The organism is Putridiphycobacter roseus (assembly GCF_003234935.1).
GTDB lineage: Bacteria > Bacteroidota > Bacteroidia > Flavobacteriales_D > Crocinitomicaceae > Putridiphycobacter > Putridiphycobacter roseus.
Map to the genome: position 1 here is coordinate 57,672 of NZ_QKSB01000009.1, position 57,671 is coordinate 115,342.

44 protein-coding genes and 1 riboswitch (2 of these 45 cut by a window edge) are annotated in these 57,671 nt (G+C 34.6%); of the genes, 23 read left to right on the top strand and 21 right to left on the bottom strand.

Annotated elements, in window-relative coordinates; genetic code table 11:
• The 4 genes from rlmN to ispG form a co-directional block, all read left to right on the top strand.
• Nucleotides 1–115, top strand: partial view of a 23S rRNA (adenine(2503)-C(2))-methyltransferase RlmN gene (rlmN, locus tag DNU06_RS13475; protein WP_111064016.1) — the final stretch only. 965 nt of this gene lie to the left of the window's left edge; the window shows 115 of its 1,080 coding nt (coding positions 966–1,080); its start codon lies beyond the left edge, outside the window; the stop codon is at nt 113–115.
• Nucleotides 116–1,645: a hypothetical protein gene (locus DNU06_RS13480; RefSeq protein WP_111064017.1), complete on the top strand. Its 1,530-nt coding sequence runs from the start codon at nt 116–118 to the stop codon at nt 1,643–1,645.
• Between the two features lie 201 nt (nt 1,646–1,846).
• Nucleotides 1,847–3,364, top strand: a complete 1,518-nt coding sequence (locus tag DNU06_RS13485; RefSeq protein WP_111064018.1) for a GH3 auxin-responsive promoter family protein — start codon at nt 1,847–1,849, stop codon at nt 3,362–3,364.
• Nucleotides 3,365–3,391: 27 nt separating this feature from the next.
• Nucleotides 3,392–5,332: a (E)-4-hydroxy-3-methylbut-2-enyl-diphosphate synthase gene (gene ispG / locus DNU06_RS13490; protein ID WP_111064019.1), complete on the top strand. Its 1,941-nt coding sequence runs from the start codon at nt 3,392–3,394 to the stop codon at nt 5,330–5,332.
• A gap of 198 nt (nt 5,333–5,530) precedes the next feature.
• Here the strand turns inward: ispG and DNU06_RS13495 are convergent, their stop codons facing one another.
• Nucleotides 5,531–7,135, bottom strand: coding sequence for a T9SS type A sorting domain-containing protein (locus DNU06_RS13495; RefSeq protein ID WP_111064020.1), 1,605 nt, complete (start codon nt 7,133–7,135; stop codon nt 5,531–5,533).
• A gap of 145 nt (nt 7,136–7,280) precedes the next feature.
• On the opposite strand from DNU06_RS13495, the gene DNU06_RS13500 reads away from it, so the two are divergent.
• Nucleotides 7,281–9,551, top strand: a complete 2,271-nt coding sequence (locus DNU06_RS13500; protein ID WP_111064021.1) for a CotH kinase family protein — start codon at nt 7,281–7,283, stop codon at nt 9,549–9,551.
• Nucleotides 9,552–9,586: 35 nt separating this feature from the next.
• Here the strand turns inward: DNU06_RS13500 and DNU06_RS13505 are convergent, their stop codons facing one another.
• The 3 genes from DNU06_RS13505 to DNU06_RS13515 form a co-directional block, all read right to left on the bottom strand.
• On the bottom strand, nt 9,587–11,884 hold the full coding sequence (locus DNU06_RS13505; protein ID WP_111064022.1) for an FdhF/YdeP family oxidoreductase: 2,298 nt from the start codon (nt 11,882–11,884) through the stop codon (nt 9,587–9,589).
• Between the two features lie 132 nt (nt 11,885–12,016).
• Nucleotides 12,017–13,228 carry a sensor histidine kinase gene (locus DNU06_RS13510; RefSeq protein ID WP_111064023.1) on the bottom strand — a complete coding sequence of 404 codons (1,212 nt, stop codon included), beginning with the start codon at nt 13,226–13,228 and terminating at the stop codon, nt 12,017–12,019.
• Nucleotides 13,229–13,428: 200 nt separating this feature from the next.
• Nucleotides 13,429–15,837, bottom strand: a complete 2,409-nt coding sequence (locus tag DNU06_RS13515; protein ID WP_111064024.1) for a T9SS type B sorting domain-containing protein — start codon at nt 15,835–15,837, stop codon at nt 13,429–13,431.
• Between the two features lie 176 nt (nt 15,838–16,013).
• Nucleotides 16,014–16,110, top strand: a riboswitch (TPP riboswitch).
• A gap of 60 nt (nt 16,111–16,170) precedes the next feature.
• Here DNU06_RS13515 and thiS point away from each other — a divergent pair.
• The 14 genes from thiS (at nt 16,171) to DNU06_RS13585 (ending at nt 28,619) form a co-directional block, all read left to right on the top strand.
• The gene (gene thiS, locus DNU06_RS13520; RefSeq protein ID WP_111064025.1) at nt 16,171–16,374 is read left to right on the top strand and encodes a sulfur carrier protein ThiS; all 204 of its coding nucleotides are present in this window, start codon (nt 16,171–16,173) and stop codon (nt 16,372–16,374) included.
• A gap of 103 nt (nt 16,375–16,477) precedes the next feature.
• The gene (gene thiC, locus DNU06_RS13525) at nt 16,478–18,337 is read left to right on the top strand and encodes a phosphomethylpyrimidine synthase ThiC (protein ID WP_111064026.1); all 1,860 of its coding nucleotides are present in this window, start codon (nt 16,478–16,480) and stop codon (nt 18,335–18,337) included.
• 126 nt (nt 18,338–18,463) lie between these two features.
• A complete protein-coding gene (locus DNU06_RS13530) occupies nt 18,464–19,177 on the top strand; it encodes a thiamine phosphate synthase (RefSeq protein ID WP_111064027.1) in 714 nt (237 codons plus the stop codon).
• A 1-nt stretch (nt 19,178) separates the two neighbouring features.
• Nucleotides 19,179–19,922: a hydroxymethylpyrimidine/phosphomethylpyrimidine kinase gene (locus tag DNU06_RS13535; protein ID WP_146239250.1), complete on the top strand. Its 744-nt coding sequence runs from the start codon at nt 19,179–19,181 to the stop codon at nt 19,920–19,922.
• Nucleotides 19,919–20,326: a hypothetical protein gene (locus tag DNU06_RS13540; RefSeq protein ID WP_111064029.1), complete on the top strand. Its 408-nt coding sequence runs from the start codon at nt 19,919–19,921 to the stop codon at nt 20,324–20,326. The genes DNU06_RS13535 and DNU06_RS13540 overlap by 4 nt, the downstream gene beginning before the upstream one ends.
• Nucleotides 20,319–20,939: a thiamine phosphate synthase gene (locus DNU06_RS13545; RefSeq protein WP_111064030.1), complete on the top strand. Its 621-nt coding sequence runs from the start codon at nt 20,319–20,321 to the stop codon at nt 20,937–20,939. Before DNU06_RS13540 ends, DNU06_RS13545 begins: the two co-directional genes overlap by 8 nt.
• Nucleotides 20,932–21,708 (top strand): thiazole synthase, encoded by a 777-nt coding sequence (locus DNU06_RS13550; protein ID WP_111064031.1) that lies wholly within the window; start codon nt 20,932–20,934, stop codon nt 21,706–21,708. Before DNU06_RS13545 ends, DNU06_RS13550 begins: the two co-directional genes overlap by 8 nt.
• A gap of 37 nt (nt 21,709–21,745) precedes the next feature.
• Nucleotides 21,746–22,105, top strand: a complete 360-nt coding sequence (locus DNU06_RS13555; protein WP_111064032.1) for a four helix bundle protein — start codon at nt 21,746–21,748, stop codon at nt 22,103–22,105.
• Between the two features lie 41 nt (nt 22,106–22,146).
• On the top strand, nt 22,147–23,277 hold the full coding sequence (gene thiH, locus DNU06_RS13560) for a 2-iminoacetate synthase ThiH (protein ID WP_233503038.1): 1,131 nt from the start codon (nt 22,147–22,149) through the stop codon (nt 23,275–23,277).
• Between the two features lie 6 nt (nt 23,278–23,283).
• Nucleotides 23,284–24,345: a HesA/MoeB/ThiF family protein gene (gene moeB, locus DNU06_RS13565; RefSeq protein WP_111064034.1), complete on the top strand. Its 1,062-nt coding sequence runs from the start codon at nt 23,284–23,286 to the stop codon at nt 24,343–24,345.
• Nucleotides 24,346–24,390: 45 nt separating this feature from the next.
• Nucleotides 24,391–24,618 carry an acyl carrier protein gene (locus DNU06_RS13570; protein ID WP_111064035.1) on the top strand — a complete coding sequence of 76 codons (228 nt, stop codon included), beginning with the start codon at nt 24,391–24,393 and terminating at the stop codon, nt 24,616–24,618.
• Nucleotides 24,611–25,819: a D-alanyl-lipoteichoic acid biosynthesis protein DltD gene (locus DNU06_RS13575; protein ID WP_111064036.1), complete on the top strand. Its 1,209-nt coding sequence runs from the start codon at nt 24,611–24,613 to the stop codon at nt 25,817–25,819. Before DNU06_RS13570 ends, DNU06_RS13575 begins: the two co-directional genes overlap by 8 nt.
• Before the next feature lie 405 nt (nt 25,820–26,224).
• The gene (locus DNU06_RS13580; protein ID WP_158526902.1) at nt 26,225–27,148 is read left to right on the top strand and encodes an MBOAT family O-acyltransferase; all 924 of its coding nucleotides are present in this window, start codon (nt 26,225–26,227) and stop codon (nt 27,146–27,148) included.
• 1 nt (nt 27,149) lies between these two features.
• Nucleotides 27,150–28,619 carry an AMP-binding protein gene (locus tag DNU06_RS13585; protein WP_111064038.1) on the top strand — a complete coding sequence of 490 codons (1,470 nt, stop codon included), beginning with the start codon at nt 27,150–27,152 and terminating at the stop codon, nt 28,617–28,619.
• Between the two features lie 27 nt (nt 28,620–28,646).
• Here the strand turns inward: DNU06_RS13585 and DNU06_RS13590 are convergent, their stop codons facing one another.
• A complete protein-coding gene (locus tag DNU06_RS13590; RefSeq protein WP_111064039.1) occupies nt 28,647–30,206 on the bottom strand; it encodes a sensor histidine kinase in 1,560 nt (519 codons plus the stop codon).
• Between the two features lie 232 nt (nt 30,207–30,438).
• Between DNU06_RS13590 and DNU06_RS13595 the strand changes: the two genes are divergently transcribed.
• A complete protein-coding gene (locus DNU06_RS13595; RefSeq protein ID WP_111064040.1) occupies nt 30,439–31,830 on the top strand; it encodes a T9SS type A sorting domain-containing protein in 1,392 nt (463 codons plus the stop codon).
• 31 nt (nt 31,831–31,861) lie between these two features.
• Here the strand turns inward: DNU06_RS13595 and DNU06_RS13600 are convergent, their stop codons facing one another.
• The 7 genes from DNU06_RS13600 to DNU06_RS13630 all read right to left on the bottom strand — a co-directional run bounded on the left by DNU06_RS13600 (nt 31,862) and on the right by DNU06_RS13630 (nt 45,306).
• Nucleotides 31,862–34,567, bottom strand: coding sequence for an AsmA family protein (locus DNU06_RS13600; protein WP_111064041.1), 2,706 nt, complete (start codon nt 34,565–34,567; stop codon nt 31,862–31,864).
• A 156-nt stretch (nt 34,568–34,723) separates the two neighbouring features.
• Nucleotides 34,724–35,089: an RNA-binding S4 domain-containing protein gene (locus DNU06_RS13605; protein WP_111064042.1), complete on the bottom strand. Its 366-nt coding sequence runs from the start codon at nt 35,087–35,089 to the stop codon at nt 34,724–34,726.
• The gene (locus DNU06_RS13610) at nt 35,073–36,632 is read right to left on the bottom strand and encodes an O-antigen ligase family protein (RefSeq protein WP_111064043.1); all 1,560 of its coding nucleotides are present in this window, start codon (nt 36,630–36,632) and stop codon (nt 35,073–35,075) included. The genes DNU06_RS13605 and DNU06_RS13610 overlap by 17 nt, the downstream gene beginning before the upstream one ends.
• 3 nt (nt 36,633–36,635) lie before the next feature.
• Nucleotides 36,636–38,288, bottom strand: a complete 1,653-nt coding sequence (locus DNU06_RS13615; protein WP_111064044.1) for a S41 family peptidase — start codon at nt 38,286–38,288, stop codon at nt 36,636–36,638.
• A complete protein-coding gene (gene rnpA, locus DNU06_RS13620) occupies nt 38,285–38,689 on the bottom strand; it encodes a ribonuclease P protein component (RefSeq protein WP_111064045.1) in 405 nt (134 codons plus the stop codon). The genes DNU06_RS13615 and rnpA overlap by 4 nt, the downstream gene beginning before the upstream one ends.
• A gap of 86 nt (nt 38,690–38,775) precedes the next feature.
• Nucleotides 38,776–39,228: a nucleoside deaminase gene (locus DNU06_RS13625; protein ID WP_111064046.1), complete on the bottom strand. Its 453-nt coding sequence runs from the start codon at nt 39,226–39,228 to the stop codon at nt 38,776–38,778.
• 9 nt (nt 39,229–39,237) lie between these two features.
• A complete protein-coding gene (locus tag DNU06_RS13630; RefSeq protein WP_111064047.1) occupies nt 39,238–45,306 on the bottom strand; it encodes an alpha-2-macroglobulin family protein in 6,069 nt (2,022 codons plus the stop codon).
• A gap of 125 nt (nt 45,307–45,431) precedes the next feature.
• Between DNU06_RS13630 and DNU06_RS13635 the strand changes: the two genes are divergently transcribed.
• Complete coding sequence (locus tag DNU06_RS13635; RefSeq protein WP_111064048.1) at nt 45,432–45,665, top strand: hypothetical protein; 234 nt, start codon at nt 45,432–45,434, stop codon at nt 45,663–45,665.
• Between the two features lie 51 nt (nt 45,666–45,716).
• On the opposite strand, the gene DNU06_RS13640 is transcribed toward DNU06_RS13635, so the two are convergent.
• The 4 genes from DNU06_RS13640 to DNU06_RS13655 all read right to left on the bottom strand — a co-directional run bounded on the left by DNU06_RS13640 (nt 45,717) and on the right by DNU06_RS13655 (nt 51,161).
• Entirely contained in the window at nt 45,717–47,564 is a 1,848-nt protein-coding gene (locus DNU06_RS13640) for a T9SS type A sorting domain-containing protein (protein ID WP_111064049.1), read from the bottom strand.
• 88 nt (nt 47,565–47,652) lie between these two features.
• Complete coding sequence (locus DNU06_RS13645) at nt 47,653–48,459, bottom strand: nitrilase-related carbon-nitrogen hydrolase (protein ID WP_111064050.1); 807 nt, start codon at nt 48,457–48,459, stop codon at nt 47,653–47,655.
• Nucleotides 48,456–49,598 carry a methionine aminotransferase gene (locus DNU06_RS13650; RefSeq protein WP_111064051.1) on the bottom strand — a complete coding sequence of 381 codons (1,143 nt, stop codon included), beginning with the start codon at nt 49,596–49,598 and terminating at the stop codon, nt 48,456–48,458. The genes DNU06_RS13645 and DNU06_RS13650 overlap by 4 nt, the downstream gene beginning before the upstream one ends.
• A 6-nt stretch (nt 49,599–49,604) precedes the next feature.
• On the bottom strand, nt 49,605–51,161 hold the full coding sequence (locus tag DNU06_RS13655; RefSeq protein WP_111064052.1) for a helicase HerA-like domain-containing protein: 1,557 nt from the start codon (nt 51,159–51,161) through the stop codon (nt 49,605–49,607).
• 169 nt (nt 51,162–51,330) lie between these two features.
• Between DNU06_RS13655 and DNU06_RS13660 the strand changes: the two genes are divergently transcribed.
• A complete protein-coding gene (locus DNU06_RS13660) occupies nt 51,331–53,055 on the top strand; it encodes an MFS transporter (RefSeq protein ID WP_111064053.1) in 1,725 nt (574 codons plus the stop codon).
• Between the two features lie 22 nt (nt 53,056–53,077).
• Here DNU06_RS13660 and DNU06_RS13665 read toward each other — a convergent pair whose 3' ends face one another.
• The 5 genes from DNU06_RS13665 to DNU06_RS13685 all read right to left on the bottom strand — a co-directional run bounded on the left by DNU06_RS13665 (nt 53,078) and on the right by DNU06_RS13685 (nt 56,464).
• Entirely contained in the window at nt 53,078–53,662 is a 585-nt protein-coding gene (locus tag DNU06_RS13665) for a DUF3109 family protein (RefSeq protein WP_111064080.1), read from the bottom strand.
• An 88-nt stretch (nt 53,663–53,750) separates the two neighbouring features.
• A complete protein-coding gene (gene miaE, locus DNU06_RS13670) occupies nt 53,751–54,332 on the bottom strand; it encodes a tRNA-(ms[2]io[6]A)-hydroxylase (RefSeq protein ID WP_111064054.1) in 582 nt (193 codons plus the stop codon).
• 46 nt (nt 54,333–54,378) lie between these two features.
• Nucleotides 54,379–54,936, bottom strand: coding sequence for a pentapeptide repeat-containing protein (locus DNU06_RS13675; RefSeq protein WP_111064055.1), 558 nt, complete (start codon nt 54,934–54,936; stop codon nt 54,379–54,381).
• The gene (gene hxpB, locus DNU06_RS13680) at nt 54,933–55,592 is read right to left on the bottom strand and encodes a hexitol phosphatase HxpB (protein WP_111064056.1); all 660 of its coding nucleotides are present in this window, start codon (nt 55,590–55,592) and stop codon (nt 54,933–54,935) included. Before hxpB ends, DNU06_RS13675 begins: the two co-directional genes overlap by 4 nt.
• On the bottom strand, nt 55,589–56,464 hold the full coding sequence (locus tag DNU06_RS13685) for a hypothetical protein (RefSeq protein WP_111064057.1): 876 nt from the start codon (nt 56,462–56,464) through the stop codon (nt 55,589–55,591). The genes hxpB and DNU06_RS13685 overlap by 4 nt, the downstream gene beginning before the upstream one ends.
• A 162-nt stretch (nt 56,465–56,626) precedes the next feature.
• Between DNU06_RS13685 and DNU06_RS13690 the strand changes: the two genes are divergently transcribed.
• Nucleotides 56,627–57,671: the 5' portion of an LETM1-related biofilm-associated protein gene (locus DNU06_RS13690; RefSeq protein ID WP_111064058.1), read on the top strand. Its footprint extends 236 nt past the window's final position; the window shows 1,045 of its 1,281 coding nt (coding positions 1–1,045); its start codon is at nt 56,627–56,629; the stop codon falls past the right edge of the window.

Consider the following 57,671-nt stretch of genomic DNA (forward strand, 5'->3'; position numbering starts at 1 on the left):
TTTAGTAGTAAACATTCGAAGAAGTAGAGGGAAAGACATAGATGCAGCATGTGGACAATTGGCTAATAAAAACAAAGCAATTGCCTTAAAAGAAAGACCTTTAAAATTGAAATAAATGTGGCAATCCTTCAAGATTTTATTCCTTTTTTTCTTCCTTAGCTTTACAGGCTTTTCGCAAGTGAAAAGTGTGATAGAAGGAAATGAATTTGCCCGTTCTAAAGCAGAGTCGTTTAATGGTTTTGTAGGTGAAGATCAATCTGCACTGTATACTATTGATTACATATATTCCAATAAAAAAAAGAAAGAACTCATTACCAGAAAGTTTTATAAGTCTGACTTAACACTAATTAAAGAAACGGATATTTATACAAATCCAAACGAAAACTATTACGTAGACCCTTACGAGGTGTTATTAGTACAGAATAAAATTTACTTGTTTTCCATTTTCACCCACATCAAAGAACAGACTACTTCACTAGGACTTTTCATTTATTCTGAAGACCTAACCCTTCAAAGTTTTAGTATTGTAGACTCTATAGCAAAGTACGATCAAACGAATATAGTTTTTAGTGTCAGTAACGACCAACAGTCCATTTTAATGGCACAAAACCACCCCCACAACATCAACAATAAAGAAGTAGTAGATTTAACTAACTTTGATTTAACGGGTAATGTTCTCTGGCAAAAAGAATTAATCTCCCTAAACGCGGTTAGTAGAATAAATATTGAAAAAATTCAACTCGCAAACCAAAATGAAGTTTACATTTTGTGCAATTACGGATTTAATAACAATAGAAATCCAAATGTAGATGACATTAAATTATTGACCAATAAATACACCTTATGGGTCTACAATAACGAATTAAATTTTTTAAAAGAAATAGATTTAAGGTTAAAACAAAAATGGTTAAATGGCATAGCGTTAAATATCAAATCAAACGGGCATTTAAGTATAGCTGGTTTTGCCAACTCAACAAGAGACCATGCTATAGATGCTTTTTTCAATCTGGAATTAGATGAAAACTATGAAATTGTTCAAAATAATTATAAAAAACTGTCAGATAGTGAGCTAAAATCCTTCCTGCCTAAAGGAAGTAAAGATTCACAGTTAGAAGATTATCATTTAAGAAAAATAGTCATGCTAAACGACGGTTCTTTCTATATGGTTGCTGAGCATTTTTACACCTATATCGATCGTGTTTATGACCCAAGAACAAATACAACCAGTACCACAGAACATTTTAATTACGAAACAATTTTAGTTGCCTATTTTAATGCTGCTGGTGAATTTATATGGTTAAAGCGAATTCCTAAAATTCAAAACTCTACTAATGACAGGGGTTATTATTCTTCCTTTGCAAGTTTTAAATACCAAAATGATTTATACTTGTTTTATAACGATTTTGAAAAAAATGTAGAAATACCAATTGAAGACACCGAAAACATTAAACCACTATTTAATGGAAGAAGGAATGCTTTGACTTATGTGAAAATACAAAATAATGGGACTGCGATAAGAAAACACGTCAATACGGATGGCAATTATTTACTGTATGCAAAAAAATCACTGCAGATAAATGAAGAAAACATGTACCTATTGTTAGAATTAGGTAGAAAAGCAAAAATTATTGGTTTGACTTTTTAAGGAATTTGAATATTTATATATCTTTACAAAAAAATTAAGATCATGAGCGACGAAAAAAAATACACTTACTTTGATGATAGTACTGATATATTGTCACCGATTTATATAGTTCTTGCCTTAACGGTAGTCTTCCTTTTGCTTTTTGTTCTTTAAGAACAAACTTCTTTAGACAATTAAACTGTCTTTACATAGTATATGAATATGCCTTTTAATTCCATATTTTCTTGGATAATAAAAAAAAGGATTCATCAAATTGACCTCTTTAAAAAATATCCTAAAGAAGTTCAAAATGACGTTTTTCAGCAACTTATTGCACACGGTAAGAATACAGAATGGGGGAAAAAATATAACTTTGAAACTATTCAGTCGCCGCAAGATTTTGCTGACAATGTACCACTCACCAACTACGACACCTTAAAACCATACATTGATCGTCTATTGGCAGGCGAACAAAACTTATTATGGGACACAGATTCCAAATGGTTTGCAAAATCTTCTGGAACAGTTAATTCAAAAAGTAAGCTCATTCCTGTCACTAAAGAAAGCCTACAAGAATGTCATTATAAAGGTGGTAAGGATTTACTAAGCCTTTACTACAATCAAATTCCCGACAGAAAATTATACAAGGGAAAGCACCTCATCATTGGTGGTTCCGCTGAAATAAATTACCTCAGTCCCGACTCTTATTTTGGTGATTTATCGGCCATCATATTAAAAAACATGCCTTGGTGGGCAGAAATTAGACGAACGCCGGCCAAAGAAATCGCTTTAATGACCAAATGGGAAGAGAAAATTGAAAAGTTAGCTCAGGCTACCATCCATGAAGACGTTTACATATTGGCAGGTGTTCCAAGCTGGACTTTGGTACTCTGCAATCGCGTATTAGAAATCACTGGCAAATCTAACTTAAGAGAAGTTTGGCCCAACTTGGAATTATTCATGCATGGTGGTGTAAGTTTTGAACCCTATCGTGCTGAATTTAAACGATTGATTCCATTTGACGACATGCATTATTTGGAAACTTATAATGCCTCCGAAGGTTTTTTTGGCATTCAAGACGATTTATCAAATCCATCCTTATTATTGATGTTGGACTATGGGGTTTATTATGAATTTATTCCCATGAAAGAATTCAATGGCATTGACTCAACTCACGTTATTCCATTAAAAGATGTGGTAATCGGCGAAAATTATGCAATCGTAATTTCAACGAATGCAGGTCTGTGGCGACATATTATTGGCGACACGGTGATATTTCACACCACTACACCATATCGCTTTACGTTATCAGGCAGAACCAAGAGTTTTATCAATGCATTTGGAGAAGAAGTCATTGTTGAAAATGCGGATAAAGCCATTAGAAAGGCATGTGAAACACACCAAGCGAGCATTAGAGAATATACCGTAGCCCCAAAGTACATGTCGGAAGGTAAAAAAGGAGCACATGAATGGTTAATAGAATTCATCAATCCTCCGGCGCACTTGCACGAATTTGCACACACGGTGGACAGTCAATTAAAAATACTTAATTCGGACTATGAAGCCAAACGAGAATCTGATTTATCCTTACAAGCACCCATTGTCCGTCAAATGCCAAAAGGCAGTTTTGATAAATGGTTAAAATCAAAAGGAAAACTAGGTGGACAACATAAAATTCCACGATTGAGCAACGACCGCATTATTTTAGAAGAAATATTGACCCTTTCTGAGTCGGATTAGCTTATTTTCTCCTTAAATTTATCCCCTATGGAAAAAAACACACCGTATTGCAATAGTTTAATTGAATACAAACGTGTTCAAACGAAAGCTGTTAAAGTAGGAAATATCTACTTTGGTGCACATTACCCAATTCGGGTGCAATCAATGACTACTGCCGATACAATGGATACTGAAAATTCAGTAGACCAAGCCATCAGAATGATTGATGCGGGTTGCGAGTTGGTGCGATATACCGCTCCTTCAAAAAAAGAAGCGGAAAACCTAAAAGTAATTCGTCAAAAATTGGACGAAAAAGGATACCATACCCCTATTGTTGCCGACATCCATTTTACACCCAATGCGGCAGAAGTAGCAGCATTACACATTGAAAAAATTAGGGTAAACCCAGGCAATTACGCCGACAAAAAGAAATTTGAAGAAATTGAATATACCGACGCATCTTACCAAGCTGAATTGGTTCGAATTCGTGAAAAATTTACACCCTTAGTTTTATTGTGTAAACAACTTAAAAGGGCCATTAGAATTGGCACCAATCACGGGTCATTGTCCGATAGAATCATGTCGAGATACGGTGACTCTCCATTGGGAATGGTAGAATCTGCCTTGGAGTTTATCCAAATTTGTGAGGACAATGAATTTTATGATTTGGTAATTTCTATGAAATCCTCTAACCCTATTGTCATGGTACATGCTTACCGTTTATTAATGGCAAAAATGATGGAGCGGGGTAATATTTATCCTTTGCATTTAGGCGTAACCGAAGCAGGAGAAGGTGAAGATGGTAGAATTAAGTCGGCAGTTGGTATTGGCACTTTATTGGAAGATGGTTTGGGAGACACCATTCGGGTTTCCTTAACTGAAGAACCAGAATTTGAAATACCTGTCGCTAAAAAATTAGCCGAACGCTACGAGAACCGACATCATCATGCTGACATCATCCCTTTTGAAGGCGAATTACCTTATAATCCATACGAATACCAAAGAAGACATGCTAAGGAAATGATCAATGTAGGTGGTAAAAATCACCCTGTCGTTATTTCTGATTTATCGCATGTGGATGACATTAAACCGGCCCACCTTTTTGGTGCAGGTTACACTTACAACATTGGGGACGACAAGTGGAACATTAAAGAACAAGCGGTTGATTATATATTTACAGAAAATACCATCCCCACATTCCAATTGCCAGGAACATTAGGCGTGATAGTAAAAGCCGATAAATGGGAAGATAAAAATCAAGTTTACCCTTTATTTCCCTCTATAAAAGCCTTTCAAGCTACGACAAAAACTTCCAGTAAATTAAATTTTGTCCGCATTGATGCCCATGAATTGGCACTTTTAAAAGAACATAAAAATATACTAAACAATAGCAACATAGTATTGGTATTGAGTTCAAATAATTTGCACCGAATGGCTGAGCAAAGAAGGTTTTTTATGGAATTGGTCAAGCTTGATATTCAAACACCTATTATTCCATATAAAACCTATGCAGATATCGACAATGAAGCTTTTCAGCTTTATGCATCTACCGACTTTGGTGCTTTGTTAATTGATGGTTTTTCGGACGGGATTTGGATACACACTGAAAATTGTTCTAACCTACAATTAAATACCAGTACGGCATTTGGTATTTTACAAGCAACGCGTACTCGTATTTCAAAAACGGACTATATTTCTTGTCCATCTTGTGGCCGAACCTTATTTGATTTGCAAATTACTACAGCAAAAATCAGAAACAGGACCAACCATTTAAAAGGATTGAAGATTGGCATTATGGGCTGTATTGTGAATGGTCCGGGTGAAATGGCAGATGCTGATTATGGTTATGTAGGTGTTGGTAAGGGAAAAATTAACCTTTACAAAGAAAAAACAGTAGTCAAGAAAAACGTGACCGAAGAAGAAGCGGTGAATGAATTGGTAGAACTGATTAAGGAATATGGTGATTGGGTAGAGCCGAAAGTGAATTGAAGAAGCTAAATAATTTTAGTATTACTTCGTAAAATGTTCTCGATACCATTTATTTAAAATACGCTCGTATTGTAACAAATCTCCCGATAGCAATCGGGACGAACGGACAACTATCTTTATTCTGCCTGTTCTAGTGAAGCGCATGGTAGTCACCAGGGTGATTTTCGCCGTACTGAGTATGTCGAAGTGTATCGAGAACTACTCCACTACCACCTTCTCTGTTTTAAGCACTGAAATACCATCAGTAACCTGCAATACATATAGCCCTTTGGCAAATTGGCTCACATCTAGCATGTAAGTTGTATAATTGCTATTGATTGCCCATTGTTTTACTATTTGTCCATTAACATTATATAAATATGCAATTACATTTTCATGAGCTATTTGAGATGCATAATAAATATATAATTCATCATTGACAGGGTTAGGGAAAATTTTCAAACCAATTTCAGGCTTTGATACCACTGGCGGCTTTCCTGCTGTATCAAATTCCTCGCATCCGGGCACCAAACAGCCGTGCTTATCTGTTTTTACTAACCAACCTAATTGCCCAATGGGTTCGGGGTTGGTGGCTTCAAAATTTTGTGATTGCCCTACCATGACGAAACCACTATCTGGGGTTATATCTACGTCGTATAAAATGTGGGTAGGGATATTGTTTTCATTTTCTAAAAACTCCACTCTATGATAATTTCTATCCCAAATGATTGTTCCTTCCAAATTGAATTTTAATAATCTTCCACCTGTATGAATACCATGTGTATTAATACTTGTTGTGTCGATTGTTCTTCCAATTGCAACAAAAATCGAATCTGAAATTTTTAAAATATTTTCAAAGTTTTTCCTCGTTTGACCTGAAGGCTCTAAGTCCTCAATCCGCCATACTTCATTTAAATTATAATCTAATTTTATGATTAGTCCCTTATATATTCTAGCATTTCCATTTTGAACAAATGTACCATTCTGCCCCCCATAAATATAGCCGCCATCCATGGTTTGGGAAAGGCCATTGCAACCATAAGCCAATTGGTCGTTAGGGTAAATTTTGGTTTGAATAATATTACCCAAAGTATCTACAATTAATATTTTTGTATTGTCTCGCCAATCGGCATTTGCGGCTGGAGTGTGGGTTTGTGTGCCGCCTATCATTAGTCTATCAGGGGCTATTTTAATAAGGCTAGCGGCATTAAAAATTCTAAAATTACCCGAAATGCCATAATACGTTTGGTACCATAGCAATTCTCCTGTTTTGCTTATTTTAAACAGTGCTGTACCTCCTACTAAATCAGAATAGCGATATACATTCACAGTGCCATAGTATGCACTGTCAATAGGGTCCTGTAAAAAACCACCAGGCTGAACAACCCTGTCATCATTATTTTGCTGGTATAAATCTAAATATGTTCTAAAAATTAAGGTGTCGCCATTTGGTTTTAGTTTAATAAAACCAAAATATTTGTGACTACCAATGGTATCGGTAGCAAAGGTTTGAGCAAAATTACCATCCAAAGTTTTAATTAAATTTGGGCTCTCCCAAAAAACATAATTTGCTGAATCATTTTTATAGTAAGTAGTATCGGCTATTGATCCATCTAAATTAAACTTAATAAAAACGCCTTCCTGAAGGTACGGAGGAATTAGATCTTTACTTTTGCCCATTACAAAATAACATGAGTCAGTTGCAAAAACACTAGAAAATATGGTTGCTCCAGCTGTGCCGACATCCAAACGGATATTAAGTACAGGTTGTGCAATACTATGTAAACAATAAAGGAATAGATATAGTAAAATGCTTTTTTTCATAAACTGCTACAAATCAAATATAAGTAAATTAAGCATTAAAGAAGCAAGTAGTGGTTAGTAAGATTTGAGACATTTTAATTCATTCTAAGCGAAGGAATATTAAAATTACATTGTCTATATATTAAATCAACGTAAATTATAATTTATGAAATTCAAATCACTACTCATTTTTGTGCTCGCTTTAGGCCTAAACCTCAGCGTTTTTGCACAAAACTTTTACGACCTCAACAGCATTCAATCCATTGAAATTACATTTGCACAAAGCAATTGGGACCAATTATTAGATGCTGAAAAAGCTGGGAATGACGGTTACATTCTGGCTACTTCGGTTACTGTGAACGGCACAGTATTCGACAGTGTGGGTGTAAAATACAAGGGCAACAGTACTTACAATGCAAATCAAACCAAGAATCCGTTTCATATTGAGTTAGACACTTATAAGGAGCAGGATTATCAGGGATACAAGGATATTAAATTGAGCAACGTAGCCAACGACCCTTCTTTTGTACGTGAAGTTTTAGCTTACCAAGTTATTCGTCAATACATGGATGCGCCACTTTCAAATTTTGCCAATGTTTCGGTAAACGGAAATTTAATTGGTTTATATGTAAGTTCTGAAGCTATTTCAAAAACATTTTTAAAGGATCGATTTGATTCTAAAAACAACACTTTTGTAAAATGTAATCCACCAGCAGGTGCGGGTCCACAAACATCAGACTTTCCAGATTTGACTTATAATGGTACCGACAGCGCAAATTATGAAGATGCTTATGAAATTAAATCGGACTTTGGATGGAATGAATTAATTGCATTAACAGACACATTAAACAACAACTTTACGGCTATTGAATCAATACTTGATGTTGACCGTGCTTTGTGGATGCTTGCCCTAGACAATGTGATTGTGAACTTAGACAGTTATATAGGAGCTTTTGCCCAAAACTATTACTTGTACAAAAGTGACTTTGATCAATTTATTCCTATCATTTGGGATTTGAACGAATCATTTGGAGTGTTTTCTCAAACAGGAACCATCAACTTAAACAATACCACAGCTAAACAACAACTGACACATTTACTACACGAAAATGATGCAGATTTTCCATTGATGCAACAATTGATGACTGTACCCATGTACAAAAGAATGTATTTGGCACACATCAAAACCATATTATTAGAAAACTTTGATGATGGCTCTTACCTGAGCAGTGCTCAAACTTTTCAAACTTTAATCAGTTCAGCTGTACAAGCGGATAACAACAAGTTTTTTACTTACGCTAACTTTACCTCAAACTTAAACAGTGATGTAAATGGCGGTGGAGGTGGTCCTGGAGGAGGATCTACTTACCCAGGTATTTCCAACTTGATGAATGCAAGAAGCAGCTACTTATTAGGTCAAGCTGATTTTACCACAACTGAACCCAGCATTGCAAACGTATCACCAAGCAATACTACACCCTACTTAAATGACATGGTTACCATTAACGCCACCATTACAAACGAAAATGATGTATATATTGGATTTCGTGATAATGTATATGCACCCTTTACAAGAACGTTGATGTTTGACGACGGAAACCACAATGATGGCGCTGCCGGAGATGGTGTTTATGGTTTTGATTTAACCATGACCAATTTAAATGTACAATATTATATCTATGCGGAAAACAATGATATCGGAAAATTCTCACCAGCCAGAGCTGAATACGAATACCATGAGTTAACAACCTATACTCCTCCAGTAGGGGATATTGTAATTAATGAATTTCAAGCAGATAATGAAACAACCGTTACCGATCAAGATGGAGAATATGACGATTGGATTGAATTGTTCAACAACACTGCTAATGCGATTGATTTAAGCGGTTATTTTTTATCAGACGACCAATCTGACCTGACCTTATGGGAATTCCCACAAGGGACAAGTATTCCAGCAAATGGCTACTTAATTGTATGGGCTGACAAAGACGACAATCAAACAGGATTACATGCCGACCTTAAACTATCCTCAGATGGGGAAACCATCTTTTTAAGTGATGCAAGTTATCAACTAATAGATCAAGTCACTTTTGGAGGGCAAACAACAGACTTTACCATGGCAAGGTTTCCAAACGGAACAGGTAACTTTACTATGATGTACCCTACCTTTAACAGTATTAATGTAGATGTAACCTCTGTAGAAAACACCATTCCAGAAATCAGCTTCTTGGTTTACCCTAATCCAACACAATCAGTTTTAAATATCGCAGTTGAAAACAGTTTGGAATCAGCCAATATTTCAATCTACAGCATGCAAGGTAAATTAATACTGCAAACAAGCATTAATCAAAGTATGCAACTAGACGTTTCAGATTGGTCAAAAGGAACATATATCATCCAATTGAACAATTCAACACAGCAATTTATTAAAAGCTAATTTTTTAGTGATAGTTGTTAAAAGCGTAATCTTTTTTAAGATTGCGCTTTTTTTATAGATACCTCCACAAATTTTGAAACAGGTGTATTACTTTTATCGGCGACACTATCGATAGGTACCAAAACATTAGTTTCTGGAAAATAAGAACCAATACAACCTTTCGCAATTTCGTATTCTACTACTTTAAATTTATTTGCCTGTCGTCTTTCTCCATTAAAATGACTAGTAATGTTCACCACATCTCCACCTTTTAACCCTTGCGCATGCATGTCCTCTTTATGCATTAACACCACTCTTCTTTCATTAAAAATACCACGATAACGGTCATTCATACCATAAATAGTAGTATTGTATTGGTCATGAGTCCTTACCGTCATTAACACAAAATGATCTGCAGGAATTTGATGGTTTGGTAAAGGATTAACAGTAAATTTTGCCAAGCCATTTTCCGTTGAAAAATTTCGATCTCTTGAGCCGTTTGGCAAATAAAACCCAGCTGGTTGTCTTACCCTTTGGTTAAAATTTTCAAAACCTGCGATAGTCACTTCAATATGGTCGCGTATCACATCATAATTAGCAACCATAGCAGACCATTTACCTTGATTATTAGTGAAAGTTGCTTTTGCTATACCGGCAACAATTGCAGGTTCACTTTTTAAGTCCTCACTGGCAGGTTCAAAAGCACCCTTGCTAGTATGTACTATCCCCATGGAGTTCTCTACCGTCACAAATTGAATGCCACTTGACTGTTTATCGGTCTCAGAACGAGAAATGCAAGGTAAAATAATTGCTGCTTCGCCAGTTACCACATGTGAACGGTTTAACTTTGTGGAAATCTGTACCGTTAAGTCTACTTTTTGCATACTTTCACCAGTCAATTGACTATCTGGTGTTGCAGATATAAAGTTACCTCCCATACCCACAAAAACCTTTACTTTATCTTCCTGCATTGCTTTAATAGATTCTACTACATCATATCCATGCAGTCTTGGTGTATTAAAACTAAATCTCTTATCCAGTGCTTCCAAAAATATTTCACTGGGTTTTTCAAAAATACCCATAGTCCTATCTCCTTGCACATTACTATGCCCTCGCACAGGACAAGTACCAGCTCCAGGTTTTCCAATACTTCCTTTTAACAATAATAAATTTACAATCTCTTGTACATTTCCAACCCCATTTTTATGTTGGGTAATGCCCATTGCCCAGCAAATAATAATCTTCTTTTTTTCAATGACCAATTGTGCAAATGCACGAACTGTTTTTTCACTGACACCACTTTCTTTTACTGCTTGGTTAAAATCGCTTGCTTTTAAATGGTCGACTAATGCATCATAATGCTCACAGTATTTGTCAATAAATTCATGGTCAAATACCGAATTTGGCGCTTTTTCTTCCGCTTCCAGCATCAAAATCATGGTTGCTTTTAATAAAGGAACATCTCCATTAATTTTTACTTGCACAAATAAATCTTCTAAATCTGTACCACCACTTAATACTGCGAAAGGATTTTGAGGATTAATAAAATTACTAGTCCCCGCCTCATTAATAGGATTCACCCCCACAATAGTACCGCCATTATTTTTGCATTTTTCTAGCGCACTTAACATTCTAGGATGATTCGTACCTGGGTTTTGCCCCATTACAATCACCAATTCCGCTTCGTAAAAATCATTTAAAGTAACCGAACCTTTCCCAATACCTACGGTATCTCCTAAACCCGTCCCACTTGATTCGTGACACATGTTAGAACAGTCCGGCATATTATTAGTGCCATATTCACGTACCATTAATTGATACATAAAAGCCGCTTCATTACTGGTTCTACCAGATGTATAAAAAACTGCCTCGTTAGGGCTATCCAAAGATTTTAACTTATCTCCTATCTTTGTAAAAGCATCCTCCCAAGAAATCGGCTCATAGTGAGAACTTCCTTTTGGCAAGTACATAGGTGTGGTCAACCTTCCTTGTTTACCAATCCAATAATCAGTTTGTTCACTGATGGCCTCAACCGAATTGGCTTTAAAAAATGCTGGCGTAACTCTTTTGTCCGTTGCTTCTTCTGCGATTGCTTTTGCGCCATTTTCGCAATATTCTCCTAAAGCCGATCGGTGCCCATCAGGGTCAGGCCAAGCACATCCCGGACAATCAAAGCCGCCTTTTTGGTTCATTTTATTGAGGATTTTAATCCCTTTTAAAAGTCCCATCTCTTCTGTAATATGCCTAAAGGATTTTTGAATAGCCGTAAACCCAGCTGCCTTATGTTTTTGACCTTCTAGTTTTAGATCTTCAAATTTTTCAGGAGGAACAATAGCTACTTTTCGATAAGACATAGGTAATAAATTGAAAGTGTGTTTTTCAAAGATAGAAAAATATTGAGCTTAACTTTAATGCCATACAGCAAAAATATTTCTCATGGCCAAAAGTCATAAAACCTTCGCCTTAACAGTAAGAAATGCAAAAAATTAAATGTTAGATATTTGAAACATAAATGTGGTGCCTGCAGCATCAATATCACAGGTAAAGCTTCCATCTAACTGTTCTGTCAAAGTTTCAATCAACTCTAAACCAAAACCCTTATGCCCTCTAGTTTGTTCACTCCAATTTCCATTATCAAAATAACACATACTTAACTGCCCTAAATCCGCTTCACATAATTGAATTCTTATTAGCGGGTGTACACTATTTTGAAAGGCATGCTTGATAGAGTTTGTTGCTAACTCATTAATCATTAAACCTATCGGGATGATTGTTTTTAAATTTAAACCCGCAACAGAAACTTGGATGTCATATTCTATAGGTTTTGACAAGTTCGAAATACTGGAAATATCTTTACATAAATCATTGATATATTCTTCTAAATTAACTTTCGATAGAGAATCACCTAAATATAACTTTTGGTGAATAAGGCTCATGGCCATAATTCGATTGATGGCATCCCCAAATTGCTTTTTAACATCCTCTGATTGTATTTCATATTGTTGCAAGCGCAGCAAACTGATAATAATTTGAAGATTATTTTTCACCCGGTGATGAATCTCTTTAATTAAAACGGTTTTCTCATCATTTTGCACTTTTATTATCTCATTTTGTGCCCTTAATTCTGAATTTGCAAGCTCAATTTCCGCATGGTAATAATTATTAATAGTCAGAAACTCATAAATGATATAAGCAGATAAGCTAAGGGCGGTAAAAACCTCTACATTTATAACCACATTTCTTTCTAATGCTATAAGATTTTCTGTGTATAAATTACCCGTATAAATTGCAGAAAATATAACGGTAATACCATTTAACGCCGTAATGAATATTCCATTTCTTTTGCCAAGTCCGAAGAAAGCAAACAAAATAACCAACCCAATCCAACAATAATCTGCGGAATGATTACTTCTTGGCAATATATTAATCGTAAAAAACAAAATAATTGTTCCAAGAAATGAAGCAATAAGATAGACAAGTCCAGCTTTTTTAATAAAAAATAAATAGCCTAAGCAGAGCATTGAAATGATAAAACAAATAAAGTACATTTTCAACTCTTCAATGGGACTATTAATATACAAAATACATAGCCCAAAAAAAACTACTGAAAATATCAAATTGACCCGCCATGCGAGTAAAAATTTAGATTTTTCATAGAAATCTAATGAACTATTAATATTATAATTAAATAAATTCATGTTTTATTAAAACCTTTATTTACCATTAAAAATAGTTCCCAATTCTTACATAAATACTCCTTAATAAAAGGAAACAACCTTAAATTTTAACATTCATCTTTATTGAGACAATTGGAAACCAGTTTTTTTTTGCAATACACTTTCTTTTGCCCTAATATACTTTAAACTATTATAGTTTAGGAGTAAAGCTTCAATATGATTTATTTTTTACCTCTAATTAGTTCCACATTGCCGTTCCCTTCAAGTTTTAAACCATTGGTTGATTCTCCCTTATAGGTGAAAAAATACACCCCTTCTGAACATGGTTTACCAGATTTATAGTGATTACCATCCCATTTATCATCAATATCAAGGAATTCAAATACTGGAACACCGTATCTATTATAAACAACACTATTAAATGTTTTAACACCTGAACTTGGAAAAAAGAACTCATTGTTAGGGTAAGCACCAGGCGTAAAAACATTTGGTATAACCAAATCAACAACTGAATGTACAATAATCTCAGTACAACTAGTATCTACGCAATCATTATAATTTTTAGCTACCATACACACTTCATAAATAGCTTCACCTGTATAAATAGTATCTACTTTCTCATTTAAATCATAAGTAAAAAACCATTTACCATCTGTTGTGATATTACTGCTGTTTAAATTCCATTGAAAAATAGTATCCGAAAGTGGATTTCCAATTTGCGCAAAATTTTCAGACAAGTTAGTAATCTTAATTTTCACCGGTTCTGTTCCTTCATATATGGATGGATTTAAAAATTCATCTGATGCCACACTAAAATTCGCAATAGGATTTAAAGAATCTACATAAACTGTAGAAATATCTTGACAACCATTTGCATCTGTAATGGTTAACTGCATGTCTCCAGGTGTTTTTACAACAAAAGTTGAAAAATTGCTAATGTCGCCATTTACAAGGTTTTCCCATTCATAAGAAACAGAACCTGTACCTGAGGAATCATTGCCAGCGGTATAGCCAATAACTACGCCATTTCCGTTTTGAAAATCTGCTGTTCTGCAATATGTTTTACTGGTCACTTCTACTGTTGCTTTTAATGGGTCTGGATTTAAAATAGTAAAGCTAAAAGCGTTTTCACACCCCACACCGTCTACTACCTTTAATTCGTGCGTACCAGGTGCAAGTCCGTTAACGGAATCCTTTAATAAACCATTGATACCAATTGGTAACCAAGAATAGTAAATAGATGCAGCATCTCCTTGAAAATTAGTAATACTGGCCACATAAGCAATACCTGTTATATCATTGTGGCATAGAGGGTCAACAGTAGCAATACTAGCAGAAATTTGTGCTGGATCTGTTAACTCAACCACTTCCGCAATATCACAACCACTTCCGTCACTATATGTAACGGTATAGGTTCCCGCTACTAAATTATTAGCTGTATTGGTTCCAGTATTGTTTACTACCGTGCCAGCAGCATCTGTAATTACAAAATTAAATGTACCACTCGTTGAAGTCGTTGCCGAAATTGATCCAGTAGCAGTTCCAAAACACTGTGGATTATTTGAAGTAACATCTATGGCAATAGAACCTGACTGAATATTAAAATTGGTATTGTAATCACAACCTGTTCCATCACTAATATTTACAGTCCAGTTACCTAAAAACAAATTAGACTGTGTAAAAGAACCATTTTGAGCCACCGTGTTTACATCATGTACATTACCAGTTGGGTCTGTCCATGTTACTGTATACGGACCACCACTTGTTCCTGTGATGTTACTAATGGTTGCCGTACCATCTGCAGCATTAGCGCAAGATGCAGCAACTACATTGGTAAGCGTAGCTTGAATTGAAGCATTGGCTACAACTAAAGTATCTCTAACCGTACAAACCGTACCAAAACTAATATCATCCATTGAAAAATCATTCCCATTTTGAGTTAAAACACTATTTACAAAACAGACATCAGCACTGGTATTTACCCCTGAATTCCATACTACCGAATGATTTACCCAATCACATGCCGCTGTCGTATTATCTAAAAAGCTAGTACCAGCCTGTGTTCCATTTATCATAAAAGCAATGTCTGGCGCATTACTACCATACACTTGAAACCATGCAGAAAGCACATAATTTGTATTGGGTAAAACAGTTACATTTTGACACCAGATATTTTGATTTACTGTAGTAGAACCATTAATCACCATCATATTTCCAGTACCATTTGTATGGTCACCACAAGAAGCAAAATTAGAATGGGCTGTACTCGAATTTGTGGTCACAAAATATGTTTCTACATTTGAAACAGGCCCCCAAGTTCCACCGGCTCCAACGGTATAGTCAGAAGTGAAATTAGTAGAACCTGCCGAAAAATCGCCATTTACTATTAAATTATTACTTAAAGAATTTACTTCACACCAATATACGCCAGGTCCTGTAACAAATGTCGTTTGGTTACTTGTACCGTCTTGCCATAAATAATTAGCAAAATTTGGACCTGCATCCAACTGAAATAAATCTGGTGGACAAATTACAGTATCGTTACCCAAGTCTAAATTACATTGCGCCTTGGCTATATTTGGCAGATTGCTAAGGAGTAATAATAATAAAACTGCTTTATAATTCTTCATAATATATTTTAATAAAAATCAATGTTAGTAATAAAAAATAAATATTTTAGTATACAGACGTTATAATCAACACAAAAGTTGAAATATTAATAACGAATATACATTGTGGCATACAATTGTCTTTTAAAATAAAATAAAAACCTGCAGCCTCCTATTCCATTTTTTAGTAGATTTGCTTTGCACTTTGGGGGTGTTTGTATTTATACGAGCTGAGACATACCCTTTGAACCTGATGTTGGTCATACAACCGTAGGGAAAAGTTAGCGTCACTTTAAAAATTAGCCCAAATTTCGGGCAGTCGACACTTCCAAAGTAACAATTTAAACTTTGGATATGATTCAAATTTCTGTCAATAATAACATTCAAAAAATTGAAGCCAATATTACTTTGGCCAGTTTTCTTGAAAAATTATTACCCAACCAAAATGGTATTGCCATAGCTTTAAACGAACAAGTTGTTCCACAAAGTAATTGGCAGGTGCAAAAATTAGTTGAAAATGATCAAATATTAATAATAACGGCAACCCAAGGCGGGTAAAATGACCATTACTTAAGAATAACTATCTTGGGTAAATAATTAGATTAAAAAATAATATGAACGCGCTAATTGCAAAACGCAAATGGCTAATAGCTTAAAAAAGATGAAGAAAAAAGACACTGCACCATCAGAAGGTAAAATTTCTACTACTCCCTTTCCTAAATCTACTAAGATTTATGTAGCAGGTAGTATACACAAAAATGTAAAAGTTGCCATGCGCGAAGTTGAACTATCTGACACAGTAGATTCAATGACACAAAAGCGATCAAAAAATCAGTCCGTAGTCATTTACGATACAAGTGGACCCTATACCGATCCAAATAAAACCATTAATGTTCACCAAGGAATTGAACCTATTCGCGAAGAGTGGATTATGGGAAGAGGTGATGTGGAAGAGTTGGATGAATTCAGTTCGGAATATTGCAGATTGAGAATGGCTGACAAAAGCTTAGACCATTTAAGATTTGACTTAAAACGTAAACCAAAAAGAGCAAAAAAAGGTCAAAATGTATCTCAAATGCACTATGCTAAAAAGGGAATCATTACGCCAGAGATGGAATACATTGCCATTAGAGAAAATCAAAAAGTTTTAGACGCGATTCGTTTGACAAAACAACACCCAGGGCAAAGTTTTGGGGCAAGTATCCCCGATACCATTACTCCTGAATTTGTAAGAGATGAAGTAGCACGTGGTAGAGCAGTAATTCCTTCAAACATCAATCACCCAGAAGCAGAACCAATGATTATTGGTCGTAACTTTTTAGTGAAAATCAATGCCAATATCGGTAACTCAGCAACTACTTCAAGTATTGAAGAAGAAGTTGAAAAAGCAGTATGGGCTTGTCGTTGGGGCGCTGATAATATCATGGACCTTTCTACAGGTAAAAACATACACGAAACTAGAGAGTGGATTGTAAGAAACTCTCCAGTTCCAATTGGTACCGTTCCAATTTATCAAGCTTTAGAAAAAGTAAATGGAAAAGCAGAAGATTTAACCTGGGAAATTTTCAGGGATACATTGATCGAACAAGCAGAACAAGGAGTTGATTATTTCACCATCCATGCAGGTGTAAGATTGGCTTATGTTCCCATGACTGCAAAAAGAGTAACTGGAATTGTTTCTCGTGGTGGATCAATTATGGCGAAATGGTGTCTAGCACATCACAAAGAAAGTTTCTTGTATACGCACTTTGAAGATATTTGTGAAATTATGAAAGCGTATGACGTTGCTTTCTCTCTGGGAGATGGTTTACGTCCAGGTTCAATTGCTGATGCAAATGATGAAGCACAATTTGCTGAATTAGAAACGCTTGGTGAACTGACAAAAATAGCTTGGAAACACGAAGTACAAACATTTATTGAAGGACCTGGTCACGTGCCAATGCACATGATTAAAGCCAATATGGACAAACAAATTGAAGTTTGTGGAGAGGCACCTTTTTACACATTAGGGCCACTTACCACGGATATCGCACCGGGTTACGATCACATTACTTCAGGTATTGGAGCGGCAATGATTGGCTGGTACGGAACAGCAATGCTTTGTTACGTAACTCCTAAAGAACATTTAGGTCTCCCGAATAAAGAAGATGTAAGAACAGGAGTAATTACCTATAAGATTGCTGCACATGCTGCCGATTTAGCAAAGGGTCACCCCGGATCACAACACCGTGATGACGCTTTAAGTAAAGCAAGATTCGAATTCCGTTGGGAAGATCAATTCAACCTCTCTTTAGATCCTGAATTGGCAAGAGAATATCATGATGAAACACTACCTGCTGAAGGCGCTAAAATTGCACACTTCTGTTCCATGTGTGGACCGAATTTCTGTTCTATGAAAATTTCACAAGAAGTAAGAGATTATGCCGCACAAAAAGACATGGACGAACAAACTGCACTCGAAGAAGGAATGAAAGAAAAAGCAGCTGAATTTAAAGACAAAGGAAGCGAAGTTTATTTGTAATATTTAGAGCACACCCTTCTCAGTTATCCAACTGAGAAGGGTCGGGCTTTACGTTATATCTTTTTTTATCCTTACAAAAATAAAAAAAGGATGCCACTTCAATCCCTGGGCCAATAGCTAGTAAAAATGTTGAAAATAATCCTTTCATATCCAACACCTGTACCCAATGAAATCTCGTTGATCAATCAGGTATTGGCAAGTGACATTGATTATTTTCATTTGCGTAAACCAGACTATCCACCAGAAGATTTAATTAAATTAATTGAAGCAATTGATGAAGCATATTATTATAAAATAATAATCCATAACAACTTTCATCTAATCAAAAAATATGGCTTAGGTGGCATACATTTAAACAAGGCGGCCCTCAGTCAAATTTGCACGATAAAAGAAAGCGATAAATGCCACATTGAGCCCATTTTGTTATTGGATAAAAAGCTAAAAGTATACAATCAAATACCAGATCATATTTCTTATTCAGCGCACAGTTTTGAGGAAATAGAAAATCTACCTTTTGAAACAGATTATGTGTTTTTAAGCCCAATATTTAATAGTATTTCAAAACCTGATTACCCTTCAAAATTCGAAGACCATAACTATTTACGAAGTCAATTAAAAAATACTAATCGAACGATAATTGCACTAGGAGGAGTTACCGAAGAAAAAGCCGAAACAATAAAAAACCTCGGATTCTCCGGCTATGTCCTACTCGGAGAATATTGGAAAGACTATTTAACATCCATGCACCATAAAACTGTCGGTTCGCATGTTATTTACGAAGGCGACAGCCAAGCAAAAAATATATCGAAAACAGTTTCGAAGCACAATACCTTAAATTAATTTGAAAACAAGACCAAACATATTGACAATTGCAGGCTTCGATCCTTCAGGAGGAGCAGGAATTCTAGCAGACATTAAAACCATGGAACAAAATGGTTGTATAGGCATGGCGGTTCAAACTGCCAACACCATCCAAACCGGTGATAAGTTCCTTTCCTGCAACTGGATTGATGAAGCAATTGTACAGGCCCAATTAGAACTTCTATTGTCCACCTACAAGTTTGATGTCGTAAAAATAGGATTGGTTCCCAATCTAAAAAGTTTAAACCAGTGGTTAAACATTTGCCTTACACATTATCCAGCTTTAAAAATCGTTTGGGACCCAGTTTTATCGGCTTCAGCTGGGTTTAATTTTCAACACAATCTTGATGACCTTGCGGAAACATTAGCCTTAGTCGACTTTATTACACCAAATTGGGAAGAGGCTAAAATATTGAGTGGTAATGAAGATGCAATCATTGGTGCAGCCGAATTATCGAAATATTGTGCAGTTTTACTTAAAGGTGGACATCATCCCACTCAATTGGGAAAAGATAGGCTATTTCTTTCTGAAAAAACACTGAATTTTAACCCTAAACCATATCAATGTTCTCCAAAACACGGTAGCGGCTGTATATTTGCATCTGCATTGGCATGCAATATTGCCAAAGGCTATCCCATTCATAAAAGTGTTTTAAAGTCTAAAAGATATATCGAGGCAGTATTAAGTAGTCAAACAGGATTAATAGGTTACCACGCACCATGAAAAGACCTAAATTTATACTACAAATTTTAAACGTATTGAATGGCTTACTTCTTTTTCTCTACTTCTTTAAAGTAATGCATTATACTTCTTTTTTAGGCAGGATAGAAATCATGCACCTTATCATTGCGGCTTTTATTATCTATGGTATTAAATCATGGATAGAAGTAAAAACAAATACTGCAGACCCTATTAAGAACAATAAGACAACCAACATATTATTCTTAACTGGTTTTACCATTTTTGTTTTAGGCATAGCAGTTAAATTTATGCATTGGCCATTTGCAAACCTGTTTATGCTTGCAGGCGTAATTATTGTCAACCTTTCCTATTGGTTATCCTTTTTTATAAGCGCCAATTCTTTAACCCCTGACACTGAAATTCTAGACGATTTTGAACATGAATAAATTGACAAAAATATATTATATTTCACAAGGTAAAAGTACCGCAAACCACTTGCTAAACATTGAAAAAGTTTGTCGATCAGGTTGTAAATTAATACAACTTCGTTTAAAAAACCTTCCGCTTACCGAAGTACTCATCACCGTACAAAAAGCCTTAGAAATATGTAATAAATTTAATGCGCTTTTAATTATTAACGATTACAGCAATATCGTCGAACAAATTCCTACAACCGGCTTACATTTAGGTCAAAAAGATGGTAAAATAAGCGACGTAAGAAATAATTTATCAGATTCGATTATTGGAGGAACAGCGAACACGTTAGAAGATTGTATTCAATTGTATAAAGAAGGAGCAGATTATATAGGATTAGGTCCTTTAAGGTTTACACCAACAAAAACAAATCTTGATCCTATTTTGGGCTACAATGGCTACAAAGAAATAATCCATAAATTAGATATCTTGAAAATTAAAATCCCAATTTATGCCATAGGTGGAATTGTAGAAAATGATATTCAACCATTGTTAGATATGGGTCTACATGGGGTAGCAATTTCAAGTTTACTCACCCAACAAACAATTGAACAAAATAAAAAATTAATCAAGGAATATGAATGATTTATTAAAAATTGCCGACAAAACATTTACCTCTAGATTATTCACTGGAACTGGAAAATTTTCAAACTCTAGCTTAATGAAAGACGCCTTATTGGCTTCTGCAAGTGAATTAATTACCGTTGCTTTAAAAAGAGTAGATGTTCAAGACCAAAACGACGACATATTAACGCATTTAAGCGCGGCACATATTAATTTATTACCAAATACGTCTGGCGTTAGAAATGCCAAAGAAGCTATTTTTGCCGCGGAATTATCTAGAGAAGCTTTGGGAACGAACTGGGTAAAATTAGAAATTCATCCAGACCCGAAATACTTATTACCCGATCCAATTGAAACATTATTAGCTGCAGAAGAACTAGTAAAAAAAGGCTTTATCGTAATGCCTTACGTTCATGCTGACCCAGTGTTATGTAAGAGATTAGAAGATGTGGGTGTACAATGCGTCATGCCTTTAGGAGCACCAATAGGGAGTAACAAAGGCTTGCAAACACAGGCGTTTTTAGAAATCATAATCGACCAAAGTAATGTCCCGGTGATCGTTGATGCTGGAATCGGTGCTCCTTCACACGCGGCCTACGCTATGGAATTAGGTGCTGATGCAGTATTAGTAAACACCGCAATTGCTGTTTCCCAAAACCCAGTTGCAATGGCTAAAGCATTTAAATTAGCTGTGGAAGCGGGAAGAATGGCTTATAACGCCAAATTAGCTCCAGTTATTGCAAAAGCCGAAGCAAGTAGTCCGTTGACGAGTTTTCTAAATAGCATTTAGCGGTTGGCTATTAGCAGTTAATTATAAATAAAATTTTATGAGAGATTTTAGAAAAAAGGAAGTTTGGAAAAAAGGACACTTTTTTGCTATTGAAATTTATAAAATAACTCAAAATTTTCCTAAATCAGAGAGGTTTGGTATTACTTCGCAAATCCGACGAGCTTCACTTTCAATTCCTACTAATATTGTTGAAGGCTGCACTAGGTTTTCAAAAAAAGAGTTTGCGAATTTTATAAATATAGCAGCTGGTTCAGCTGCAGAAGTAGAATACTTATTAGAATTTTCAAAGGAAATCGATTTACGCACATTAGAACAGTATACAAAACCTTCCAGCTCAATTATAGAGATTAGAAAAATGTTAAACTCATTATACAGAATTATTAAAAACACTAAATAATGGATACAACTAAAATTCAAGCACTAAAAGCTAAAGGCCAAATGCAAAAGGCTAAAAGCTCTGAATCAACATTCACCTCATTATTCAATCAATACTCATGGGATGATACCTTATCGAGCATTTTTAATAAAACGGAGTCAGATGTCATCCATGCAATGCAAAAAGACAGAAGGGATTTAGAAGATTTTAAAGCCCTTATCTCACCTGCTGCACGACCATTTTTAGAACAGATGGCTCAAATGAGTAGAATGGCAACAAAAAAACGATTTGGGAATACCGTTCAAATGTATGCCCCTATGTATTTGAGTAACGAATGTCAAAATATTTGTACTTATTGTGGCTTCAGTTTCACCAATAAAATTCCGCGCAGGACTTTAACAGATCCAGAAATTTTAAAAGAAGTTGCCTTCTTAAAAGACAAGGGATATAACCACATATTATTAGTTACCGGTGAAGCCAATACAACAGTTGGTGTGCCATACATCAACAATGCCATTAAACTCATAAAGTCACAATTTGCCAATATCACCATTGAAGTTCAACCTTTGGACCAAGCCGAATATGAAACATTAATTGACAGTGGCCTTTATGCTGTTTTGGTCTATCAAGAAACCTATCACCGAGCAGAATATAAAAAACACCATCCGAAAGGAAAAAAATCTAATTTTGATTACCGACTCGAAACACCAGATAGATTGGGTAAAGCTTGTGTTCATAAAATTGGGCTAGGTGCATTATTCGGACTGGAAGACTGGAGAGCAGATAGCTTTTTTACAGCCTTGCATCATCAATATTTAAAAAAGAAATTCTGGAAAACTAAGTATTCTATATCCTTCCCAAGACTAAGACCTTTCAGTGGTGGACTTGAACCAAAAGTTGAGATGACAGACCCTGACTTAGTACAATTAATTTGTGCATTTAGATTATTAGATGAAGACCTAGAACTGTCAATTTCAACCAGAGAAAGTGAAGTATTTAGAAATAATATTGTTCAAATGGGTGTTACTTCTATGAGCGCAGCATCTAAAACTAATCCTGGGGGATATGCCGTAGAACCAGAATCATTAGAACAATTTGAAATTTCGGATGAAAGAAGTACGGAAGACATTACAATCATGTTGAAAAACCAAGGTTTAGAAGCAGTTTGGAAAGATTGGACGCATTTTAATTAAATAACCATGGATTTATCTAAGGAAGAATTAAAACAATATAGTCGCCATATAAAATTAAAAGAGATTGGACTTATAGGGCAATTAAAACTTAAAGCCGCTAAGGTATTGGTCATTGGCGCTGGAGGATTGGGTTCACCAATATTGCAGTATTTAGCTGCCGCTGGAATTGGCACCCTAGCGGTTATTGATGGTGACGTAGTTGACCAAAGCAATTTACAAAGACAAGTATTGTATACGCATCATGACATTGGGGTTTTTAAAGTAAATGCAGCAAAAGAAAAGCTACAAGCCTTAAACCCGTACATCAAGATCATCACCTACCCTTTTGAACTCGATAATAAAAATGCAATTGAATTATTCAAAGCATACGATATAATTGTTGACGGTTCAGATAATTTTCCAACCAGGTACTTAGTGAATGACGCGGCTGTGATAGCTAACAAGCCATTGGTATTTGGTTCTATTTACAAGTTCGAAGGTCAGGTTAGTGTCTTTAATTATAAAAACGGGCCAACTTATCGTTGCATATTTCCAACTCCACCCCTTGCGGATTCCGTTCCAAACTGTGCTGAAGTGGGTGTTTTAGGTGTACTACCAGGAATGATTGGAAATTTTCAAGCGAATGAAGTACTTAAAATACTTCTAGATATAGGAGAAGTGCTAAGCGGAAAAATTTTGACATACAACACTTTAACAAATAAACAATTTGTAATTAAATTTGATAAAAATCCCGAAATAAATGTCACAGCATTGCAAACTAATTATCAAGAATTTTGCGGAATAGTTACGGAAGAACATGAACTATCTTACCCAATGATTAAAAATAAATTAGATGAATATTTATTAATTGATGTGCGGGAAGATTGGGAACACGCCGATTTTAATATTGGCGGAATAAACATATCACTTTACGAACTAGAAAAAGAATTTGCTCAAATAAACACAGATAAACCAATTTTATTGTACTGCGAAAGTGGCAATAGAAGTAATACCGGAAAACAATTCTTAGATCATTTATTAAAAGACATTAAAGTTTATACTTTAAAAGGTGGCATACAAACGCTTTAAATTGCATTAGTACCCCATTTTTTATACATTTGCCGAAATTCAAATATGGAAACGTTTTTAATCGATAAAATAGAGGAAATAGCATTTAGCACGGTAAACAAGGAAGATTCTTTATGGCAAGAAGGCGTTCTAGACTCCATTACAATAGTCGAATTAGCAGTAGAAATTGAGAAAGAATATCAAATTAAAATACCATTTGATGAAATTATAGAAAGTAATTTCGAAACAGTAGCTTTATTGATAAACTATATTCAATCGAAGCAAAATGCTTAAGAAGTTTTCATTTTTCCATCTCTTACCTTTTCTTCTAGCAATGACCATTGCTGGCGTATTTATTTATTTAAAAAAACCAATTCAGGTAGCTGACAAAGAAAACTACATTGTTGGCAATCAAACAAAAAATAGTGGTAGGTACTCTAATTTATTAACAGGAAAGGATGCTGAAATAGATTATTTTGCCAGTTTAATGAACAAAAATCAATTTACCCTTTTTGGCTCATCAGAATTCAGTGAATCTGCTTATTGTTCTTACAATTATTTTCCAGATAAACTAGGCTTGCCTATGCTAGGATTAGGACATGCTTATCATCAAAATTTAAGTATACTAATTGAATTGCTGGCGGCAGATGCATTATTAGATAGTACCAGCAATATTTGCATTTTATTAAGTCCTGGTTGGTTTACAACTGGTGGAACAAACTCAGAAGCTTTCATTGAATTTGCAAGACCTAATTTACTTAGTAAGATCATCCATAATACAAATATTTCGGAGGATTATAAATTATATATTGGTAAATTTATTGATGGGAAAAAAAATGAATTTGAAAATTTCTCTCCCCAAATGAGCCAGCTACAAGACCAGTATTTAATAAAAAATGCAAACTATTTAAATAAGCAAAAAACGATACTGAAAAATGAAATTGAAAGCAAGTTTGCCACTTACAAATACGTACCGGAAATTGATTATAAAATCAAATTATTACCCAATACACAAACTACTTCTATAGCATATTACAAAAACTTTGACAGCATTGGTAAGGCCTTAAAAAATCAATTTATTGCTGCCATCACGACCAATGATATTTTTGTCTATGATGAATATTACACCAAGTATTTAGTGAAGGATAATGAAGCGTACGAGCTTAAAACTTTAGCGAATGTATACATACATGATAATCCAGAATTAAACGATTTAAGCTTACTCATTAAGTACATCAAAAGTAAAAACTTACAAGCCTCATTTGTAATGATTCCATTTAATGCTTATTGTTATAACAATGTTGCAGTAAATGAACCCCTCATAGACACTATCACGCAATTAATGAACCAAAATAGTCTACCTTTTTTAAATTTATATGCCACCACAAAAGAAGCCTATGAACCAGGTTTATTAAAGGATGTTATGCATTTGAGTGATTTTGGATGGATGAAAGTTAACCATTTTATTTACGACCTATATTATGCAAAAAAGTAAACTTTTTCTTAGAAATTTAATGATCTATTTGACATTAATTTTCGGCTTTTTATACTTGTATGTGGTGGATGTCGACCTCATCTTACATCCGGACAAAGAAATTAACGTAAAGTCTAAAATAGATTTTGTTTACCAACAATTTTAAGTATGAACTGGCACCAAACGCTCCCTTTTAGCGAAAGTATATTTTTTACTTATATTTTGGTATCTACCCTTTTGGTGTGGATGATAAAAATATTTATACCAAAAGTCATTCCATACAAATACGTCCTAACAACCGTTACACTAGGCTATATTTTATTATTATTTACAAAGCCTATTCAAATACTGGTCGTACTAGGAATCCTTTACTTATTTCTTCTTTTACTTAGAAAATACTATAAAGGCAGTAATATAATTTTTCCAATGTTACTACTTGCCTTGCCTATGTTATTGATGAAAACAGTAAATATTGTTCCAGTTGAGGGACAATCTATTACCATTAGAGACTTTAGAGATTTCATTCAAATTGCTGGCCTTTCCTACATTGTCTTTAAAGCAATAAGTCTTTATATAGATGAACGAAATAATAAAAACAAAATCCAGTTTATCGACTTCTTTAATTTCTTAGCCTTTGTTCCCACATTATTAATTGGGCCTTTAGATCGTTTTCAGCGATTTCAAAAAGACGTAGATAACGGTTACCAAAACATGAATAAAGAATTGATTTATAAAGGTTGGGAAAATTTTATTCTCGGCTTATTATTTAAGTTTATTCTTGCAGAAGCCATTCGTCGATTAATCTTAGCCAACCTTGTGGATGATGGCAGTCTATTATACCACATTACGTATGCTTATACTTATTTAATTTATTTATTTTTCGACTTCGCAGGCTATTCCTTGCTTGCTATTGGGGCTGGTAATTTTATAGGTATTCATGTTCCGATAAACTTTGATAAACCATTTTTGGCCGTAAACCCAAAAGAATTTTGGAAACGCTGGCACAAGAGTTTGGGAGACTGGTTAAACGATTACTTTTTTAAACCCATTTTTAAGGACCTGACTTCAAGGGGTATTTTTAAATCGATTACCCGACAAAATATTGCATTGATGCTTACTTTCACATTAATGGGTTTTTGGAACGGATTTGAATTCCATTATATTTTAAGCGGCATGCTATTTGGTCTTTATTCCGTGATACATAACTATTATGTATACCGTTGTAAAAAGACGAAAAAAGATGTGTTTTTCGGAAAACTAAACCCTAAGATTATTCGGGTATTATCCATTTTTATTCTATTTAATGCTGTTACATTCGCTATTTATATTTTTAGTGGTAATTTAATTTAAGATGAAGTATTGTTTTCATAAAAAAACGTTTATCGCGCAGCATGAGCAAGCCGATCAATTAGCAATCAGTGGCACTGAAGGTACTTTTACTTGGAAAGAATTTGAAGTGAAAGTATCGGAAATTATTGCTTTTTTTAAGGTACACGAATTAGACCAGGCTTTTAATCCAATCATCATTTACGGACATAAAAATGCAGCCATGCTCGCGGCAATGTACGCGTGTATGTCAATGAACATTCCTTATATCCCGGTCGATTCTTCCTACCCTACAAACCGGGTATCAAAAATAATTGCAGCTGCACAAACTAACTTAATTATCAATACAAGTTCAGCAGACTTAAAGGAATTCCATACCTCTGAAATTGTATTAAACCAAAGCATTACAATCGTCAACCGTCCAAAGCCATTTAAAAGCCATTTAAGTAACGTTTTAGATTTAGTCTACATCATCTTTACCTCCGGTAGCACGGGGGAACCAAAAGGTGTCCAAATTAGTAATGAAGCAGTACAATCATTTACCAAATGGATGAGTAGTGAAGACTTTCGCTTTTCCAATAAAGATGTATTTATCAATACTGCCTTGTTGAGTTTCGACCTTTCTGTATTTGAAGTAATGACCTTTGCTGCCGTTGGCGCAAGTATTGTTTTGAATGCTAAGGAAGAAACAAGTGATCAAAGTGTATTGTTAAATAAAATTGACAAATACCAAGGTACTGTATGGGTTTCCACACCATCCTTTGCTTTTTTATACAGCAGGTTAGAGGAAGATGAACGTTTGAAAAGCATCCATACTTTTCTTTTTTGTGGAGAAATATTACCCCACAACTTGGCTAAAACACTTAGAATAAAATACAATAATACAAAGATCGTAAACACTTACGGTCCTACCGAAGCGACCGTGGCGACTACCATTATTAATATCACTGATGAAATTTTAGAAAAATATAACCCATTACCTGTAGGAAAATGCAAAATGGACAGTGAATTATTAATTGTGGATGAAGAAATAATAATTGTTGGTCCTAATGTGTCTGTCGGCTATATCAATAGACCGGACCTAAACATGGAGAAGTTTATCAGCAGAGACAAACAAAGGGCTTTTAAAACTGGCGACAAAGGTTATTTAGAAAATGGGTTACTCTTTTTCAATGGACGAAATGATGACATGGTAAAATTACATGGCTATAGAATTGAAATCAATGAAATAACTTCAGTATTGCACAATTTACCTTATGTTTTTCAAGCAGCAACAGTTGCTTTAGAAAGAGGAGGTGTGGTTAAAAAAATTGTTAGTCTGGTAACTTTAAAACCAAATGAACACAAAACATCTCAAGAAATTAAGGAAGATTTAAAAATGACAATACCTGATTACATGGTACCTGCAGACATTAAATTAGTAACAGAAATACCACTCAATCAAAATGGAAAAGCAGATAAAAAAGCCTTAATTAAATTGTACATGGGCAAATAAATAATCGCCTTAATTCTTTAACTTACTTTACTTGGCCTTTAACACAATTCTAAAAGTAGTCCCAACATCTATTTCTGATTTTAAGACGTAAATTTTACCTTTGTGAAACTCCTCTACAATTCTTTTTACTAAAGAAAGACCTAGTCCCCACCCTCTTGATTTAGTGGTATACCCTGGCTGGAAAACGGTCTTCAACTTAGCTGCAGGAATACCTTTTCCATTATCCGCGATATCAATGAATATATCGTCTTCAAATTGTTTAACAAGGATTTCTATTTTCCCTTTTCCTTCCATGGCATCTACCGCATTTTTGGTAATATTTTCAATCACCCATTCAATCAGGGAGGCGTTTATATCTGCTAATATAACTTCCTCCGTCGTAACACAAGTTAGTATAATTTGCGCAGATATTCTACGTTTTAAATAATCCACGGATTGAAAGATAACCGGAACAATATTTTCTGTTTTTAGCACAGCCGTAGAACCTATCTTTGAAAATCGATTTGTAATGGTATTTAAACGATCAATATCTTTATTCATTTCAAGAATCGTAGACGCTTCAATACCTTGTGCTTCTAGCAATTGCGTCCAGGCCATTAAAGAAGATATTGGTGTTCCTAATTGATGCGCTGTTTCCTTAGCCATACCAGCCCAAACTTGGTCTTGTTCCGCTTTTCTATAGGTACTAAAAATGACATATCCAATAAAAATAAACAGGCCAATCAATATAAACTGTACAATCGGAAAATACTTCAGTTGCAACAACTCAGGAGAATGTTCAAAATAAATTACTCCTTTATTATTTGCCCCCAAATCTACTAAAATAGAGTCATTTACACTAGCTAAAGCTTTAATTTTAAGCGGTATAATTGCTTTGTCTTCCAAAACATCCTTCATATTGGTGCCCAATACACTTCTATCTTCTCTATCGATAAATAAAACAGGGACTAAGTATTCATTTTGGACCAATTCTACATTAAAGGCGTTAAAAAGGGAATCCTTTCTGGAAGCTAAGGATAATAACTGTTGAGAATCAAAATAAAAACAGTTTAAGTATTTTTCACCATAATATTTCATCCTAATCGGTGGATGCGTCTTGGGCCAATGCTTAATAAAACTTTGAATGGAATCTGCTTTAATTTTTTCGTATAAAGCAGCTGCATTCGGTTTACCTTTTATCGCTTTTAAAATCATAGAATCTAAAAATTCTAGATTATGTGTTTCTTCTACTTTTAAGTCGGTATTAGTAATGATAATTGGGATATCTTTTCCTGTTTTCTCAATAATAAAAACCGAAAACTCTAAATCACCATTCATATCCATTTCGGTTGCCTCAACAATAGCTTTGGACCAGAACTCAACTTTTACCCTTTCATTTTCCCTTAATTCTTCAAATGCATTGTTCGTCAAGTTTACTAAATCTGCTTTTTTCTTAACCGCATCAGCCCATTGTTCCACCCGCTCTTTTTCTCGTTGTGCAACTTTTTTAACAATGGAATTTGAAAACCACAAAGAAATGGCCACCAATAGTATGGCGACTATTAATAAGATTATTTTCCAACGTTGTTTTTTACGGTATAAATTCATGGTGAGGAAAGAACGAATTTAATGGTTTTTTATTACAAAAAACAAGCTGGGCAAAAAAGCTTTATTTTTTGAGGCTAATTACTTCTTTTAACGGCTTTCCAATCCAGTCTAATATTGCGCTAACAGCGTACGCATCTATGATAAAAGTAATAGCTAACCCGCTAAAAACTTCAATATGCAGCACTTAATACTACAGATTACAAAAATAATAGTTAAATTTGATTAAATTGTTATGATACTTTCCCTTAAAAAATGCATTTCACTTTTTTGTTGTATTTGTTGGTTTAGCTTCCAAAGCCATGCGCAGTTACAATGGGAAAAACCAACGGCCGATATTGCATTTCCGGTACACGATTTTGTTAGTAAAGGGGATACATTGTATGCTGGAGGCTGGTTTGGCTTTATAAATAATGATACAACACCTGGTGTTATGCAATACTATAATGGGGAATGGACTGCTGTTGGTAATACCATAAGTGTAGTAGGAGAAGTAGAAGCAGTTGCAGTTTATAGAGATACATTATATGTAGGCGGTATTAGACATGGCTCACTAAAAAAATGGACGGGTACCCAATGGGAACTATTGCCAGGGCTAGTAATTAACATGAATGGGCCTTTTGAGGCGGGCGATAATCCGAACGTTTACAACCTTAAGGTGATAGATGATGAACTCTGGGTGGTAGGTGTTTTTGATTCTATTGGAGGTATTGCTGCCAATGGAGTTGCCCGTTGGAATGGACAAATTTGGCAGTCTGGTTATGATGCGCCATCTACAGATGGTCCTCTGGAAGTAAATTTTGTCAATTCTGTAATTGAATATAAAAATGAAATTTATTTGGCGGGCAATTTAAATGGAGATACCTTATCAGAAATTATGAAATATAATGGTACCGAATGGACCAGTGTAGGGGGTGGCATACGCGATCATGGGCCAGCGTATGCAGGTAACTTAACTATTTACCACGACGAACTTTATGTGGTAGGACATTTTTTGAAGGCTACTGGAAATGCCGATAATAATGTAATGCGTTGGAATGGCACCGAATGGTTGCCTTGCGGTGGCGGAGTTTCAGGCCCAGTTGTAGGCGCTACCGTGCATGATGATAAACTATGGGTAACAGGGTTTTTTGATTATGCAGGTGGTGTTTATTCACCTAATTTAGCTTGTTGGGATGGTACACAGTGGTGCAGTACAGGCAATGACTTTAGTTTTACACCACAAACGCTGATATCTTTTAAAGATACCCTCTATGCTTCTGGCAAATTTCATACTATTGACAATGACAGCATACCTATTTTAGCCATGTGGCCAGGAGAAGGCAGTTTTGATTCTTGCGGAGTTGAACTGTTGAATATAGAATCCCTTGATGATTCACCTATTGTATCCTTTCAGCTATACCCTAATCCGGCGGATGATATACTCCACTTAAAATTTGATGTAAACACAGAACCAGCAAAAGTTAAAATAATAGACTTAAGGGGTAAATTGGTGAAGGACATTGAACAGATAACTCAAAACAATGTATCCATTTCTTTTTCTATAAAAGATTTATCTCCAGGTGTGTATTTTGTTATTATTGAGCATACAATGGATAAAAGAATTCAAAAGTTTGTCAAAAATTAAGTAGGAACTCCATATGGTAATGGATAAAACCTTAATTTTCAATTTTTATTTCTTCTTCTTTTTTCTCTTTGGCCTTTAGTTCTGCCTGTTTTAAGCGTTCAAAAAATTTATTGCTTTGCCTTTTATTGACATTAGATTTTTTCTTATCGTCCTTACCGGGATTCAATTCTTCTTTTTCTTGATTTTCATCATACATGATAAACTCCACCGTCTTCTTCTTTTCTTGGTCCATTCTTTTCACAGTACTGTCTTTTCCGAACAAGCCCAACTCAGACTTAAGCATAGACTTCACTTTTACTTTTTCAACCGCCACATTTTCTTTTACCGTAGCCTGTCTCCCTTCTTTGTCAATCTTATAACTTGGATCATCTAAGTCGCCATACATGGCTAAATATATTTTCCATCCTAAACCATCATCCTCTACTTTACCAAATTCTGTATATTCCGGTATTGTTTTTAATTCCCTGAATCGAAAACTGAAATGGTAATCAATTTGGTTATTGAAATCATGCCAACCCGATAAGGACAAATCCATGGCACTAGAAGCAATGTCCATTTTTGGAATATTAATCCTGCTGTTTTCAATCAATATGTCATTTTTAAGGGTTTTAAAATCAATGTGCATGAGCTTACTTTCAAAATTATCAATGTGTTTGTTCAAGGCCAATTTCAATGCTTTATTGGTTCTCATATAACCCGTAATAGCCTTCATAGTTGACAAGTTTTTTAAGACTCCATCTAAGATTTCAATTTTATTATTCAATACTATCTTATCCAAATCAATATTAAAGTACTGGTCGAAATACAAATACATATCTATTTCACCCCTAGCATTTCCCTCAATATTATCAGAAGTAATACTTACTTGATCAAAATTATCCCATTCCTTAAAAAGTTTGTGGACATCAATTCCGTTGAATCGCAACTTACCTTCAATTGCATTCCCTTTTTCTAAATAATTATTCAATTTTAAATTACCCGCAATATCACCAGATAAGGTTTTAAGGTTAAAGTGTTGCACCGTAATTTTTCGGTCAGACATGATTAATTTACCATCAATATCATTAAAAGAATGGTTTGCCCATTTTAAGTTTTTAATGGACAAGTCTAAATTCAAATTAATTTTATCCGTCAAAGAAAATGTCGATTGGGCCTTAGCGTTATTTGCATTTTCACTATTATCTCCCAGAAAATCATCTAATAAAATAAAATCGGACTCCAGTGTTGCTATTAAACCAAGGGGACTATTTCCTTCTACAAAAGGAATAAAATTCTTTAATGCCCCATTCAATATCATGTCAGAATTTTGGGTATTCACCGTTATATTTTTAGCTGCAGCATCATCTCCATTTAGCACCACTTCACCATTTATGTTCTGGTACAAAACCTCGTCTCCCAATCCTTGATATGCTACATTTTTGAGGTTGAAATTACCCGTTGAATTAAAAATATCAAATTGCTCGGGATTGTATTGAATGTCTTCAAACTTGATGGCATAATTAGTATTAAACACTACTTGACCTCTCAAAGTCTTAATGGATTTGAATTGAAAAAAGTCATTGAAAGTCTGCAGGTTTACATCCCCACTCAAATTACCTTTAAAGGTAGGGATTGCAAAATCTATTAAAGTGGTATTTCCTTGAATAGCACTTCCTAGTAGGTTCAATGATAAATTAGAGAAAACAAGTTCTTCCTTTCTTTTATTTTGACCATTTTGATAATGTCCGTTCAGCTTTATTTTAGTAATGGATAAATTCTTGTCTAGGTGTTTTACTTCGCCATTAGCTATAGAAAAATCAGCAGTAATACTTGGCATTTCTGTGGCCACTATCGGACCTTTAATATCACAGGTAAAATTGACCACTCCCTTGCCTTCATAATCATTTGCTATTTCCACCGATTGATTTAATATTGACTTAGACATTTGGTCCAGATCAATATCGTCACCTTTAATATTTAAATTTACCTTTTCACTATCTAACATGCCCTTGATGTGAAATGGCATTTTCTCAATCGTTAAATCACCCTTCGTAAAGTAATACGATTTGTTTTTATTGTCTATTTTTAAGCCCAATACTAAATTGGCCGACTTTTTACTAAGCAAGGAAAAAGAGTTTGTTTTTAACTGATGGACGAAGAGTTTGGCATTTGCGGATAAATCGTACTTTTCAGCAGTAAAATTGCCAGCAACAGTGCTCTTTAAAATATCGACAATGTAAAATTGTTTGGTGGCAATATTTGCGTACTCAAATCGAATATTCTTTAGGTTAAACGCCTCTACTTTGAACTTAAAATTACTGCTGGTTGTATCCTTAGAAGGTTTGACTATGTTATAATTGATTTCCCCATTACCAGCAGTCTTTATTTTTAAAACTGCATGGTTAGAAGTAATGTTCTTCACTTCATAATTTTCTTGATAAATATCGAATAGACTAAAATTCAGATACAAATCCTTTGCGTAAAACAAAGTATCCGTACTTTCAATGGTTTCGTAATTATCGTGGATTAATATTTTTTTGAAATTTAAGGAAGCATAAGGAAAACTCGCCAAAAAAGTGACTTCCATGTCTTGCACATCTACTTTAACTGCTAAATGTTTATTGATTTCAGTAATGGCATACTGTTCAATATCATCTTCATAAATCTTCAGTAAAATGGTAATTAGAGTAATTAAAAAAACAAAGACTAGGCCACCCCAAATCAATATTTTTTTTAAAATTCTCCACCCCTTTTTCATTGATTTAACTAAAATTTATTGTCTGCCATAAATAATAAGGCACATTATTACAAAACTATAGTTATATAGCGCGTAAAAGAGGAGAAAGGTTACAGTTTTTCAACTAATTTTAGTTAATTAAATAGACTTTATTGCCTAATTGCAAAGGAATAGTCCTTATTCCCAAAAATCATCAATATCTCTTCTGTTCTTTTTTGTTGGTCTCCCACTACCTTGCTCGCGATAAAAGGATTGATTGGATTGAATTTCTTTATACTTTTCAATATCCTCGATTGGGGTTGTATTTACAATGAATTGATCGACCAATTTAGCCCCTACCCTTTTTTCATTCAATTCAAGTATTTTGTAGGTAAACTTAACACCCGACTTTTTGATGGTAACCACATCATTCACCTTCACATTTTTGGAAGTTTTTACTTCCTCGTCGTTTACCAAAACCCGATTTTTTTTGACTGCATCTGCAGCAATTGAACGCGTTTTGAACAACCTTACCGACCAAATGAATTTATCTATCCTTGCCATCTATATTTTGATTAATCACAAATAAACTATAAAAAAACCCAAAAATAGTCACTCCGGCTTGCGTTTCTAGCATATCTTGAGTTAAAAATGATAAAAATAAGGAAAACAGTATAACTATACTACAGTAATTTCTAGCTTTTCCTTGAACAACAGGAACGATAAATAGGGATAAGATCAATATCCATCCAAATATCCCGTGGGATATCCAAATAGTTAAAAATTGGTTATGCGATCGGTGTTGATTTTCCTTTTTTAATAAGGAATCATCCACCCTGTATTGACGTCTAAACTCATCATCCACATCTCCTATCCCAACGCCAAATAACCAATTGTTTTTTAATATACTTAGTCCTGTTTCTAGGTGAATTTTTCTTTGAATAATAGAATTACCATTAGGATCTCCCTTGGTTTGCAGTGTATACCATTGCATTTTTAAATCAGACAATTTTTCTAAAAACCCTTTGTTCACATTAAAATTAGAGTGTCCATTCTCAATCAATTGAATGTCTCGATTATGGAGAGATAAGAATCCTACAGAATCTTTTCTAAGTCCTTTAGAGGTCATATAACGATAAAGTGTTCCTTCCAGTTTTTGTCCCCTTTTATCAAGACCGTCAAAAGCCATATCAGACCTTTTATTCCAAGCTTTGCGACACTCTTTGGTACTAATGTACAAATACACAAGTTTACCATTCTCCATTATATTCGCATCCTTTAAGTGGTAATAGCCATTATGGTTAGCGGTATAAAGCGTTAAATTCGAAAAATCAACCTGTTCTACAGCAGGCGCTTGTTTTATAAAACGGCCAAGAAAAACAACCAAAACCACTCCCAAAACGATCGTAAAACTATAAATAAAACGCCGCAACAATTTCGATTTCAATTGTCGCACTAAAAAAAGTGCTGTAATAAAGCTTAGCCCCAAAAACAAGGCATAACCATTAATCACTTGCGACTTGTATTGGTAAAATACTAACCAAACTAATGCCAGTATTAACAAATAATTTTGGCGGAATTCTTTATAAAGATAGTACCCCGATATAAATATACCTATGTTAATAAGCAAGGACAACCTTACATGCGACAAGAATTTAGACATTTCTCGAACGTCTTTAATTTCTGTCAGTTGCTGTATATATGAAAAATAATTAATACCAGAAAATAGTACTAATGCAGTAACAAATAAGTAGATAATTAATTTAAAGTGTTCCTTTTTTAATGGGTTAGAAGTACCCATTACTATTGGGATAATAAAGAAAGGCAATTTTTTTCTTAGATCATCCAAACCATAGTTCCAATTATCACTCCACCCTAAAGTAAGGATTGAAAAAAGTAAAAAAAGTATAATTATAATCAGAGCCGGATCTTTTTTAAGCCGATCCATTTTTAGTTTTAATTGTCCTTCTAATAAAGAATTTACAATTAGACAAATAGTACCAATACTCATCAAAACTTTCGAGGATGACAATCCTACCGCTATTAAGGATAAGGCAATTAAGTATAAATAATAATGTACCGGGGCTTTAAACCACTTATCAAGCATAAGTTAATTTTGGATCTTAAGGATATCATTATAACGTGATTGGTCATTTAATATTTTAATGGCTTCCAACACATTTTTATCTTTTACCAGTGACTGCTCAATTCTACCCTTTTGAAAATAATATCGGCCAATAATTTCATCTTCAATAAGCAACTTAATTTCTGGTTTATATTTTTCCAAATCATCCGATTTCACAGGTTTAAGTTTTTCATAAAGCGCATCATAAGTTGTTTTTGCTTCCGTATATAAACCATCTGCTTCCATATCTAGTTTTAATTCTTTGAGTAGTTCAAGAGAAGCATTTGTATATTCAAAGTCTTGCGCTAAGGCAAACGTTTTAAAAGATTCATATGCGGCATCAGACAACTCAAATTCACCAGATTTTGCAATGCTTGCATTCGTTTGACTAAATTTTGTCACATATTCAAAAATAATGTTGTCTATCATCAATATGGCAGATAACTCATGCAGGGTATCTTTTGCAATACTTACATCAGGCTCTACACCCCTGCCATCAATAACTGTTCTGCCATTCCCAGTTTTAAATTTTTTCAACGTACTCTCATCCATCTCATTGGCATGTTCGCCTACTTTTTTATGAGAATAATCTAACTTTTGAATACACCTGCCACTTGGCGTATAATATTTTGCAATTGTAACCTTGATCTTTGCGTTATATTTTAAATCCATTGGCCTCTGCACCAATCCTTTTCCAAAAGAAGTAGTCCCTACAATTACGGCACGATCTAAGTCTTGAAAGGCTCCTGAAACAATCTCACTAGCAGAAGCAGAGCCCCCATCTATTAATACCACAATCGGAATTTTAGCATCTACAGGATTAGCTTTAGCAGTATACTTATGGTTTACCCCTTCAGCCCTTCCTTTTATTTCAACAATATCGGAACCTTTTTTCACAAAGAAATTAACGATTTGATTGGCTTGATTTAGTAGTCCCCCACCATTTCCTCTTAAATCAAAAATTAACTTTTCGACAGTTCCCTGTTTTTGCAGTGCATTATATGCATCCAAAACTTCTTTGGCTGCCGTTTGCGTGAATGAATTTAACTTAATATAGCCAATATTATCACTAACAAAACCATAATACGGCACGGAGGGCATTTTAATTTCTTCTCTTGCAAAAGTAAAATCCATTTGCTTGCCTTGTCGACTTATTTTAAGGGACAAATCTTTACCTGGTTGTCCTTTCAGTTTTTCTGACACTTGCGAAGAAGTTAAGTTTTCTACACTTTTCCCGTCAATTTCTAAAAAAACGTCACCCGCTTTTAAACCAGCCTTTTGTGCAGGATAGTTTTCATAAGGTTCAATGACCATTACTTGTTCTTTAACCTGTCTGATAATGGCGCCAATTCCTCCATATTGTCCGGTAGTCATCAATTTATAATCCTCCATCAAGGATTCAGGTATATAATTAGTATAGGGGTCTAGTTCGGCCAACATGGCTTCAATACCTGTCCGCATTAATTCTCCCGGATTTGGCTCATCTACATAGTTTAAATCCACACTTTTATAAACCATTTCAAATAATTCCAGATTTTTTAAAATCTCAAAATCAATATCATTACTTGGGTCTTGTTGCGTAAAACCAACACTTGATGACCACATTAAAGTAATCCACAAACAGATTTTTATTTTCATAATGCTAATTTTTCTTCCAGCCTTTTTAAAAGTACCTTAATTTTTTTCTCCATCAACAGGTGCGACTCTTTTTCTTTTCCAATATAAACTAAAAATAAAGCCACTTTTTTATCTCCTGTTTTTACCGCATTGATAAATGGCGCTTTATTCAATCGATATGCTTCTTTAATTTGCCTTCTCAATCGATTTCTTTTCACCGCAAGCTTAAATCTTCTTTTGGGCACAGTGACTACTATTTGAACAGGTGAGGCGACATCATAACCTTCCGGAACTTCCATATAGTTTAAAATAAACGGATATTCCTTAAGCTTATTTCCTTTTTGATAAATTGCCGAAATCAACGTTTTTGAACAAAGCTTTTCTGCTTTCGAAAAAGTATGTTTAAGGCCTTCTGTTTTCATAGTCTCGCAAATTTAAGACTAATTTTTGATTAGAAATTATTTGTGCTATTTCCAAATGTGGTTAAACAATAAATACCATTCATTTTTTAACCTCTTTTCTCTTTAAAAAAATGCTGTAAAATTTCTTGACAAGGACCCGCCAAAACACCGCCAATTATTTTAGTCTTTGGATGATAGACATTTTCTACCAATCTCCCCGCCCCTCTTTTTGGGTCACTTGCACCAAATACAATATGGTCGATTTGCGACCAAGCCAATGCACCCGCGCACATCACACATGGCTCTAAAGTGACATAAAGCGTACAATTTTTCAAATACTTGGCCCCTAAATGAGAAGCAGCTGCAGTAATGGCTTGAATTTCTGCATGTGCTGTCACATCATTTAATCTTTCTGTATAATTGTGTGCCCTTGCGATTATGGTATTGGTATTGTTGGCAACAATGATTGCGCCTACCGGTACCTCATCTTGCTCTAATGCCATTTCTGCTTGCAAATAAGCTTGCTTCATAAAATACTCTGGCGTAAAAACATCTATCATTTGATTCTTTTATTTTTTAATATTTACTCTAATTCCTTCGGCATGTGCCGTGAATTCTGGTGCATACATACATTGAATGGTGGCTATTCCATTTGAAAAACTTCCCAATTGCTCAGCCCTTAAATCGTATTCGAATACATAAGTCCCCTTTGGAATGTAATCGAAAAAGAAATTCGTTGCTGCATCTTTTGTCGCTTGATAATAACCAAGTCCACCTTGATAATGGTAAGAGGAAATGACATTTATGGGTTCAAATCCTGCCGCGCGCATATCCTTCATGTGCACATATTCTAGATTCCTGTCAGAACGTAACTCGATACGCACCCTAATTTTATCTCCTACCTTTATAGGTGCTGCATTGGTAATCAATACCAATTTCTCTCCTTTATTTGTCCATTCAACCCGGTACAATTGTTTTGACAATTTTAATGGTGTTTCGTGAAAAGTAATTTTATCAAGGTCTTCAAAGTATTGCCAATACATGGCTCCCCAAGCAGGACCCTTATTCGATTTAGTCACTTTTACTTCTCCCATTGAAGCAGAAATTTCATCTGTCTGCCAAGCGGTTTTAACATAACCTGTTCCTGCCTCTGCAACTACTTCGTATGGGGATGTAGGTGTTTTACTGACATATTTTAAGGCTTGACCGCCAACAGTAATATCCACCAAGTCTTCACTTGCCAACAAGTCTATTCCGTTTAACAATAAAGCGTAAACTGCTTCTGATGTTTGTTTGGTCGTTTTCCAATGTGTCGTTTGTTTTTCTTTCAATAACCACATTTTTAATTGCTCTACGGCGGATTGATCCGCCATCTCATTAAAAAATTCAATCATCAAGGCTTGTGTTTCTATTGGCGCTTGGTACCAGTAATAACCCGTTGCGTATGACTTCCAATACATCCCAAATTCTTCATGTACAATTGCATTGTCCTTTAATGACTTATAAATGCTGCTGGCCAACACATCCATTTCCATTCTTTTAGCAGCTAATCCTATCATCCCTTTTGCATAAACATTATAGCTTAACCAATATTTCTCTGCTTGGGCCTTATAGTAAAGTACTGCTTCCTCCGTTTTTTTGTTCAGATTAATTTCCGGAAAGTAAGAACGCATGTACAAGTATTGAATTTGCACGTAGCCCAAGTGATTAGTTTTTAAATAGGTTTCCCCGTGGTGTTTTTTCAAATTCTCAAAATCTTTGACTATTTCTTCATCTAAAAAACGCACGCCTTTTTCCACCATATTGCGCACTTTTTTGTCTGACTTAATGGCTTGGATACCCAAAACATCTAAGTGCCCCAAACTAGTAACTATGTGCTGGGTGATGTAACGATTTTCTAGCATTCCAGGGAACCAAGCCCATCCTCCGTTGCTCGATTGTGCTTGAATAGTTTTTGAAAGTGCTTTATTCAACTCCCCATCCATACGGTTAATATCTAATAAAATGGAGAGGTTCTTTTTCGTTTCTGTTTCACTATTCGCGTTCATCACCCAAGGAGTTTCCGCGATTAATAGGGCTTTTAATTCTTCGTTCTTATTGAGTTTAGATAAAAACGCATCTGGAGAATCCTCGCCCCATGCTTCAATCACTGACTTAATTCTTGGTTTTGAATTTAAAACGTGTGTAGCAATTGCATTTGCATAGTACCTTGTGAATGTTTGCTCGGCACATTCGTATGGGTATTCCATCATATAGGGCATAGCTTGCAAAGCATACCAAGCAGGATTTGAAGTAAATTCTAAGGATAAATTATGTTGTTTTAATGTCGTACTTTGTTGATTTTTTAATTTTTTAAAGATAAAAGTTTTACTGCCCACGCCATGCATTGGCATTGGCATTGACTCCGTCACCAACATACGATTTGATAAAATGGGTAATACATTTTCTTCGCCATCACTGTGTTTTTCAGTATTGGCAACAATTTGATATTTAACTGCGCTATAAGTATCCGGAATTTTTAATTGCCAACTCACTTGTGCATTTCCATTTGGCGCTATATAAAAATTTTGAACCTCTTTAAAGACTTGGAATTTATTGGTGATTTCTTCATCAGTAATGGGATCAAACAATTTTAAACTTACAGCACCCGAAATATTTTCATTGAGCAGATTCGAAATTTTTGTAGACAAGGAAATCGTATCCGTTTCTCTTAAAAAACGAGGCATGTTGGGCATTACCATTAAATCTTTTTGAGTCAACAATTCTTTTTCAATTTGACCTATTTCTAAAGTCGTGCTATGTGCCAATCCTATTAATTTCCATTTGGTTAAACTTTCAGGCATGGTAAATTTTATACGGATTTCACCTGCCTCATTGGTATGTAATTGGGGATAGAAGAAAGCAGTTTCGTTAAAGTTTTTGCGGACTTGTAAAGGCGTAGTTTCATTTTCAGTCTCTTTTATTACCGGGGCTTTATCCTCTTCATTTGGTGCTTCCAACTGTTTAACAGCAGCAGCAACTACGGGCGGAATCGGTGCTTCCTTTCTTTTTGCGTGATCATCCATCATTTCCACTGTCTCCAGTTCAGGACTTCCACTATCAGAATCCATCATTACGCTTGACTTCGAAAATCTGCTAACACCCCCGTAATAACCATAAACGTTAAACCCAAAATAATTCAATTGCGGAAAACTGTGATATGGCATACTCACGTAGTCATTCCAGTTATAATTAACATTACCTCCACTTTGTTTTCCAAATCCAATAGAAGCGCTCCAATTAGCGCTATAGTAATATGGTTTATATAAGGTCAAGTTGAAATCATTGGTATTAAACAATTCATCTAAAGAAGCATCATACAAACTCGCTAAAAGCTCAGACTTTACTTTTTCATTTGATGCGTTTTTAATGACAAAAGTCCAAGTCTCCTCTTGCCCTGGCAATAACTTATCACGAAAGGATTCCATAGAAATGCTTAAGTGATGCGCAGGTTCAGGCACCAAAACTTGGAGAGATTGGCTATATATTCTATTATTTTTTAAAACTATCAAGTCTAAGGAAAAGCCACCAATATGCTTTTCGCCTACTGGGATTTCAATAAGTTTTTGCTCATTCTTTAAATGAATCCACTCTTCCTTTATGGTTTTTCCTTTTAAATCAGTACCAACGAACACATTCAAATGCTTTTCACTAGTCGACAATAGTACCTGTGCCATTTCTCCAGGCTTCACTGTTTTGTTTAATAAAGTGACATGAAAGACTTCATTAGCAATTGGTTTTTTTGCGCTTGGATTATATAAGTTAAAATAAACTTCGTCTGTAATGGTTAAACCATTTTTATCTTGAGTGGTTGCAGTATATTTATAATATCCAGATTTCCATTTTATGAGATTATCAAAAGAAAATTCATCCATTTTTGAGGTCTCAAATTCACCTCGTTGTTGCATTCCTTCTACCTTCCAATTCTTAAAATCTGTCTCGCTGTCATAGGCATAAGTTGGAAACATTTTCCGAAAAGTATTTTCATTATAATTTTGTTGATCTGGTGTATCCCAATACCGACTAATATAAGTTTGTTTAGGGGTTACAAGTTGTTCTATCTGATAAGTACCTTTTACATTTAAAGGTTCGCCGTTTAAACTACTTGCTTCAATTTTAAAACTTGCTTCTTTTTGATTATTAATGGTTTTTTGAATATTATTAGAAAGCAATAGGCTTTGATAGCCGAGACTAAAAATTCTTGTATCGGAATGTGTTTCACCGTTAATATCTATAATATCTACTGTAATAGTATAATTAAATATGGGTAAAGTTTTAGGGTCGATAGATTCGTCCGCAAGTGCTTTAAAGTTAAATGAAAATTCACCTTGCGCATTCGTCATACTTTCTCCGTTGCATATTTCTTTGGATACCGAAGGACGATACCACCATCTCCAATAAGAATAACGGGCAGTACGTTGCACACGATACACTACTTTTGCATCTGTAATTTTATTACCAGCAAATGCAGCTGCATTTCCCTTTACAGGAATTGAATCATTCAATTGATACTCTCCTTCAATGGCCAAAATATTAGCTTTAAATTTCGGCCTTTTATACTCCTCTACCTGTACATTTGTGCTACCATAATGGTTTTGAATCCTCATAGATCCAGTTAAAGCACCATAAGGAGCGGTGAACTTACCTTCAAAAGAACCAAATTCGTTGGTCACCACATCCACCTTTTTAATCACTTGTTGGTTGACATCTAAAAATTCAACAAAGGTTTTGAAATCAGGCAACAACTTATTTTTACCATTTTTAAAAGTGGTAGCAATCCCTTTAAAATAAATAGTTTGACCGGGACGATACAGTTTCCTATCTGTAAAAAAAGCGACTGAATTTCCAGGGTCTGAAGGGGTATTTCTTTGGTAATAATAAATAGTATTCTTTGGTTCATAACTGTCTTTCCCACTCTTCAAACTCACGTAATAAGACTTGTAATTATTCAACCCGACTACGGTTACTTTTCCATTTTTATCTGACTTATAAGTACCAACCGTTTTTTCTATATTCTTTCGCAATGCTCGGTTGTACTCCTCATATTTCACTTTTACTTCTACATTTTCTAAAGGGTGGCCAACTTTACGACAAATACTCAAGACTTCCATCTTATTGTCTTTAATTTTCGTTTGAAATGTCATTTGCGTAACCCAAAACGAAGTGTAAGCCATCCCTTCATTCTCATTATTCAAATCATCACTAGAACTAATAACCGCCATATAACTACCCAATGGTAACGCTGGTAAAGCAAATTCAGCACTGTGCTTCAAATAATCCTCACTCCCATTCAAGGTCAGTAAAGAATCGAATACAGTGTTTGTTTTTTCTAAGTATCGTTTAAGCTTATCTCTATTTAGTCTAGTGGTAGGAGCAGGATAAATTTTTAGATATACAGCGGCTACATTTTGATAAGTAATGAAACAAAGATTTTTAACATTAGGTAAGTAGGCAATCTCTGTACTTATTTCAATATATTTTTGCTGTATTTGTGACAACAATGCTTTACATTGGCTAGCACCAATAGACTGGGGAGCTCTTTTAATCACTTCTCGACAAATGGCAACTGCTTCTTGTAGCTTTCTTTTTTCTTTGGCTGTAGCTGTTTTAATATGAATTGTTGCGGCCTGTTCCGTAAAGATTGTAGCTAATTCAAACCAAGCTTCACCAACAAACTCATAGTCCTTATAATTTAAGGTCATGGTTTTTATTGCCGCTTCGTATAATTCTGTCGCATTACTTAAAGTACTATGTGTTTTAGCATATTTTAAACGTTTCAGTTGTACTTCAAAACGCTGTTTAGGAAGATTCTTATTTAAAAAATATTTACTACGAGCTTGAAGCAACTCAACGGCATAATACTTTAAATTAAAAGAATCATTAGTTTGGATTGGAAGGTCAATAAATTGTTGATTACTTTTAAAATAATTAACATGGTTGAGATTAAAAGTTTCCGCTGGACCATCTATATTGAATGAGTTTTGACTGAAAAAATTAAAAGCCCTTTCAAACAAAAAATCATAGAGGGTCAATTTTTCTAAACTCTTAGTGTTATAGCTTGACAATATTTCTTTAAAGTCAATTAGGTTCGACTGGTATAGTAATTCTTGATCCTTGAGCGAAATTTGATAATGCGCAATTATTTTTTTTGCAAATTGTGTAGCATCCCAAGTTCTAATATCCCCCGCTTTAATTTCATCTGCCAGTACGGTACGTTGATTAATCTTCCATCTGTTACGGTTGTAATAGCCAAAATAAATTTCGGCCAATAAACCATGTAAAATAGCAGCAGTTTTGTCGTCAGTGGCGCGTAATTGTTTGTTTACATTGGCAATTCCCAAGATATAATCGTCTTCTGTAATGTGTTGGTTAAATTTTAATTGATAAAATATTCCTCTTATTATATGGTTAGTTGCCAGCTCTTTATTAGCCAAGACCAACAAAATATCTACTTCTATCAAAGCTTTACGGTACAACCCTTGTTTTTCTAAGGCGTCTATATTGAGCCAGCGTTCATTAAAATTTGTTTGTGAGTGAACAGTATTCATGCTACAAATGAAAAGAAATAAGGCAATAAATTTTAACTGCAATAATTTCATAAATTAGGTTTTAGATATTGGTACAAGCCAAGTGAATTATGGTTCATAAGCAAATGTTAAAATTATAAAATAAAAGGCATGGAATTTGAAATAATGAAATAAGTATCCAATTAATAATAAAAGTTATGTCATCTAAATCTAATAAACTTACCGCTTTCATTAAAACAATAAGTGATTTAAAGTATGATTATTTTGAAGGCTTAGCATTATCAAGACAAGAAAGAAGGGCTTTAAAAGCCTTTGACAAGTATCGCCTAGAGGCCTTAAAATCCAGTCAAGGTCATCCATTATTCTCCCAAAGATTCCTTGAAATTCGTCACATTGAGCATACCCTTGACTACAGAGAATTTATAAAATAAAAAAACCCGCTTCAATTAAATGAAGCGGGTTTTAAAATTTATTTTAATTGCTTATTTACTAACAACCATTCTTTTTGTTACTGAATATTCTCCAGCAGTGAATGTGTAAAAATAAACTCCATTAGATAAGTTATCTGCATTTAAGTTGATTGTGTGGTTACCCGCATTTTGAGAACCTTGGTTATAAGTAGCAACTACTTTACCTGTTAAATCAACAACGTTTAAAGAAACATTAGCATTTTCATTTAATGTATAAGCAACTTTAGCAGTTGTATTAAATGGATTTGGTACATTTTGACCAACAGTAATTGTAGAAACTTCCGCTTCATCAACACCTGTAAAATCTGTCATTGCTAATCTTACCATAATAGCAGAAGGTGAAGTTAAAGTAAATTGAGAATTATCTGCAGTAATACCACGAACAGAACCATCTGCTACTTGTTGTGCAGTTGCAAACTCAACTTCGTCAGTCCCACCGTAGTGTGCTGCTAAAACTAATAAATCATCACCAGCAGATACATTGTATGGGCCATCATTTACATATAATCTAATCGGTGCACCTTGAATATCATCTGCAGTAATTATATAATCATCTGTAATAGCTACTTCTACATAATCAGTAATATTAGCATCATATTTAAAAATTCTACCATAAATAGACTGTCCAACGTTTGTTGCTGCATCAGAAACTACAATTTCCATTGCACCTACTTTACCATCCGCAAAAACTTCCATTAAGTTACCAATAGACAACTCTAAATTTGGGTTACTACTCACGTTTGAAATACTTCCATTATCCACACCATTATCTCTAGCATAAATATAATCAGTCACTTCAAAAGAAGTATTAAATACATTATTAGTTAAATCGTGATCAGGGTTTGTTTGATTTGCCATCATCACTACATTATATGTACCAATAGCTGTTGGTGTAAATGCATTAGCTACAGCAAAAGAATCTGTTGCACCAATAGCAATATCAGAACTTGGACTAACAGAAGAAAAAGTACCAGCTCCTGAAATATCAACACTTAAGTTAGATCCAGTTTGCACCATTCCACCATTACTTAAAATTTCACCAGAAAATTCAATTGGAGCAGTTTGACTTAAAGGAATCATGTGATAATCTAAACCACCTAGAAAAACAGTTCCAGAAACACCCATTCTATATTTAGAAGTTACTAAAGCACTTTCATAATCCCAAGATTCAAAAACTTTTAAATCATCAACAAACCAACCATAACCGGCTCCTGTTGCTTGATCATCTCCACCAGTCCATCTAAATCTAATTTTTACATTTGCTGAGTTACCAGCAACATTAGAAATATTTACTGTTTTTGTATTTTGTTCTGTATTACTGTTACTTGCTAATTCAGCATTTAAAGCAAAAGCAGTCCAGTTTGTTCCACCATCACCAGAAACTTCTAACCAAGTAGTATCTGAGTTAAAAGCTCTATGTCTTTGTTCAAACTCTAAAGTTACACCAGGTATACCAGTACAGTTAATAGTAGGTACATATTCCAATAATGCATCTTGCACTCCAAATGGCGTAGTAGTTGCATTTAACAATAAATCAATACCATTAAAAAATGCAAAACCATTTGCTGCGGTAGAAGACGCCATTGTTCCAATATAATTTGTAACTGAAGATGGTGTAGCAGTTAATAAATCCCATTGGTTACCATTTGCATCAGCAGGTATATTCCAATTGGCAAAATTACTAAAATCATCAGTAATGATTACGTCACCTTCAGCTCTATCATTTGCTAAAGAGATTGGACGTACATTTGAATTTTCAGTTTGTGGCTCAATGTGCTTTAAAGATTCTAACGATTGCATTTGTGCAAAAGAAAAACCTGCTAAAAACATAAGCGCAGTAGATAAGTATACTTTTTTCATGTAATGTTTTATTTAGATTAATATACTGTAAAATTAAATAAAACTTATTTAATCACAAAATAATATCTACTTGAATGGTAAGTATTATTTATTGAATGGTAATTTCGAATAAATCGGCATCCAATAATACAGGAAAAAGAGTACGTGTTTTATAGAGCATATCGTAATTCAATGCTTGTTGAATAATACCTTTATCTTTTATGGGTGCCTTCAAATATTTGCCCAGCGGATCAATTACCGTAGAGTCTCCGCTATGTTTTATACCATTAGCATCTAATCCAACGCGATTAACACCTAGAACAAAACATTGATTTTCTATCGCTCTTGACACTAATAAATTAGTCCAAGCATAAGCGCGTTTTTCTGGCCAGTTAGCAATATAAACTAAGAGGTCATAATCTGCCACACCTTGTTCCATCCGATTTCTTGTAAAGACTGGAAAACGAAGGTCATAACAGATCTGCAAGTTGATTTTCCACCCTTTTAGTTCTACAATTTTCGTTTCCTTGCCTTGCCTATAATATGCATTTTCTTCCCCCATTCGAAAAAGATGCCTTTTATAATAAAATTCCATGGACGAATCTGGTCTGATAAACACCAAAGTATTCAAAAATTTGCCTTGGTTATTTTTAGTGATTAAACCGGCACAAATATGGGTGTTTAATTTTCCCGCCCAATATTTTAACCACGTAAATGTTTCTCCATTTTCTGCTTCAAAAAACACCTCGGGCTTCATAGTAAACCCAGTCGCAAACATTTCTGGCAAGACAATTAAATCTGTTTCATCAGCCTTTATTTTTTTAAAAAAGTCAGCCTCAATTTTTTTAAAATTTGCCAATTTATCTTCCCAAACAATGTCAAATTGAATGGCTAAAACTTTCAAATTAGGTATCATAATTCCTTTAATATTTTAGCTGCCGCCAATAAAGTTTCCTCGTTTTTTGCAAAGCAAACCCGTACCACATGATGGTCGGTTTTTTGCTTATAAAAAACGGAGACTGGAATAGTAGCGACCTTGTGTTTTTTAGTCAGTGTGATGGCAAATTCAACATCAGAAACCTTACTAATTGCTGAATAATCGAACAACATAAAATAAGTACCATTACAAGGCAAAGCTTTAAATCGACTGCCTTCCATTGCCTTTAGAAACAAATCTCTTTTTGCTTGGTACATTTTGGAAATACCTGCCCATACATTTCCTTCATCTAAATATTTAGACACGGCATATTGCATGGTATTATTGGCGCAAAAGACTTGAAATTGATGTGCCTTTTGTAATTCTTCATTTAAAGCTTTTGGTGCAATTACGTATCCTAATTTCCATCCCGTTACGTGTAGCGTCTTCCCAAAACTATAGGTCACCATACTATTCTTTCTTAATTTGGGGGATTGTAATACCGAAAGATGATTCCCTACAAATTGCATGTGTTCATACACTTCATCACTAAGAATAATGAGCTGCGGATAAGTTTCAATTATTTTTTCTAAAGCCCTAATATCTGCTGCATTCAAAACCGCACCAGAAGGATTATGCGGATTATTAATGATGATCATTTTTGTACTTGCATTAATAGTTGCCCGCACTTTTTCCCAAGGAATACTATATGCTGGAAAATTTAATTCAACATGCATTGGAATACCTTGATTTAATTGAATAGTCGGTGCATAACAATCATAAGCTGGATCGAACAAGATTACTTCATCCCCTGGCTGAATCAAAGCTGTTATTGCCGCATAAATCCCCTGAGTTGCGCCGGCTGTTACCGTAATCTCGGTAAGTGGATCTACCTCAATTCCGTGTTGTAGGTTTAATTTTCTAGCAATACTTTTTCTCAAGTCTAAACGACCAGCCATGGGTGCATATTGCACTTGTTCTGCTGCCAATCCTTCGATTACCTTTTTCTTCAATTCCATATCGACAGGAAAATTAGGAAAACCTTGCGCTAAATTAATTGCGTTTTCTTGATTTGCCAAAACCGACATAGTGGTAAAGATAGAGGTGCCAATATTTGGTAATTTAGATGGAATATCCATTGCTTATTATTTAATTCCAAATACACTAAAAATACCCCGAATGATTTCTCTTCCTGCCGTTTTCACAAAACTATCTACCGCTTTTTCAGTAGTAGATTTCCGAGGTCTACCTACCTTTCTTGTGGTAGTACTTCTACGTGTTTTTTCTATGGCTTTATCTTCCTTTTCTTGCTGTTTTCTTCTTTCTTCTTGTAATTCTTCTTCTTGAATTTTTTCGATTTTTTCTTCTAAGATTTCGTAAGCCGATCTACGGTCAATGTTTTTATTATACTTTTCAGCCAACAAAGAATAATCTACCACTTCATCAATTTCTTTTTGGGAAAGAATATCCATTCTTGTTTTAGGCGCTTGCAATAATGTAACCGCTAATGGGGTTGGAATCCCTTTTTCATTTAATCCTGTTACCATTGCAATACCGGTCCCCATAGAGGTCAATTCTTCATCTGTTTTATAAAAATCAGATAAGGGATAATTTTCTGCTGTTTTTTTAATGGCTTTTCTATCTTTCGCAGTAAAAGCCCTTAACGCATGTTGTACTTTTAAGCCTAATTGACTCAACACTTCATCTGGTACATCTGTTGGTAATTGTGTAACAAAATAAATCCCCACTCCCTTCGATCTGATTAATTTAATGATAATTTCAATTTGGTCTAACAAAGCATCTGAAGCTTCATTAAACATCAAGTGTGCTTCATCAATAAAAATACAAAGCTTAGGTTTATCATCATCTCCAGCTTCCGGAAATGTTTCATACACCTCCGCCAATAAGCTCATCATAAAAGTGGAAAACAGCTTTGGTTTATTTTGAATATCGGTCAATCGGATAATAGAAATTTGTCCTTTCCCCTCTTTATTTGTGTGCAATAAATCTTGTACATCAAAAGACTTTTCACCAAAAAACAAATCGGCTCCTTGTTGTTCCAATTCTACCACTTTTCTCATTATGGTGCTGATGGAGCTACTTGAAATTTGACCATATTCTTTTTGGATCGCAGCTTTACCTTCTCCATTAATATATTGTAATGATTTTCTTAAATCTTTTAAATCGAGCAAAGGCAACTTGGTATCGTCACAATACTTAAACAGAATAGACATAATACCTTCTTGGGTATCATTTAATTCAAGCATTTTTGCCAAAAGAACCGGACCAAATTCAGAAACAGTAGCTCTTAATCGCACCCCTTTTTGTTCTGAAATACTCATGAGTTCCACAGGCATTTTTTCCGCTTCGTAAGGCACTCCTATCGCGCCATGTCGCCATACAATGTGGTCGTTTGATTCACCAGGCTGTGCCAAGCCACTCAAATCACCTTTAATATCCATCAACACAGTAGGTATTCCTTTCAGCGACATTTGTTCGGCAATAACTTGCATGGTTTTAGTCTTACCAGTACCAGTAGCACCAGCGATTAAGCCGTGTCGATTTAATGTTTTCAAAGGAATTTTCACCAATGCATCACTCACAGGCTCTCCATCTAACATTGCGCCTCCAAGTATGATGTAATCTTTTTTAAATGTATAACCTTCTTGAATGTGCTTTCTAAAATCTTCTGTTTTACTCATTATTCACTGATTCTTTCGTATGGTAACAAAATTAATCATTTTTATGGACTTAAAATACTGGTGTTTTTAAGGCCTGTTAACAATTGAAACATGAAAACAAAACCAATGGAATAGGTAAATATTTCCCTAAGAACTATATATTTGATCAACTTATATGATAACAACAAGTATGAAAAATTCTACAAATTATGGTGCTTTAGCCACTTTGTCCACTGTTTTCTTTTTTTGGGGATTTATAGCGGCAGGTAACAGTGTATTTATACCTTTTTGTAAAAACTATTTTCACCTCGATCAATTTCAAAGTCAACTCATTGATTTTGCTTTTTACTTTGCATATTACATTGGCGCACTATCGATTTTTATTGTTAGTTCGATAGTTGGCAAAGATTTCATCAATAAATGGGGTTATAAAAAAAGCATTGTAATTGGCTTATTACTATCAGCAGTAGGAGCTGCATTTATGATAATATCCGTATATATGAATGTGTTTCCAGGAATGTTAATCGGACTGTTTATTGTCGCCTTGGGTTTTTCATTACAACAAACTTCAGCCAATCCTTTTATGATTTTATTAGGGGATGAAGCCACAGGAGCAAGTAGAATTAATTTAGGTGGTGGTATTGGTAGTTTAGGAACAACCATAGGGCCTTTAATCGTTGCTTTGGCATTATTTGGTTCTACGCAAGCCATTAGTGATGAAATGATCCAAGGTCTTTCCATGACTAAAGTAATCATATTATATTCTTGTGTTGGTATGCTCTTTCTATTTGTAGCTGCTTTATTCGGCTTTTCCAAAACCTTACCAGATGGAAAAATAGCAGTAAATGAACTGGAGGAAGAAATAAAAGAAAAACCAACCAAAGCAATGGCTACTTTATCCGTCATTACTATTGCTTTAATTATCTGTTTTATTCCTGTAATATACAGCTACACCACACCTGAAGCAAAATCAATTACGGTTTTAACAGCAGAACTATCTCACATAAATACGACTGACTCGGTGCAAGCCAAAACACTAGCCCAAAATATTGCGGCATTAAAAGCACCTTTAGACAATACCAGAGTCCAATGGCTTTCGGCGGGACTGATCGTCGTTTTAGGCGGTATTTTGTTCGCATACTTTGCGGGTAAAAAGCAAATAAAAAAATGGGGGGCCATGCAATACCCACAGTTGACCTTGGGCATGCTGGCAATTTTTGTATACGTAGGCGTTGAAGTTGCCATAGGAAGTAACCTTGGGGAACTATTGAAGAAGGATGAATTTGGTGGATATAGCTCTTCAGAAATCGCTCCTTTTATTGCCATGTTTTGGGGCAGTTTAATGATTGGCAGGTGGTCTGGAGCCATCAATGCTTTTGATATAAAAGAAAAAACCAAAGCGATTCTAAAAATCATTGTGCCTATTGTTGCATTTATAACTGTATTGACGCTTACCTGGATAGCGGGCTATAAAATTGAAGCATTATATTGGTATTTTGTTTGTGTAGTTGTACAAATAATTGCTTTTATTTTAACCAAAGACAAACCAGCTTTAACCTTAGGTGTTTTCGGGTTTTTAGGAATCCTTGCCATAGTAATCGGATTAACCACTACAGGAATCATAGCTGTTTATGCTTTTTTAAGTTGTGGTTTATTTTGTTCCATCATGTGGCCTTCTATATTTTCACTTTCTTTAGCTGGATTAGGGAAATACCAAGGACAAGGATCTGCTTTTTTAATCATGATGATTTTAGGAGGGGCAATTATTCCACCAATTCAGGGGAAAATATCTGATATTTTTGGGATTCAACAATCCTTTTTAGTGGGTGGATTCTGTTTTGCTTACTTGGCTTTTTTCGCATTATTCGTGCGTAAGCTATTAAAAAAGCAGGGTGTTCAAATGGAGGTACAGTAAAATATTAATTTGGAAAACTGTCTTATTCAGCGTTGTTAAAATTCGTCAATTCCTGGTTTACTTTTTCCATCTCTTCGTAAAAATCAGCGCCATACATTCTAATTAGCGGTTCTTTTAAGAACTTAAAAACAGGCACTTTTAATTCTTCTCCCAGTTGACAAGCTGGTTTACAAATTGGCCAACGGTCATAATTTAAGGATTCAAATTTTGCATATTTTCTTACACGGATTGGATATAAATGGCAAGAAATAGGTTTATTAAAAGGTATTTTCTCTTCTCTATAAGCCTGTTCAATACCACATTTAGTAATACCTTTTTCATCTAAAGTAACAAAAACACAATCTTTTCCTTTTACCAAAGAAGTGACAGGTTCATTGTCACGATCCATATAAAAAACACCCTTTCTATCTACCATGTCTATACCGGATTCGGTCATATATGGTTTTATATCTTCTAGATGTTCTTCAATTAATTCCACTTCATCCATAGTCAATGGTGCGCCATCATCTCCTTCTACACAACAAGCACCTTTACAAGCACTCAAATTGCAAACAAAATGTTTTTCGAATAATTCTTGACTAACTAATTTATCCTCTATTTCTATAATCATGGCACTATATTTAAGCCGCAAATATACCATTTTTACCACACATTTACACTTACAAATTAAGTGGCGACGAGTTTAAGCAGATAATTTAACCGTGTATACTTTCTGATTTTCCGTAATTCTGAATAACATTCGCTTCATATGCTAACCATTGTTGCCATCTTGCATCTACGTCAATATCTTCACCATATTGTCTGGCAAAACCAATAAACGTAGTGTAATGTCCCGCTTCAGAAATCATTAAATCACGGTAAAACGTAGCCAATTTTTCATCTTTAATATTTTCGGAAAGCACTTTAAAACGTTCACAGCTCCGCGCCTCAATCATGGCTGAAAATAGCAGTCGATCTACTGTAGCAAGGTTTCTACTCCTCCCTTTCTCCATGAATTTGTACAATTCACCCACATAATTGTCTTTTCTTTCACGACCCAATGTATAGCCTCTTTCCAAAATGATTTGATGCACCTGTTGAAAATGCTCCATTTCCTCCATCACAATTTTCGTCAACTCAGATACTAATTCTTCATGTTGTGAATTTTGAACAATGATGGCAATGGCATTCGAAGCTGCTTTTTGCTCACACCAAGCATGGTCGGTTAAAATTTCTTCTAAATTCGATTCTGCAATATTTACCCAGCGTGGGTCGGTTGGAAGTTTTAAGCCTAGCATGATTATTCGTTTATTTTTACAAATTTAAAGTAAAAATATAGATTTGTTAAGTAATTTTCAAGCTAAACGTATCTAATAGGCCTCGCAGGTTATTCGACGCGAACTTGGCTTTTTTCATTTTATTAATAGTAGGATCGATAGAAAAATTAATTGCTGTACGAAAATCTGTCTCTATCAAATTAGTACGATCGAAAGTGGCCATTTTTAAGTCTGACTCTGCAAAACTTGCTTTCGATAAATCGGTTTCTGAAAAATCAACCTCTTGCAATTGGCAATTAATAAAAGGTGTTCCTTTAATTTTGAGTCCAAAAAAGCTAGAAAAATTCAGTTGACAATTTTCAAAACTAAAGCGGATTAGAAAAGGGTTTAAACTTGAGAAATCTAGTCCTAGCATTTTACATGCCACAAATTCACAAGACTGTACGCTGCTGTTATTCCATTTTGTTTGGGTAAAATTACAAGCTTCAAATTCACAAGTAATAAACTTCACATTTGAGAGATTAACCCCTGTAAAATCACAATTAAGGAATTGACAATTTTCGTATTCTTGACTTAAAGCACTTGAACTAAAATCATCCCCTTTTATAGTTTCATTTTCTCTCATGCATCAAATAATTTTCTTGCGTCTTCCAAATTAAAATCAGTTAAACTATCTATTATTTGATCGGCCAAAATAAGCTTTTTGTTTGGGGCATGAGATAATTCTGGAACAGCAATAACTTTCATTCTAGCCGCTTTACCAGCGATTACGCCATTCAATGAATCTTCAATCACCAAACACTCTAAAGGGTCGACATTTAATTGTTCGGCAGTAGTTAAAAATACCCCAGGATGTGGCTTTCCCCATTTTTCAAATTCCGCAGACTGTACGACATCAAAATAATGTCCAATATCTAATTTTTCAAGTACAGTTTCAATAATTGCATGGAAAGAAGAAGTGGCTAACCCAATTTTTAAACCAGCAGCTTTACATTTATCCAAAGTCTCCACCACACCTGGTAATGCGACGCCATTTTTATTGATTTCTTCCATTAAAATATGCACAATGTCAATGGTTACCGCTTCACAAGTTGGACCTTCCCATTTTGCTTTTTTATACCACATTTTTACCACTTCATCAATGCGTAACCCTACGGTTTCTTCGCAATCCGTTTGTGTAAGATCCAATCCAACTTTACCAAAACCTTTTACTTCTGCAATTTTCCACAAAGGCTCTGAATCTATCAATACCCCGTCCATATCAAATATTACTGCTTTCATTTCTTTTTAAATTTCATTTTATATAAATCCCCACCTTTTAATCCTTTTCGATACTCATCTGTTATCAACCAAGTATGATCACTTAAAAAACAAATGGCCTCCCTTTGCTTGACCTTTGGAATCTTATATTTTTTTATCTTCCCTTTCCAAAAGGCATTAAACATAAAATCTGTAATTAAGTATAAACGACCATAAGTTAAAATAGCCAAGGTATTGGAAGCGTGGTGATAGTCGGCTGCGGTGACAGAGCAAGTTAACCAACCGTTATCACAAAACTGAAATTGGCCGATTAATTTAGCTTCATAATTACCTGGTCGATTAGGTAGAATATATATTTTAGAAATACCAGTATAAGGCTTTGTTCTGCACTTGGTAAATAAAAATATTTTACCTCCTTTAACAATAAAAGCTTCACAATCAAACTCTAGCTCTTTTTCTTTTGGCGGAAATTTTTGTTGATCTTCATAAGTAAAGTGAATGGTTCTAGTGGTCACTTTTTCCTTCCCAATAAAACCACTTTTAACAATGTGTATTTGTAAATTCTTTCGGCTATTTGCATTGTTACCAAAATCACCTATGTATAAGTTTTTTTCCTCGTCTAATGCTATGTCCTCCCAATCGTTGTTTTGAACACCTTCAACTTGAATTGTTTTTTCATACTTTCCTTTTTTATTTAGCACAAATAATTCTGCCTTGTTTCCTCCATCATTATGGGTAATAATATGATCATTTAGAAAAGCTAAACCTGAAGTTTCATACATAAACTTAGGCAACTGTGCTATTTTTTCTATTTCAATGTCTTTTTTAGAAAAGGCTAACCCTCCGTTAATGAACAGAAAACAGAAAAAAAAACCTTTTAAAATCGAAACCATTATAGAGAATAGAATATTTAAATTGAATAAGTTATAATATTTTATAAAATTAGTATTTTTGAACTATGAAATGAGTTAAAATAGTAAGATATTCTTTTCCTAAAAAGACAAGAACATATTTTAACCATTCCATCTGGCGAATATTGATAAACTTAAGTACAGATGAATCCTAGTAGTAAAGGTTGGATAAAAAAATATATTTCATTGTTAGATGAAGACAAACAGGAGCTTAATCGTTTCCCTGGCAGTTTCATGTCTACCGAGGAATTAATTTACTCCTATTTTCAACCCACTGGATTAATCTACGGTTTTCCAAGAGAATTTATTTTTATTGACAATGCTTATATCTCTAGTTTAACCCCACCGGAATCTTTTAAGGTATTACTTTTAGAAGGCTTGCTATTGGTTGATCATATAAAAGAGGGTAAGTTTGACCTGAACTCTCTTGAAAAATCGATTAGTAGATTTGTTGAATTTTATGAAAAAAGTAACATTGAAAAGGCTAAAAAAGGTTGGTTAGATTTTTCTAAACTAAACGACTTCGACAAATTAGAATCGATTATTGACAAGCGTGTAGAGGTCAAAAATTTTATATCTAACAAGCTAGCATTAAATTACTTGTACAATAGTTTGCTTTTTCACGACTTGATTTTATACCAAGACTTTAAAGATGAATCTTTTACCATTAACTTGGCAGAAAAGCGAGCAGAAATCATGTTAGACATTGTGAAAGTAATTGCCTGTGCAGCCAATTCAGACGGTGTAGTAACTGAAGAAGAAAGGAGTATCTTTAAGTTGTTCTTGGCTTCTGCAAATTTAATTTCTTATAAAAAAGATTTAGCCGAAACCTTTTTAGATGGCTCTCCCAACGTGAATGATTTAAACTTTGAATTTGAGTCTTCATGGCTATTGAAAAGGTATATTTTAGAAATCGCTATATTAACGATATGGACAGATAAGGAATTAAACAAGGGGGAAAAGCAATTTTTAATCAACTTAACTGAAAAACTTGGTCTTTCTAAAAGTGAAAAAGACAAGGCATTTTTAGCCATTCAAAGTTTTGTTCTGAGCAATGACAATCATTCGCCATTTTTGAGCGGTAAAAATGATTTTGAATTGATTTTAAGCAATACCGCTAAACGTTGGACCAAAATATTATCAAGGAACAAGGTAAAATTGGCCAATGAGTTAAAAGAGAGTAAAGAGT

Excerpts from the sequence above, each read along its gene's own strand:
- hxpB (WP_111064056.1), bottom strand. The coding sequence starts at position 55,592 with ATGAAAGCAGTAATATTTGATATGGACGGGGTATTGATAGATTCAGAG.
- DNU06_RS13640 (WP_111064049.1), bottom strand. The coding sequence starts at position 47,564 with ATGAAAAAAGTATACTTATCTACTGCGCTTATGTTTTTAGCAGGTTTT.
- DNU06_RS13530 (WP_111064027.1), top strand. The coding sequence starts at position 18,464 with ATGTTGAAAATAATCCTTTCATATCCAACACCTGTACCCAATGAAATC.
- DNU06_RS13675 (WP_111064055.1), bottom strand. The coding sequence starts at position 54,936 with ATGAGAGAAAATGAAACTATAAAAGGGGATGATTTTAGTTCAAGTGCT.
- moeB (WP_111064034.1), top strand. The coding sequence starts at position 23,284 with ATGGATTTATCTAAGGAAGAATTAAAACAATATAGTCGCCATATAAAA.
- DNU06_RS13585 (WP_111064038.1), top strand. The coding sequence starts at position 27,150 with ATGAAGTATTGTTTTCATAAAAAAACGTTTATCGCGCAGCATGAGCAA.
- DNU06_RS13685 (WP_111064057.1), bottom strand. The coding sequence starts at position 56,464 with ATGGTTTCGATTTTAAAAGGTTTTTTTTTCTGTTTTCTGTTCATTAAC.
- DNU06_RS13580 (WP_158526902.1), top strand. The coding sequence starts at position 26,225 with ATGTTACTACTTGCCTTGCCTATGTTATTGATGAAAACAGTAAATATT.
- DNU06_RS13555 (WP_111064032.1), top strand. The coding sequence starts at position 21,746 with ATGAGAGATTTTAGAAAAAAGGAAGTTTGGAAAAAAGGACACTTTTTT.
- DNU06_RS13645 (WP_111064050.1), bottom strand. The coding sequence starts at position 48,459 with ATGATACCTAATTTGAAAGTTTTAGCCATTCAATTTGACATTGTTTGG.
- thiH (WP_233503038.1), top strand. The coding sequence starts at position 22,147 with ATGCAAAAGGCTAAAAGCTCTGAATCAACATTCACCTCATTATTCAAT.
- DNU06_RS13635 (WP_111064048.1), top strand. The coding sequence starts at position 45,432 with ATGTCATCTAAATCTAATAAACTTACCGCTTTCATTAAAACAATAAGT.
- DNU06_RS13500 (WP_111064021.1), top strand. The coding sequence starts at position 7,281 with ATGAAATTCAAATCACTACTCATTTTTGTGCTCGCTTTAGGCCTAAAC.
- DNU06_RS13495 (WP_111064020.1), bottom strand. The coding sequence starts at position 7,135 with ATGAAAAAAAGCATTTTACTATATCTATTCCTTTATTGTTTACATAGT.
- DNU06_RS13590 (WP_111064039.1), bottom strand. The coding sequence starts at position 30,206 with ATGAATTTATACCGTAAAAAACAACGTTGGAAAATAATCTTATTAATA.
- DNU06_RS13625 (WP_111064046.1), bottom strand. The coding sequence starts at position 39,228 with ATGATAGATGTTTTTACGCCAGAGTATTTTATGAAGCAAGCTTATTTG.
- thiS (WP_111064025.1), top strand. The coding sequence starts at position 16,171 with ATGATTCAAATTTCTGTCAATAATAACATTCAAAAAATTGAAGCCAAT.
- DNU06_RS13515 (WP_111064024.1), bottom strand. The coding sequence starts at position 15,837 with ATGAAGAATTATAAAGCAGTTTTATTATTATTACTCCTTAGCAATCTG.
- DNU06_RS13595 (WP_111064040.1), top strand. The coding sequence starts at position 30,439 with ATGATACTTTCCCTTAAAAAATGCATTTCACTTTTTTGTTGTATTTGT.
- DNU06_RS13570 (WP_111064035.1), top strand. The coding sequence starts at position 24,391 with ATGGAAACGTTTTTAATCGATAAAATAGAGGAAATAGCATTTAGCACG.
- miaE (WP_111064054.1), bottom strand. The coding sequence starts at position 54,332 with ATGCTAGGCTTAAAACTTCCAACCGACCCACGCTGGGTAAATATTGCA.
- rnpA (WP_111064045.1), bottom strand. The coding sequence starts at position 38,689 with ATGAAAACAGAAGGCCTTAAACATACTTTTTCGAAAGCAGAAAAGCTT.
- ispG (WP_111064019.1), top strand. The coding sequence starts at position 3,392 with ATGGAAAAAAACACACCGTATTGCAATAGTTTAATTGAATACAAACGT.
- DNU06_RS13480 (WP_111064017.1), top strand. The coding sequence starts at position 116 with ATGTGGCAATCCTTCAAGATTTTATTCCTTTTTTTCTTCCTTAGCTTT.
- DNU06_RS13615 (WP_111064044.1), bottom strand. The coding sequence starts at position 38,288 with ATGAAAATAAAAATCTGTTTGTGGATTACTTTAATGTGGTCATCAAGT.
- DNU06_RS13660 (WP_111064053.1), top strand. The coding sequence starts at position 51,331 with ATGAAAAATTCTACAAATTATGGTGCTTTAGCCACTTTGTCCACTGTT.
- DNU06_RS13650 (WP_111064051.1), bottom strand. The coding sequence starts at position 49,598 with ATGGATATTCCATCTAAATTACCAAATATTGGCACCTCTATCTTTACC.
- DNU06_RS13630 (WP_111064047.1), bottom strand. The coding sequence starts at position 45,306 with ATGAAATTATTGCAGTTAAAATTTATTGCCTTATTTCTTTTCATTTGT.
- DNU06_RS13655 (WP_111064052.1), bottom strand. The coding sequence starts at position 51,161 with ATGAGTAAAACAGAAGATTTTAGAAAGCACATTCAAGAAGGTTATACA.
- DNU06_RS13540 (WP_111064029.1), top strand. The coding sequence starts at position 19,919 with ATGAAAAGACCTAAATTTATACTACAAATTTTAAACGTATTGAATGGC.
- DNU06_RS13610 (WP_111064043.1), bottom strand. The coding sequence starts at position 36,632 with ATGCTTGATAAGTGGTTTAAAGCCCCGGTACATTATTATTTATACTTA.
- DNU06_RS13545 (WP_111064030.1), top strand. The coding sequence starts at position 20,319 with ATGAATAAATTGACAAAAATATATTATATTTCACAAGGTAAAAGTACC.
- thiC (WP_111064026.1), top strand. The coding sequence starts at position 16,478 with ATGAAGAAAAAAGACACTGCACCATCAGAAGGTAAAATTTCTACTACT.
- DNU06_RS13485 (WP_111064018.1), top strand. The coding sequence starts at position 1,847 with ATGCCTTTTAATTCCATATTTTCTTGGATAATAAAAAAAAGGATTCAT.
- DNU06_RS13505 (WP_111064022.1), bottom strand. The coding sequence starts at position 11,884 with ATGTCTTATCGAAAAGTAGCTATTGTTCCTCCTGAAAAATTTGAAGAT.
- DNU06_RS13600 (WP_111064041.1), bottom strand. The coding sequence starts at position 34,567 with ATGAAAAAGGGGTGGAGAATTTTAAAAAAAATATTGATTTGGGGTGGC.
- DNU06_RS13575 (WP_111064036.1), top strand. The coding sequence starts at position 24,611 with ATGCTTAAGAAGTTTTCATTTTTCCATCTCTTACCTTTTCTTCTAGCA.
- DNU06_RS13605 (WP_111064042.1), bottom strand. The coding sequence starts at position 35,089 with ATGGCAAGGATAGATAAATTCATTTGGTCGGTAAGGTTGTTCAAAACG.
- DNU06_RS13510 (WP_111064023.1), bottom strand. The coding sequence starts at position 13,228 with ATGAATTTATTTAATTATAATATTAATAGTTCATTAGATTTCTATGAA.
- DNU06_RS13550 (WP_111064031.1), top strand. The coding sequence starts at position 20,932 with ATGAATGATTTATTAAAAATTGCCGACAAAACATTTACCTCTAGATTA.